Origin of the sequence: Bombella sp. ESL0380 (assembly GCF_009725805.1) — a bacterium.
Classification (GTDB): Bacteria; Pseudomonadota; Alphaproteobacteria; order Acetobacterales; family Acetobacteraceae; genus Bombella; species Bombella apis.
On record NZ_WNIH01000005.1, the window covers coordinates 343,710 to 388,933 of the forward strand.

Consider the following 45,224-nt stretch of genomic DNA (forward strand, 5'->3'; position numbering starts at 1 on the left):
ACAGCTCCATCCCCATTTGCTCATGCCTCTGCCAAAGGGTATTGTGCCGGTTCGCATATCAAGAGTGCCCAAGTGAGGTAAGTGCAGCATGCAACGGTTACGGCTTCCCCTCTGTCTGGCCCTCCTCATCCTGATTCTGGGGGGACTGGGCATCTACCGCGAGGCCGGAATCCGTCTTTCCCACGCACTGGACCGGTTCCGGGCTGCCCTGCCTGCCGGGGCGGACTTTCATTACAGCGAGGTCCGGCCCGCATTCCTGCTTGGCGGGGTGACCCTGTATGATGTGTCGTTCCATTATCAGGCGACAGATTTCCACGCCCGGCGTGTCCGTTTCGGCTACCCCAAGCTGCTTTCCAGCGGAACCCTGAGACTGGCCAGCCTCCTGCTGGATTCACCCAGCTATACCGACCAGACACACCACATCACGGCAGACGAAGCGTCGTTCCATCACCTCCATATCCCCTCCTCGGCAGAAACGCTGCACGAAGGTCATGGCGAAGCGGACAGCATGCGCTCCCTGGCAGCCATCATGTCGTTTGAACCGGAAGACGTGACAGCCCTGCGCTTTGAACAGATGCAGCTGACAAAACTGCGTGTCTCACCATCAGAAAACGCCCCGCCCATTGCGGCTGGCTCCGCAGTTGCACGCCCGTTCACCATAAAAACACTGTCGGCTGACAACCTGATCGTTGAAGGCTACGGGCAGGGACTCCGTGTCCATACACTCATGAACGGCCTGTCCCTCTCCGTTTCCCTCCCCGGCGGCAAAAACAGCCTCTTCCCGCCAGTATTGCAGCAGATCCTCCTGCCCGGGAACACGGACACCACGCCCGGGGCCAAATCTCCCATGGAACTGAATCTGGCCCTCCAGCATCTGGAAGCCAGAGAAGGTTACATCCAGTGGCTGAAGCGCCCCTTCCAGCATGCAGGCAACCCGGCAGAAACATTCTGGCAGGACCCGGCAGCAACCCTGTGGGAAAAGCCTGGCAAACTGGAAATCAACGGCCTGTCCCTTCTCTTCAGCCGGACAGACCTGCGACGGACCCTCATCCTCACCCATCTGGCAGGTGAGCGGCGGGCCGGAGAGAATGATGATCTCCGCACGGAGGGAGACCTGTCCGGCCTGACGACCCGGCTCTCGCCACCCCCCTCACTGCTGGCCTCTCCCGTGGCTCTGCCGACGGATTACCACATCATTGCCACCTCCCGGAAAAGGATGGGGGAATGGGACGAGACCCTCCAGCTCCGTACCCTTTTTGGCAAGGACAGCCCCGCCCTGATGTCCGTGGTCTTCAGTCTGCCTGACGTCAATCCGTTCCATCTGGGCGATGACAGCGTGTCACGCTTCCTCCAGGCTGGGCAATGCCTGGGGACAGAGCTGACCGTGCAGGGGCTGGACATCTTCTCCTATTACGGCATCCTGACCCACCAGGCTGAAGCCTCCTCCGAAACGGACAAACCAGCCGATGGAACGGGCGCCGCCAAACCCACACTGGAGTCTCCAAAAGGCTCCATGATGGCCGAACAGGGGTATGTCGTTACACCCCGCTTCAATGTTCTGGCCCTCCAGAAACCCATTCTGGCCCCTGTACTGGATTTCCTGCTGGCACCCGAACGGCGGACCCTCACCTTCAAGACCGGGCCGCTCTCTCTGGAGGAACTGGCCCATATCCCGAGCGACAGCAGCGACACGGCCAAATTCGACCGGCTGCATGTACTGAGTGTCACAACGCAGGACCAGTAAAGGCTCAGGAGAGCCTGCCTGCGTCACTCAACATCACGTTTCAGGGGAAATGCTGGGGCGAATGACGGGATTCGAACCCGCGACCACCGGTACCACAAACCGGCGCTCTACCAACTGAGCTACATCCGCCACACAGCGACCTGACATTTATTAAATCCTGCTTCTGCCGTCCAGCCCTCAAAAGCATTTTTGTCATATTTTTTTAGGACGTACCCCCTCCGGGCCGAAAAACCCGCCATCATGGGCCGATATCCGGTACGACATGGCCACAATGCTTCACAGCCTCCCGGCAGCCGCCTATAGTTGCCGCACAATTGGCCGCACCGGGCCGCCAGTACGGTGACCATGGCAGAACCTTGTATCTGCCCCACAGCCTCAACAGAGAGAAGGACCAGCCGCATTCATGGCCAGTGATTCCTACATCCAGCAATGGACCCAAAGACCCGTCAGGGAAATATTGGCAGGCATGGTGGGCACGTTCGCCCTCATTCCTGAAGTCATCGCCTTTTCCTACATTGCTGGCGTGTCACCGGCCGTCTCGCTGTTCGCTTCCTTCGTCATCTCCGTTTCCATCGCCATCTTCGGAGGCAGGCCGGGCATGATCTCCGGGGCCGCCGGGTCTGTTGCCCTGGTGCTGGCACCGCTCGTCCATGCCCATGGCCTCCAGTACATGCTGCTGGCCACCCTGATGGCCGGGGGCCTGCAGGTCATCTTCGGGCTGCTGCGCCTCCACTCCCTGATGCGCTTCGTCTCCAGCGAGGTCCGTACCGGCTTCGTCAACGCCCTGGCCATTCTCATCTTTTCCGCACAGGTCCCACAGATGCTGGGAGTGAGCTGGCAGACCCATCTGCTCATCATCATCGGGCTGGTCATCATCTATCTTCTGCCCCGGCTCTCCAAGGCCATTCCCTCACCGCTCATCTGCATCATCGTACTGACGGCCATCACCATCATCCATCCGATGCCGGTCCGTACCATTGCGGACCTCGGGGCCCTGCCGACAGGCCTGCCGCAGTTCACCCTGCCACAGCTTCCCCTGAATGCTGAAACGCTCACCATCACCTTTCCGTATGCCTTGGCCGTGGCGGCTGTCGGACTGCTGGAATCCCTGATGACTGCCAGTGTGGTGGATGACCTGACGGACACGCATGGCACACCACAGAGAGAATGTACCGGGCTGGGAATCTCCAACATTTTCGTCGGCCTGTTCGGCGGGATTGCCGGATGCGGCATGATCGGCCAGACCGTCGGCAACCTGCGCTATGGCGGGCGTGGGCGGCTCTCCACCTTCACGGCAGGGGCCTTCCTCCTGCTGCTGATGGTCGTGCTGCACCCGTGGGTGGCCCGGGTGCCGGTCGCCGCCCTCGTGGCCATCATGATCATGGTGTCCGTCAGCACCTTCGCCTGGGGCAGCCTGAAAGACCTCTTCCACCACCCCAAGCTGACCAGCCTCGTGATGCTCGTCACCGTCGGCGTGGTCGTGCTGACCCACAATCTGGCGGCTGGCGTGCTCGTGGGCGTCCTGCTCTCCGGCCTGTTCTTTGCATGGCATACGGCCCGGCTGGTGCAGGTCCGCTCCACGGAAGAACATGACATACTGACCTACCACATACAGGGTCAGATCTTCTTTGCTTCAGCAGACCTGATGGCCGAGGCCATGACCTACACCACCCATGCCCACCGGGTGACGCTGGACCTTTCCCACGCGCGCTTCTGGGACATCACGGCCGTGCAGGCCCTTGAGAAGATTGTCGAGAAATTCCGCAAGCACGGCAAGGAGGTGACCGTCTGCGGGCTGGATCATGCCCAGCATGGCATCCTCACCGAGCAGTCCGACGAAAAGGCTTTCACCATCTGAAGGAGGCCCGACCTCGGCCTCCGGATACGGAAAACCCCGGCAGGATGACCTCGCCGGGGTTTTTCATGATCAGCCCTCCTGTTCCGGCATGAGGGGCAAGGCTGGAAACTGCCGGACAAAACGCTGCTGATCCGCCGGGAACAGGCGGACCCGGAGATGCAGTCTCTCCTCATCATCCAGCCGTTCCATCACCTCCCCATGCTCATGAAGCCATGCCAGTGCGGCACCATCCGTGACAGGAACCTGCACCGAAAACTGCTTCATGGACCGTGTCATGAAGGCATCCAGAGCCTCCATGAGGTCCGGCAGCCCTTCCCCCGTCAGGGCGGACACGGCCACGCTGCCCTCACGGCGGGGCACGGCTTCCGTACCGCCCAGAAGATCAGCCTTGTTCAGCACCTCGATCGTCCGTTCCGGCCACGCCTCATCCAGCATCCCGTCGGCTGTCATGTCACCCAGAACGGACAGCACGTCCTCCCGCTGGGAGGCACTGTCCGGATGGGCGACATCACGCACATGCAGGATGATGTCTGCCTCCGCCACCTCTTCCAGCGTCGCCCGGAAGGCGGCGATCAGCTCGGTCGGCAGGTCGCTGATGAATCCCACCGTGTCGGACAGGATGACCCGACGGCCTGAAGGCAGGGTCAGGTTCCGCATGGTCGGGTCCAACGTGGCGAAGAGCTGGTCCTGCGCATGGACACCCGCCCCGGTGATCCGGTTGAACAGGGTGGACTTTCCCGCATTGGTATACCCCACCAGAGCCACGACCGGGAACGGAACCTTGCGACGGGCATGGCGGTGCAGGCCACGGGTCCGACGGACCTGCTCCAGCTCCTTCCGCAGCTTGACCAGACGTTCATCCAGCATCCGCCTGTCCGCCTCGATCTGCGTTTCACCCGGGCCACCAAGGAAGCCGAACCCACCACGCTGCCGCTCAAGATGCGTCCAGAGCCGGACAAGGCGGGACCGCTGATATTCCAGATGCGCCAGCTCCACCTGCAACACACCCTCCCGTGTCGCAGCTCTGGCTCCGAAAATATCCAGAATCAGGCCGGTCCGGTCCACCACCTTGCAGCCCATCTCTTTTTCCAGGTTGCGCTGCTGGGCGGGCGAAAGACGGGCATCGACCACCACCACGCCCACGGACTCCGCCTTGACGATCTCTGTCAGCTCCTCCAGCTGCCCCGCACCGAGGAGGGTCGCCGGGCGCTTCGTCCGCAGCGGATAAATGGCCGTATGGACGATCTCCAACCCAATGGAGGCCGCGAGCCCCACCGCCTCCTCCAGCCGGGCTTCTGCGGCTCGGCCTTCAGCGAAGGCCTGCTTCTCCGCAGGGAGAATGACGGCGGCGAGGGTGGGCTTGCGGGCGGTTTCCTTGGGCTGACGTCTCAAATCCGGAACATCCTGTCTTCAAAATCCTGTATCGGCCTTCTTCAGGCCCGCCTCATATGGGAGGGAGCCCTGCCAGACACAAGCACCCCCCGGAAGAGAGGCACCAGTCAGGGCAGGTCCGAAAGAGCCGCCACGGGCATGATGGTGCTGATCGCATGTTTGTAGACGAGCTGCACATGCCCGTCCCGGCGGAGCAGCACACTGCGACCATCAAACCGTGTGATGACCCCCTGGAGCTTGACACCATTGACCAGAAAAACCGTCACCGGTTCTTCCCGCTGCTGCACATGGGCCAGAAACTGCTCCTGCACGTCGCCTGTTCTCTGTTCTGACATGGATTCCTTCATCATTTCCCACCCTGCCCGTCACGTTCGGACGGGGCAGCAGACCGATCTTCCTGTGTTACACCAAGCTGCTTGAGTTTGCGGTGCAGTGCGCTCCGCTCCATGCAGACAAAATTGGCCGTCCGGCTGATATTGCCACCAAAACGCATCAGCTGGACCTGCAGATACTGTGTCTCGAACTGGTCCCGAGCCTCCCGCAAAGGCAGGCTCATCACATCAGCACCAGCTGTCAGGCAGGTCATGGAAGGAGCCCCCTCCCGGACTGCCTCTGGCAGCATGTCTGCCCGTATGACGTGCGGGGTGTCACCATCCCCACCGGGGGCCAGAATGAGCATCCGTTCCATCAGGTTCCGCAGCTCACGCACATTCCCCGGCCATTCGTAAGTCTGGAGACAGGCCAGAGCATCCACGGCAAGTGTCCGGACCGGCAGGCCGGAAGACCGGGCACAACGTTCCAGAAAATGCTGCGCCATGACCGGAATATCTTCTGGTCGCTCCGAAAGAGCCGGAACCTGAAGGGGCACGACGGCCAGCCGATAATACAGGTCCTCCCGGAAACGGCGCCGGACAATTTCAGCCTGAAGGTCCCGGCTGGTGGTCGCCAGCACCCGGACATCCACCTTCACGCTGTGATTGCCACCCAGACGCTCGAACGTATTGACCTGAAGCGCCCGCACGATCTTGCCCTGTGTCTCCAGCGGCATGTCGGCCACTTCATCCAACAGCAGGGTGCCCCGATGGGCACGCTCCAGCAGGCCCGGACGGCCCGGCCTGTCACCGGCTCCCTCAACCCCGAAAAGTTCTTCCTCCAGATGCTCCGGGGCCAAAGCAGCACAGTTCAGCACCACGAAAGGGCCCTCCGCCCTTTTGGATTCAGCGTGGATGAGCCGGGCCACCACCTCCTTGCCCGCACCGGCAGGGCCGGTGATAAGAACACGGGAGTTGGTAGGGGCCACACGGCTGATCTGCCCCCGCAGCGCATTGACGAGCGCACTGTTGCCCATGAGCGTGCTCTGCTCTCCGGCTCTCAGGCGCAGCTCGGCATTTTCCTTGCGCAGCCGGGCTGCCTCCAGCGCCCGACGGACAATGACCAGAAGACGGTCCGACTGGAAGGGCTTCTCCAGAAAATCATAAGCCCCCTGATGCAGGCTGGAGACGGCCGTCTCGATCGTTCCGTGCCCGGAAATCATGATGACAGGCACATCCGGCTGCTCCTCCCGGAACAGACGCAGCAGGGCCATGCCGTCCAGACGGGAGTTCTGGAGCCAGATGTCCAGTATCACCAGCGAGGGCCGATTCTCCCGGAAAACCCGGATGGCCTCATCAGCCTCCGCAGCTCCACAGGTCACGTAGCCATCATCCTCCAGAATCCCGGCAAGCAGGAGGCGGATATCCGGCTCGTCATCAACGATCAGAATTTCATGCTCCATGGGATACCTTCATGCTTTGCTCACGCCCTCTGCTGCAAGCCCCCTGCCCACCAGCGGGAGGATGAGTGCCACCAGGGTGCCAGCCGTTCCCACATCTCCGGTACCGGCAAGCACCCGGCGCTCTTCCTCTGTCAGGGACCGCAGGTGCAGCCGCCCCTTATGGGCCTCCATCGCCCGGTGAACAATGGCCAGCCCCAGCCCGGTCCCCTTCTCCTTGTGGGTCACGTAAGGCTCTGTCAGACGCTGATGCTCCCCAGCGGGCAGCCCCACGCCGTTATCAGCCACACCAATGATTGCCGCTTCATCCTCAAGCGTCAAGCGGAGGACAATCCAGCCCAGCACGGGCTGGTCCACCCCCAGGCGCCGCCCTGTCATCAGGATGGCATCTGCTGCATTCTGTAGCAGGTTGATAAGAGATTGACCAATCAGGCGATGGTCACACCGCACCATGACCGGCCCACCAGCCGGGACATCCAGCCGATACGCTATCTCCGGATGGGCATTCTGCTGGAGGAACAGCGCCTCACGACACAGGCGGACAAGGTCATGCTCGGCCATCTCTGGCTGGGGCATACGGGCAAAGGATGAGAACTCATCTACCATGCGCCCGATATCCCCTACCTGCCGCACGATCGTGCTGATGAGCTGATCGTAGATTTCCGGATCGCTGGTAATCTCCCTGTAAAAACGCCGTCTCAGCCTCTCAGCCGCCAGCTGGATGGGGGTCAGTGGATTCTTGATTTCATGGGCGATGCGACGGGCCACATCGGCCCAGGCGGCCTTGCGCTGGGCTACCTGAAGGAGGGTGATGTCATCAAAGGTGACAACATATCCCCCCCGGCCTTCATGCCCGTTCTGCTCCGCCACGGCAGAGACGAGCAGGGTTCGTCCGGCTCCGGCACCACCCCCGCCTCCCGGCCCACCCGGCGCCCGGGCACTTTCAGTATCGATCTGGATTTCAGCCCCATGCTCCTTCTCGGGATGCTCTTTCACAGCCTGAAGCAGAGTGGCGAATTCGGGCACATGATCGACCAGAGGGCACCCCTTGGCCTGTTCCAGGTCCCGCTGAAGAATGGAGGAGGCAGCCCGATTGGGAAGTTCGACAGTCTGGTCATGGTCCAGCCCGATCACACCGGCAGACACACCAGCAAGAACGGTCTCCGTGAAACGCCGCCGTTCGTCAATCTGGTCATAAGCCTGCATCAGCTCAGAACGCTGGCTGGCCAACTGGCTGGCCATCAGGTTGAAGGCACGGGAGAGGGCCACCAGCTCATCCTCACGAAGGCCACGGCTTTCCACAGGGACCCGTGCCGTCAGATCCCCCCGGGAAATGCGACGGGCTGCCCGGATCAGAAGGCTGAGGGGCCGAGTGATCCTGTTGGCCTGGGACAGGCCGCTGAGCATTCCCACCGCCAGCACCAGCAGACCCATCAGCGCCAGAATCACGATGAGTGTCAGCTGGGTCTTGCCACGGTTGTTGAGCATCCGCTGATAATCCTGCACCAGCGTGTCTGTCCGTGTCATATGGTGGAGGATGTCCGGGTCCACTGGCCGGGTAATGACCAGCATGAGACCAGAATTGCCCCCCAGCGAGACAACCCCCCGCACCAGCTGCGCCTCTGGCTGGTCCAGAAGCACGACTTCTCCTGTTCTGGCCATGGCCGCCACAGACCGGGGCGGCAGCTCCTTTTCCGGGTCCCCTGCCCGGATGGCCATGAGCCCCCCCGTAGCGATGATCCTGTAGGTGATCGGATTGAAAATGATCGCATCATTCAGTCCCCGTTCCGTCACCTCATCTTCCAGCAGGGCCTGAAGGCGTGGCTGGTCGTGGAACAGGTCCGTCCCGTGGGCGAACATCTCGTCGTTCTGGACTGTCAGAAGCGTGTTGGCCAGGGCAAAGGCCTCTGTCCTCGTATTCTCATTATGCTCCCGCAGATATCCTGCCGCTACGGAACGGGCCTCGCTCAGGGCCGTGTTGACCCGGTTTGAAAACCAGATCTCCACACCATAATGGAAGAACAGGGCCGAAAGGGCACCGACCATCAGTGTAGGCGCCACGGCCACCACGCCAAACAGCATGACAAGCTGGCTGTGCAGCCGGGCCCCGGCCTGCCCCATGCGCCGTGCGGCCAGCATCCGGCCAATCTGCCGTACCCCGGCAGCACCGATGAGCATGAGCGTGATGAAATCCAGCAGGAAAAGCAGGGCCTGCGCCCGTGGTACCCGGGCCAGTGAAACACCACCCGCAAGGACGATGAATGTCACGAACGTGAGGACCAGCGCCACGACCGTCAGCACCACCACGCCATCAGGGCTGGTCAGACGCCCGAGAGAGGCCCGCATCCTGCTGGCAAGACGTCTGATCATCACGGTATCTTTCCTGCTCAACGGTCCCCCGGCTTCGCTCCGGGCCGGGGGACAACGATATGAAGTTCCCTGATGCGCTTGCGCAGGGTGTTGCGGTTCAACCCCAGCAGAGCAGCGGCACGGAGCTGATTCCCACCCGTATGCTGGAGGGCCATGGTGATGAGGGGACGCTCCACTGCTCCCACCACGCTGCCATGCAGGTTGCAGCTGCCCGCCTCCAGCCCTGCCCGTACATAACTGCGCATGACCGGCTCGAACATCGCTGCCAGCCCCCCGCTCCGGTCACCGGAAAGAGCCCGCACGGCCCGCAGACGTTCCGGCCCGAGGCACTGCTCCATCGGCAGGGAAGCCAGCCAATGCCGCAGGCCATCCTCCAGCCCTCCGTGACGCAACAGGGTCGCCTGGTCATGCCGGCTGGCCACCACGATACGCACGGCCTCCTCCCGCCGTGCCGGCGGCCTGTGGGCCAGAACAGCCGCAAAACGCTTCTGGAGTGTCGGGCACAGGCAATCCAGCTCATCCAGAAGAAGCGTGCCGCCACGGGCCTGCTCCAACCAGCCATTGCCTGCCGTACCAAACAGCCGCTCCTCCCGCAGGGCACGGGGAACAGCCGTCAGCCCCGCAACGACAAAAGCTCCGCCTGCACAGGAACTGTGGGCGTGAATCCTCTGGGCCACGTCGAGACGCTCCTGCGAGCTGGCACCATGCAGGAACAACGGGCGCAGCGCACGGACTGCCCGGGCCGTCGGCTCACCCATCACGCCACATGCCGGGCAAGAGCCCCTTCCCGATCACGCACGATGCCAGCCGCGATGGCGTCATCATAGAACCGCTCCAGCAGAGCAATGACAGCAGGAGCGGAATCCAGCCGGTTCACCTCCGCCCGGAATGCCGCCGACCCCGGAAGACCGGCGGAATACCAGGAGACATGCTTGCGGGCGAGGCGCAGGCCCGGTCGCTCCCCAAAATGGTCCATCATCATGTGATAATGTTTCAGGACAATCTCTTTCTCCGTTGCGAGATCGGGGTCTGGCACGTCCACGCCGCTCCGCAGGGACTGGGTCAGCTGGGCGAGGAACCAGGGCCGCCCATAGCAGCCCCGCCCCACCATGATGCCGTCCGCCCCCGAATCCGCCAGGGCCTGACGGGCCGAGGCCATGCTCACGATGTCACCATTGACGATCACCGGAAGCCTCACCGCCTCCTTGACCCTGCGGACAAACTTCCAGTCCGCCCGGCCATTGTAGAACATCTGGCGGGTCCGACCGTGCACCGTGATCATGCGGATGCCGACATCCTCGGCAATACGGGCCAGGGCAGGAGCATTGAGATGCTCATGGTCCCACCCCATCCGCATCTTCAGCGTCACGGGGACATCCACCGCCTTCACCGTCGCTTCCAGCAGGCGGGCGGCGAGAACTTCATCCCGCATGAGGGAAGACCCGGCCATCTGGCCGATGGCCACCTTCTTGACCGGACAGCCGAAATTGATGTCCACGACATCCGCACCACCCGCCACGGCGATCTTTGCTGCCTCTCCCATGGCCTGCGGGTCACACCCCGCCAGCTGTACGGCATTGACACCACCAGCCCCGGCGCTGCGGGCCATGCTCAGGGTCCGCTCATTCTCCCGTACCATCGCCCATGAAGCGATCATCTCCGAAATGACAAGCCCCGCTCCCAGCTCTCTGGTCAGCCTGCGAAACGGCAGGTCCGTGACGCCGGACATGGGAGCGAGGATGACAGGGTCATCAATCACGCAGCCCGTCCCCAGAGTGATGGGCGGCAGAGGAATCGGCATTGGCATGGATACGGGATACCTGTCAGGTTTTCGTGGAGCAGACCGGGGCGGGATTTTACAGTTACGGCCTTCAAAGCGCAAATGGCGGCTGCCTCACCCCTGCCTGCGCCGCCGGGCCCGCCTCATGGAAAGAATCTCCCGGTCATGACGCTGTTCCCCAGCCGGTGTGACCTCAAAACGTCCGTCATCCCTCTGCCGGGCCAGCCCCATGCCAGCCAGCCGCAGCAGGCAGGACCGGTCCTTGAGAGGGGCCCGGAAATCGGGCATCCGCCCTTCCGGCGGGGGGCCGACCGGGCGGCCCGTTTCACCACTCAGCACAAGCCGGTGCAGGGCCGAACGGCAGCAGGTTTCCAGGTACAGGTCATCCCAGCTCATGGCTCCGGCTCCCGTTTCATCGACATGGCGCAACTCCCTCTCTGCAAAGCCACACAACAGTCATCAATACCGCAAATTGTCTTGACAAGAACGACCATGCGTTCTGAAAGGTTCTTAACTGTCAGTAAGGGAAGAGTGAATGCTCGATATCGGAAAAACAGCCACGTGGCTTCTGCGCCGTCTCAACCCTGAAACTGCACATGAGCTTGCCATCCACAGCATTGCCCACGGCCTCGCCGGTCGCGGCAAACCCGATCATTCGGCCCTCCGGACGGAAGCTCTGGGGCTTTCCTTCCCCAACCCGATCGGCCTTGCAGCAGGGTTCGACAAGAATGCCCGGGCCGTGCGGGGGCTGGCCAGACTCGGCTTCGGCTTTGTGGAGACCGGCACGGTCACACCCCGGCCCCAGCCGGGCAATCCCCGGCCCCGCCTGTTCCGTCTGGTCGATGACCACGCCATCATCAACCGCATGGGCTTCAACAGCTGTGGGATTGACCGGTTCTGCCAGAACCTGACACCCCTTTTCCGCCCGGACGGGAATGGCACCGTAAAAGCCGCCGGTGTTCCGCTGGGAATCAATCTGGGCATCAACAAGACAGGGGCAGATCCGCTTGTGGACTACCCCGCCCTGGTAGGCCGGACGAAATCCTACGCCGATTATATCACCATCAACCTCTCCTCCCCCAACACCCCCGGCCTGCGGGACCTTCAGGCTACCGACATGCTGGCCCGCCTGCTGGATGCCATACAGACCGCCCATCCCGACCGCCCCCCTTTGCTGGTGAAGCTTGCCCCTGATCTTGAAGATGACGCCTATGGCCCCATCCTCCAGACGGCACTGGACGGTGGCGCTGATGGTCTCATTCTCACCAACACCACGCTGGCCCGTCCCGCCAGCCTGACGGACCCTCACCGTGAGGAGGCCGGAGGCCTCTCCGGTGCGCCACTGGCCGAACGGGCCCGCCATGTGCTCCAGCTCGTGAGCGACCTGAACAATGGCCGCCTCTGCCTCGTTTCTTCCGGCGGCATCGAAACCGGAAAAGACATTCTCGAACGTCTGAAAATGGGGGCGGACCTCGTACAGGTCTACACGGCCTTCATCTACGAAGGGCCCGCCGTCCTCACCCGGCTGAAGCAGGAGCTGCTGCACGAGATGAGCCGCTCCGGCATCCGCACCCTCGCCTCTCTCCGGCGCTGAATCACCGTAACGCAGGGGCCACGTAGCACCATGAAGACTGCTCTGGTCGGCATCGTCAAAAACGAAGCACACGACATACTGTACTGGCTGGCCTGGCATGCCCTCCTCGGTGTGGACAGTTTCATCCTGTTTGATGATGATTCAGATGATGACACGAGGGATCTCATCACGGCCGCCAGCCTGCACTGGGATGTGCGCCTTTTCCATATCCGTGAGCACAGCCTTGACCTGTCCAGCCAGGACCATGCAGAGCGCCAGAGACAGGTCTATCTTGATGCCCTGTCGGCCATTGCCATGGATGAACAGTCTTACGACTGGGTGGGTTTTCTGGATACGGACGAATATGTCAGGCTGTACGCCCACGAAACCCTGCCGGAATTTCTGGAATCATTGCCTGCCGATGCCGGTGCAGTAGCCCTGCACTGGCAGGTTTATGGCCATGACAACCACATCACGACACCCAGCCTGCCGCCTTTCCACAGTTTCAGCCGCCACAGCACGGCGGGAGAGGCCATCAACCGGCATGTAAAGAGCTTCATCCGCCCTCATTGCTGGAAGAAAGGCAAATGGGTCAATGTCCATTATTTTGCGCTGGCCGAAGGGCGTTATGTCACCTCATCCGGTGCGCCTGTTGCCTGGTCTGCCGTACCCGGCATTACGGTGGGGTATCCTGACTGGGCTGTCGCCAGCCTGATGCATTTCCAACGGCGCAGTCTGGAACAGTTCGTCAAACGGGTCCTCAACCGCAAAGACCTCCAGCTCACCCTTTCAGACCACCAGCTGGCCCAATGGAACGACATTGAAGACACGGTCCCCCGTGAAAAGACGTCGGACGTTCTGCGCTGGGTCAGGCCGGTCATCACGGCAGGGGCCATGACCGTGCTGGAAGAGATGCGGCGTCAGCACCCTCCCATCCCCGGCCTGACTCCCCCCTCAACCCGGCAGAATCCGGCTGGCTTCCGGGTCTTTTCCCTGCATCCGAAGGATGCCCGCCATCCCGGTCTCGTCAATGATCTGCTCCAGGACCTTGGCAGTGCCGAACAGCAGGGGGGTGAGTTCCAGCTTTTCCTGATCCAGAGCCTGATCCATCCCGAAGCCGCCTTTCTGTTCGGCCTGGATGAAAAGGACAGGATACGGGACTTCTTCATCCTGCATGATGGCCGCCTCACCGGCCTGCCCCGCTACGACATCCTGCCTGTCATCGAACAGACAGCCATTGCCCTGAGGCAGCATGGGGGCCAGAAACGTTTTCTCTGCTCTCCTCCCACGGAACCAATGGCGCCTGACAGGCAGGCCGTCAGCCTTTGGGAATGTTTCATCACCATTCCTCAGGAGACCACACCCTCAGGGGCCTCCTGGTTGAGCCTGTCGCCCTTCAACCTGCTGGAGATGGCTCTGGGCGCTCCAACCTTCACGCTGGACACCATTTCCACCCTGACAGCCATCGACCGGGAAACCACCGTATGGCTTCTCCCTCTTCTGGCCCTCCATTTACAGGCGCCACAATACAGGGAACTGCACAGCCATCTGGGCGCCCTGGCCCCCTTCATCCTGTAAGAACAGGGGAGCAGGCCCATTCCCTTCATTGAAAAAGGCTCACCAGAGGACTGGTGAGCCTTTTTTCTCTTCGTGCCAGACAGGCTGACCGCCATGGCTCAGCGCCCAAGTTTGCGCAGCTTCACACCACTCATCAGCCGTTCTTCAATCTTGGCCAGAGACATGCCTTTGGTCTCCGGCACGTACAGATATGTCAGACCAATGAAAATGAAGTTCAGAACGGCCAGAAGCCAGAACGTGCCAGAGGCCCCAAAGGCCTCCATCAGCGGCAGAAAGCTGACACTCACGCCCATATTGGCCAGCCAGTTCATCAGGGTAGAAGCGGACATGCCGAAATTGCGCCCCTGAATGGGCTGGATCTCTGCACACAGCACCCACATGAGCGGCCCCGCCGACATGGCATGACCAGCGCAGAAAACCATCAGCACGAACACGGCGATCATCTGGGAAGCCTGCTCCGCCATACCCTCATGCAACAGGGCTGCAAGAGCCCCCATTGTCAGCGCCATGACGGCAAAACCGACATAAAGAATGGGCTTGCGGCCCCAGCGGTCCACCAGACCAACCGCCACGAACGTGGCCAGCATGTTCACCAGCCCGATGATGGCCGTACACCAGACCTGCGCATGTGTATCAAAATGGGCAGCCTGAAGAATCTTCGGAGCATAGAACATGACGATGTTGATGCCCGCCAGCTGCTGCATGGCCTGAAGGCCAATACCCAGCAGCACGGAACGACGGAAATTGCTGTTGCGCTTCAGCAGTGCCCACCCTTCCTGCTTCGTTTCCAGCTGCTGGCGGATGGCCTGAATCTCCTTGGCGGCCTCCAGCGGGTCATCCCGCAGGTCCAGCAGGATTCTCCGCGCCTCCTTGTGGCGGCCTTTCATCACCAGCCAGTGCGGACTGTAAGGCAGGAACAGAACCCCGATAAGAAACAGCGTTGCCGGGAAGGCTGCAAAAGCAAACATGCTCCGCCAGCTGCCACGATAGGAAAAATAGGCATCGGCCAGAAAAGCCACGAATATGCCGATCGTCAGCATAAGCTGGTAGGTGGAGATCATCGCACCACGGGTATCTTCACTGGCAATTTCAGAAAGATAGAGCGGCGCCGTAAAGGCGGACAGCCCGATGGCATAGCCCATCACCACCCGGAAGGAGATCATGGAGGCGACAGACCAGCTCAGGAAGCAGCCCAGTGCCCCAATCACGAACACTGCGGCCCCGCAGATCAACGCCCGCTTGCGCCCGACCTTCTGGGCCAGCTTGCTGGCACTCACCGAGCCAAGGGCCGCACCGGCCATCATGGCACTGACAACCCATGAGAGCGCCAGTGTGGAAGGATGAAACTCCCGGGAAAACAGATCCAGCGCACCGGAAACCACGCCGATATCAATACCAGACATCAGCCCCGCAAGGGCCGCAACACCACCAATGACAAGAATCTTGAATTTCGTGGGATCGAAAAATGACGCATCGTCATCATCGCCTGTCCCTGGGGATACAGAACGGGGATCAACTTCATCTACCATGTAAAGGGCGCAACCTCCCTGATGCAGACCAGCCCCACCAGCCAGACACGAAACCGGGCAGAAGAGACGGACTGTCCCTCCTGCCCGGCAGTGCATGAACAGGGCTGATCTTCAATCAACTACCAAGATCACGCAGTTTTACACCACTCATGAGGCGCTTCTCAATAGTTTCCAGCGAAACATCCTTTGTTTCTGGAACGAAGAGATAAAGTAACACGACACAGATGGCGTTGAATCCGGCAAACAGCCAGAAAGTATTGGGGCCGCCAATCAGCTCCAGCACACTGAGGAATGTCGTGCCGATAAGAAGGTTGCTCAGCATGTTTGTCCCGGTAGAGATGGAGATGCCAAGGCTGCGCCCTGCGGCAGGCTGGATCTCCGAGCAGATGACCCACATGAGCGGCCCGGCGGACATGGCGAACCCACCCACGAAGATGATGATCATGCCAAGAGCCAGAAGCTGAAGAGCAAGGGTCGTCGTCCCGTACCACAGCAGGAAGGCAAGAACGGCCATGCTGGCTGCCATGCTGGCATACCCGGCATAGAGGATCGGCTTGCGGCCCCAGCGGTCGGAATAACCAACGGCCACAAATGTCATCAGCACGTTCACAAGGCCGATCAGCGCCGTACACCACATTTGGGCCTCAAGGCTGAAATGGGCTGTCTCCAGAATACGCGGGGCGTAGTACATGATGATGTTGATGCCAGCGAACTGCTGCATGACCATCAGCAACATGCCCAGTCCGAGGGAACGGCGGTAGTTGCTGTTGGTCCGCAGCAGCTTCCAGCCCTCTTCCTTGGTCTGCAACTGCTCGCCAATGGCCTTCAGCTCCTGCCGGGCCTGGGACGGCGCATCACGCAGCTTTGTCATCGTCTCCAGAGCCTCTTCCTCACGGCCCTTGAGCATCAGCCAGCGTGGGCTCTGCGGCAGGCAGAGGAAAATCACCAGAAACACGACAGCCGGCACGGCCTCTACCACCATCATGGAGCGCCATGCACCGGAGGGGGCGAACCAGCTGTTGGAGAAGAAGGCCAGGAAAATACCGATCGTCTTGAGCAGCTGGTACAGCGAGACCATGGCACCACGCTGTTCCGTCCGGGCTACCTCGGAAAGATAAAGTGGCGTGCAGAAGTCGGAAAGGCCCATGCCCATGCCCACCAGCACACGGCAGATGATCATCATGGTGATGGACTGGGAAGCCGCACAGCCAGCCGCCCCTATGGAGAAGAAAGCCGCAGCGGTCGTCAGCGTGTATTTGCGGCCCAGACGCTGGGTCAGCTGTCCCCCTGTCAGGGCGCCAATCGTGGCGCCGACAAGCATACCCCCAACAATCCACTCCAGCGCCACGGTGGAGGCATGGAACTCGATACCAAACGGCCTCAGCACACCGGAAATTACCCCGATGTCCATACCGCACATCAGCCCCGCCAAAGAGGCAAGAATGCAGATGAAGAGCACTCTCCGCCTGGCAGCGGGATCCACAGCAGACCGTGGAGACTCAGCTGTCCCGTTCATAACAATCGGACCTTTATTACTGGAGGGAAAACTCCCTGAAGAGAATCTTCCATATCATAAAAAACAATTTAACCTACGCACCATGACTGACCACAGGATCACAGTTCTGAGAGGTCGCATAACTCCCTGATCTACCTGATCTTTCAGAAAGACAAACCATATGTCTGCATGGCAGGAAAACAGGGCAGGCCTTAATTTTCCCTTACCTTCCTTTCTCCGGCGCAACGGGCACAGACTCCCTCAATCTCCACCGTGGCAGCCTCAGCCCGAAACCCCTGCCCCCGGGCAGACTGCAACAGCACCGCCGCCACAACATCCTGCTCCAGCTCCTGCACCTGACCACAGCTCCGACAGATCAGGAACTGGGCCCTATGGGCACCCCACGCACCATGGGACGTGCAATGCTCTTCACAGTCCAGCCGGTGATGACAGCCCACAAAGGCGCTCAGGCGCTCTATCCGGTGGATCAGCCCCTGCTCCAGCAGAAAATCCAGAGCCCGATAGACGGTCGGCGGCACGGCCCTCGGCTGATAGGCCCGCAAAAGGGAAAGAATATCGTAAGCGCCCAGCGGTCTGGTTTCCGAAAGAACAAGTCCCAGAACCAGGCGGCGGACCGGGGTCAGTTTCTGCCCGTGATGTCGGCACCAGCAAGTGGCCTCTTCCAGCCGGGCCATGACATCCCGGCTGAACGCCGGCCCGCCCGGTTCCTCCATCCTGTCCGGCTTCCCATGCGCCGCCTTCATGCCGTACCATCCAATGGTGGCACGGCCCAGCGGCATGAGGCCAGTCCGTTGCGGGCCAGCTCCCGATGCAGCACCATCACCGGGGCCCGAAGCTCCCCGATCATCGGGTCGGCTGCCAGGTCCTGTGCCAACGCCTCCACGACCGTGACGGAACGATGCCGCCCCCCGCTACAGCCAACAGCAATGGTGACGTATTTTTTCCCTTCCTGCGCAAAACGGGGCAACACGGTCTGCACCAGCCCCAATACATGGCTGTAAAAAGGCTGGTAGAACGGATCCGCCTTCACATACTCCGCCACGCTGGCCTCCAGCCCCGTATGGGGCCGCAGCTCCTCATCATAATGCGGATTTCTCAGGAAACGGGCATCCAGCACGATATCTGCCTCCCGCGGCAGACCTGCCGGATAGGCAAAAGACATGAGTGCCACGGACAGCATGGTCCCAACCCCGGCACTGAAACGGGCCTCGATCATCTGGCGCAGGTCCGGCAGGGGCAGGTCACTGGTATCTATCACGAAATCAGCCACGGCCCGCAGCGGTTCCAGCAGTCCGGCCTCCTGCTCCAGCGCAGGGCGCAGGCCACCTTCCCCGGCGAGAGGATGGCGCCGCCTTGTGGCGGTGAACCGGCGCAGCAGGACATCATAATCCGCCGTGGCAAAAACCAGCTGAGCCGAGCAGTCTGGTTCACGACGGGCCAGTGTCAGAAAATCCACGATCCGATGGGCATCAAACCCCCGGCTGCGCACGTCCACCCCGATGGCCAGACGGGACCCTGTCCGGGTAATCAGCGCCTCAAACAGGTCCAGCGGCGGATTGTCCACCACCTCGTAATCAAGGTCTTCCAGCATATGAAGGATGGAGGCCTTCCCGGCGCCGGAAAGACCCGTCACCAGAACAATACCCCGTGAAGACCGGCCCTGCATCCTCATACCCATGACCTGTTTCCCTGCATCACGCTGGCGGAACTGCCAGCGCAGTGGAGCATATCACAGTCTCCAACCCACAAGAAACAGACCCCCGCCTGCCTACTCCGGAACAGGCGGAAGTGCCGCAGCCGTAAAGCGGGGCAGACGGATGACAAAGCGGGCCCCACAGATGCGGCTCTGCTGGGTTTCCGGATCCAGCTCTTCCCGGTTCTCTGCGTGCAGGGTTCCCTCGAAGGCCAGAATGATCTGCCGGCTGATGGCCAGCCCCAGGCCGGAATGCTTCCCGAAATTCTCCCCGGGGGGACGTTCCGAGTAAAAGCGCTCAAATATGCTGTCCAGCTTTGCAGGCGGTATGCCAGGCCCGTCATCCTCCACGGCAATCTCTATGGTCGGGCCACCGGGGTAGATGGTGCCATCTTCGGCCAGCTTCGGCAGCCCCTTCATGACACGGACAGCAAGCCGGATGATACCATCCGGCGGGGAAAAGGACTTCGCATTGCCGATCAGATTATGCAGGACCTGGACAAGCCCATCCCGCCCGACCATCACATTGAGGGGTTCTTCCCCTTCCGGAATGGACAGCACCAGCCTGGCAGCATGCTCCTTGCGGGTGGCCTGGTTCACCTCGACAAACAGCTCCAGCAGCGCCACGACATCAACCACCACACGCCCGCCCCGCTTGAGCTCTCCCTCAACCCGGCTGGCAAAGGAAATGTCCGCTATCAGCCGTTCCAGCCGCTGGACATCCCGCCCAAGGATACCAAGCAGCCGGTCCCGGGCCTGAACATCCGCAATGCGGGGCAGGGTATCCAGAGCCGAGCGGATGGAAGACAGAGGATTCTTCAGCTCATGGCTGACTTCCGATGCAAAACGTTCCACATCATCCATTCTGGCCCACAGGGCCAGTGCACTCTCACGCAGGGTCCGGGCGAGTTCACCAATCTCATCCCGGCGGCTGAGCAGAGCATAGGGCAGACCATCCACCCGGCCCTGCCCGGGCTCACGCATCTCCCGCGACCGCACGACAAGGCGACGCAAAGGCCGGGACAGTGTCATCGCAAAATACCACGACAGCAGGACGGCAGCTCCCATGCTCATCAGCATCATGATGACGATGACCCATCGCACCTTGATGATGGCCCGATCGATATCCGCATTGTGACGGGTCAGCTGAAGGACGCCGACCGTCTCCCCATTCACCACGACAGGCGCCACAACGGTCATGACCAGCTCATGCTGGGCAGTCTGCCGAATATAGGGTGGCAGGTCCTCCCGGGCACTGAGATGGACATCCTCACCCGTATCCTGCCCGAAATTCTGTGATGTCGTCGAATTGTCCAGAGGGACATCCCCCTCTCTGGTCCTGAGAGGAATCAGGGACAGGACCCAGCCATAAATACGGTCAACCACATTGACATTCGGCTGCCAGCGGGTGCCGGATGCCGTCAGGACGCCGCCCCTGGCGCTTTCTGTCAGCAAGGACCCGTTGGGCGCATAAAGCCGGACCTGCGCATTGCGGCTGAAACGGATCATGTCATCCAGAAAAAGGTGGGCCACCTTCGTATCCAGCTCGACCTCCCCGCTTTCAGGATCGACCTTCTGCGCCTGCTGGAGAACAGAGGCATAAATGCGGGCCTGCTCCCGCAGGCTATCCACACTGTCATTCAGCAGCGTGTTGCGTACCTCATTGATGGAAAGAAGCAGCCCCCCCATGAACAGCAGCGGCAGAAAATTGACCAGCAGAAGCCGGCTCGTCAGCGGCGAAACCCAGCGCCGCAGCCGCACGGCACGCAGATACTCCCAGGTGCTCCGCAGGGGGCTTATCAGCTCGTCATGCCCGGTAATCATGACGGAACCCTGCCAGTGCCGACAGACATGATCTCTCCAGGGCAGGCCATAGGATCACCTCACTCCCGATAGCGGTACCCGACACCGTAAAGGGTCTCGATATGATTGAAACATTCATCCACCCGACGGAACTTCTTGCGGACCCGTTTGATGTGACTGTCGATCGTACGGTCATCAACATAAATGCTGTCCCCATAAGCCGCATCAATCAGCTGGTCGCGGGATTTCACCAGCCCCGGACGCACGACAAGTGCCTTGACGAGCAGAAACTCGGTAACTGTCAGCGCCACCTCCTGACCATTCCAGAGGCACTGGTGCCGGGCTTCATCCAGCGCCAGCGCACCGCGGACCAAGATGCTGCTGCTTGCCCCAGCCTCCCCCGTGATTTCCGCCTGACTGACCTCATGCCGGCGCAGCAGGGCACGGATCCGCTCCACCAGCAGGCGAACAGAAAAAGGCTTGGTAATATAATCATCCGCCCCCAGGCGCAGCCCCATGAGCTGGTCCATCTCTTCATCCTTGGAGGTCAGGAAAATGACAGGCAGGCTGCTCGAACGCATGCGCAGCCGACGCAGAAGCTCCATCCCGTCCATGCGGGGCATCTTGACATCCAGCACCGCCAGGGATGTCGAGCGGGACAGGATACCCTGCAGGGCACTTTCCCCATCCGTATAGACATGAACCGTGAAACCCTCGGCCTCCAGCGTCATCTGAACAGATGTCAGAATGTTCCGGTCATCATCCACCAGGGCAATGACCGGAACCTGCTGGGCCTTGGAACCATGTTTCTCTTCCGTGTGAGACGGAACCACGGGAGGGAAAGTGGTCTTCTTCATGCAAACTCCTGTGCCTTGCAACATAACAAGCAACAAAAAAATCTCAACACAAAGTTAAGACTGTTTACAGCAAATATTAACAGGAAGACGACTGCCAACACATGCCACTATTCTGACAACATTATACATTGAATCCCGGTAATTCCGCTAGCCCATTATGTAAATTGTGTTTTTTTACGCTGCCATCCAAAATTCAGCGCCACCCTTCCCCAGCACTACCTCCCCCCTTGCTTTTGCCGCATGGGACACTATCTCCTAGAGGCACGAAAGGAGCGCATCCTGCCACTGCAATCACGAAAACCCGAAAGGGCATAGTGAGTCGAGTCCGCAGGAAATGTGCTCACGAAGACGGAAACAGGGTCACGATATGACAGAACAGACTTCTCATACCGACATGCCACAGACCGATACCACACAGCACGAAGCCCAGCCGCACAACACGGCATCCCAGGCCGAGGCGCATGAGGCTCACGCTACGGAAGAACAGGCCGGGACCGGCACTGCCGAGGAGCGCATTGCCGCCCTTGAAGAGAAACTGGCTGAGATGGAAGACCGCTGGAAGCGCTCCGAAGCGGACAACCAGAATCTCCGTGCCCGCCACAAGCGCGAGATTGAAGACACCCGCCATTACGCCGTTCAGAAATTCGCCCGTGATGTCGTCGAAGCCGCCGAGAACCTGCACCGTGGCCTGTCCGCCCTGCCCCCGCATGAAGAGGGCGAGGATGCCCTGATCACCCGCCTGCGGGAAGGATTCGAAGGGACAGAGCGCTCCTTCCTCTCCATTCTGGAACGGAATGGCATCACCAGACTGGACCCGACACACGGACCGTTTGATGCCAACCTGCATCAGGCCATGCAGGAGCAGGAAGTCGACCACCTTCCGCCCAACCATGTCGTGCAGGCATGGACGCCAACATGGATGCTGAAAGACCGCCTGCTGAAGCCAGCCATGGTCATCGTCTCCAACGCTTCCTCAACGGGTCAGCCTCCCGAAAAGAAGGACTGATTTCCCGGAACGATCACCCGGAGCCTCATGCCGCAGAAGATACTGATCATCCGTCATGGTGCTCTGGGAGATCTCTTTCAGGCGTTTGGAGCCTTTGCCTCCATCCGTCATGCTTTCCCCCACGACCATGTCACTCTCCTGACAGCCAGTCCCTATCATGATCTGGCCTCGTGCTGCCCGTGGTTCGATGCCATCGCCACGGATGACCGGCCTCCCTTCACCAATCTGCGCCACTGGCTGAAAATCCGCCACATCCTGCGACAGATGGACATGGTGTTTGACCTCCAGAATTCCGGCCGGACAGCCCGCTATTTCCATCTTGTCCGCCCCGGCACTGTTTGGTCCGGCCAGAACAGGCGGGCCAGCCTGCCCCATCTCAATCCACAAGCCCGCCAGATGCACACGCTCGTGCGGCAGGCCGATCAGCTCCGGGCGGCTGGACTCCCTTCCCTGCCCCGTACCGTCCCGGAATTTCTCAAGAACCGAGGCCCATACCTGCCCGCCCCCTATGCCGTGCTCGTGCCCGGGGCCGCACCACACCGCCCGGCGAAACGCTGGCCTGCCCTCCATTTTGCCACGCTGGCACAGGCTCTCGACACGTGGGGCTGCCAGCCCGTCATCATCGGCAGTACGGCGGACCGCCCACTGGCAGACATCATCCGCTCCCGGGTTCCGCAGGCACTGGACCTGACAGGCCGGACGGACCTTCCCGCTCTGGCCGGGCTGCTCCACCGTGCCCTGCTCTGCATAGGCAATGACACCGGCCCGCTGCACATGGCCGCCACGATGGACTGCCCAACCCTGACCCTCTTTTCCGCCGACAGTGACCCGAGACGCTGTGCCCCCCTCAGCATCACGCCCGGGCAGAGCCGGGTACTGGACTGCCCCGACCTCTCCACCCTGCACCCTGAACGGGTTCTCAGACTGCTGGAAGACTGGGGCCGACCCCTCATGCAGGCCCGCCTGACGCTTCAGAGGCATGGTTGATCGACAAAACGTGACCAGCCGACCCTGCCCCGAAAACTGGCAGGAACCGGCAAAAAACCGCCCTTCCTCCATCTGGCTGCATATTAGGGCTTGCAGGACAGCGCCATAAAAGGCCATTTTCGCCCCCATCTCTGTCTGCTGCGCCTTTCCTTTCATACAAGGGCAGCATCCTCTTCTGACCAACAACCAAGGAGTTCCTCCATGCCCGCCATTACCCTGCCCGATGGAAGCATTCGCACCTTCGATGGGGCAGTGACCGGGACAACCATCGCCGAAGCCATCGGGCCGGGTCTCGCCCGTGCCGCCATGGCCATGGAAGTTGATGGCAAAGCCGTGGACCTTGGTTTCACGATCAGCAAAGACAGCACCGTCCGCTTCATCACCCGCAAGGATGATGACGTGCTGGAGATGATCCGCCACGATGCCGCCCATGTCATGGCCGAGGCCGTGCAGGAGCTCTGGCCGGGAACGCAGGTCACCATCGGCCCGAGCATCAAGGATGGTTTCTATTACGACTTCTTCCGGGACAAACCCTTCACACCAGCCGACTTTGAAGCCATCGAAGCCAAGATGGCCGAGATCATCACACGGGGCGATGCCTTCACCCGTGAGGTGTGGGACCGGGACGAGGCCATTGCCTTCTTCGAGAAACGTGGTGAAAAGTTCAAGGCCGAGCTGATCCGGGACCTGCCGGAAAGTGAGGAAATCTCCATCTACCGTCAGGGCGAATGGCTGGACCTCTGCCGTGGGCCACACCTCCGCAGCACGGCGGATGTCGGCAACGCCTTCAAGCTGATGCGGGTGGCCGGGGCCTACTGGCGTGGTGACCACCGCAACCCCATGCTGACCCGCATCTACGGCACGGCATGGCGGGACAAGAAGGAACTGAAGGCCTATCTCCTACGGCTTGAGGAAGCCGAAAAGCGGGACCATCGCCGCATCGGCCGGGACATGGACCTCTTCCACATTCAGGAAGAGGCGGTCGGCCAGATTTTCTGGCACCAGAAGGGCTGGCGCCTCTACACGGCGGTGCAGGATTACATGCGCCGTGCCCAGAACCGGAATGACTATCAGGAAGTCCGCACCCCGCAGCTGGTGGACCGGACCCTCTGGGAAGCCTCCGGCCACTGGGACAAGTACCGTGAGCACATGTTCATCGCCACGGTGGAGGATGAGGACAAGACCCTCGCCCTCAAGCCGATGAACTGCCCCTGCCATGTGCAGATTTTCCGTCACGGCCTGCGCTCCTACCGTGAACTGCCACTGCGCATGGCGGAATTCGGCGCCTGCCACCGGTACGAACCGTCCGGCTCCCTGCATGGCATCATGCGGGTGCGGGGCTTCACGCAGGATGACGCCCACATTTTCTGCACGGATGACCAGATCGCCGAAGAAACGGCCCGTTTCGTCACCATGCTGGGCGAGGTCTACAGGGATTTCGGCTTCGAGAGTTTCCGTGTGAAATTCTCCGACCGTCCCGAAACCCGTGCCGGGTCTGACGAGGTGTGGAACCGGGCCGAGGGGGCCCTCAAGCGGGCCTGCGAAATGGTCGGCGTGGAGTATGAGCTGAATCCCGGTGAAGGGGCCTTCTATGGTCCGAAACTGGAATTTGTCCTGACCGATGCCATCGGGCGTGACTGGCAGTGTGGCACGCTCCAGGTGGACTACGTCCTGCCGGAACGGCTGGATGCCTCCTACATCGGCGAGGACAGTGCACGCCACCGCCCTGTCATGCTGCACCGTGCCATCCTTGGCAGCTTCGAACGCTTCCTGGGTATCCTGATCGAACAGTATGCAGGCAAGTTCCCGCTCTGGCTGGCCCCGACGCAGGTTGTGGTAGCCAGCATCGTCACCGATGCCGCCGATTATGCGCTGGAAGTCACCGAACGTCTGCGCAAGGCCGGTCTTCATGCCGAGGCGGATGTCCGCAATGAGAAGATCAACGCCAAGGTGCGTGAGCACAGTCTGGCCCGGGTGCCGGTCATGCTCGTGGTCGGCCGCCGGGAAGCGGAAGAAGGCACTGTCAGCGTCCGCCGTCTTGGTGAACAGGCACAGAATGTGATGGCTGCCGATGAGATCATCGCCGCACTGGTGGAGGAAGCCACTCCGCCGGATATCCTGCGGGCTGCCTCCCGGAAAACGGCCTGATCTCTCCTGCGTCTGCCCCCTTGCACCATACCGGTGCGGGGGGTATGAATCTGAACAGGTAGTTTGAGTCCCGTTGCTCTTTCATCAGTGATGGGGCCGCAGCATCAACAGGAGATGACCATAGCTAGACCGCCGTTTCACGCCGCCCCGAACCGCGATGGGCCACGTGTCAATGAAGAGATCCGGGTGCCGCAGGTACGTGTTATCGACGCCGAAGGCGAAATGATCGGCATCATGCCGACGCGTGAGGCTCTTTCCCGTGCTTTTTCTGAAGGACTGGACCTGCTGGAAATCAGCCCGACGGCGGAGCCCCCGGTTGCGAAGATCCTCGATTACGGCAAGTTCAAGTACGAACAGCAGAAGAAACGTAACGAAGCCCGCAAGAAGCAGAAGGTCATCGAGATCAAGGAAGTGAAGGTCCGCCCGGGTACGGGTGAGCACGACTTCCAGACCAAGGCCAAGGCCGTCCGCTCCTTCCTGGAGGAGGGTGACAAGGTCAAGGTTTCCCTGCGCTTCAAAGGGCGTGAAGTGGCCCATCAGGACCTCGGTGCCAAGATGATGCATCGCATCCGTGAGTCCGTGGAAGATATTGCCAAGGCCGAACAGATGCCTCGCCTTGAGAATCGCCAGATGATCATGATTCTGGCCCCGAGCAAGCAGCGGGACACCAAATGATGTTTCCGGCCACCCTGTCCTGAAGGTGGCTTGAGACATGCTCCATGAAAACCCCCGGTCCTGCATGGCAGAGCCGGGGGTTTTTACCTTCATGACCCCACGTTGCAGCGCCCCTCCAGTGAAGAAGGAGCGCATGAGTACGGGAACACCCTCAGGCCACGTTCTCCACCAGAGCATGGCAGCGCTGGCGGCCCAGCAACGTGCAGAGAGTTGACGTGGGTGCGCTCTGATTGAGCGTGTAGAAATGGAAATGCTCCACCCCTTCATCTCTCAGACGCTGGCAGATGCGGTCTGTCACCACGGCACTCAGGCGAGAGCGGATCGGAGCCAGATCATCCACCCCCTCAAACAGGGCTTTGAGTTCCTCCGGCACGGAGGCACCGCACATCCGGGCAAAGCGCCATGCCTGCGACGCCCGACCTATGGGCAGGATGCCCGGCACGATGGGCCTGGTGATTCCTGCCTTCACGGCACGATCCCGAAAACGCAGAAAACTCTCGGGGTTGAAAAAAAACTGCGTGATGGCCCTGTCTGCCCCGGCATCAAACTTCTCCTTGAGATGATCGATGTCTGACTGGGACGACTCCGCTTCCGGATGAGTCTCCGGATAAGCTGCGACAGAAATCTCGAAAGGAGCAACCTTCTTCAACCCCGCCACGAGGTCTGCTGCATAGCGGTAGCCCTGCGGGTGTGGCACGTAGGGCGTTGCCGCCGCCCCTTTTGCCACCGGCGGATCCCCCCGCAAAGCTACGATATGCTTCACTCCATTGTCCCAATAGGCTCTGGCCACATCATCCACCTCTCCCCGGGACGCATTGACGCAGGTCAGATGCCCCGCAAGAGGAGTCGATACCCTGGCCGACATCTGCCGCAAGGTCTCCAGAGTCCGTTCCCGTGAGGAACCGCCTGCCCCATAGGTGACAGACATGAAGCGGGGCTCATAAGCCGTGAGCCGCTGGGCGACACGCAGCAGAGCTGCGGATTTTTCATCCGTTTTCGCCGGGAAGAATTCAAATGAGACCTCAGGCATGATGCCAGTTCCTTTTACATACGGTTCTACGTAACCCTTGATTGCTGATCCAACGGCAAGCGGCCCATCCAGAGCTTCACCGTCAATTCTCCATCGAGAGAGACAGGGGGGTCTGCTTCCAGCCCTGCCGCCTCGAACCATTGTTTCATGCGGTCATCACTGAAGCCGAGATACATGTGGGCATCCCGTGTGCGGAGTTCCTCACGGTCATGCAGGGCAAAATCCACCACCAGAAGACGCCCGCCGGGGCTGAGAATCCGGGCCGACTCGGCAATGACGGCGGCCGGGTGCTGCGCATAACGCAGCGCCTGATGCAGAATGGTCAGATCAGCCGAGCCTGCAGCCAGTGGCAGGGCATAGAAATTGCCCTGCCGCAGCTTGATCTCTTCTCCATCCGCCGTCCGGTTCTCTTCCAGCTTGACCCGGGCCAACCTCAACATGGAGGGACTGCGGTCAAACCCGATGGCGCTTTCACACTGCGGGGCCAGAAGCTCGAGCATGCGCCCTGTCCCCGTCCCGATATCCACAACACGCCCGAGCGGTCCATCACCCACCAGTTTCACGATGGCCGACTCGACCGATTCTTCCGAAACATGCAGGGAGCGAATCGCATCCCACTCCGCTGCATGAACCTCAAACCAGTCCTCGGCCTCACCCATGCGGACATTCCGCACGGCCTGGAGGCGTTGCCGGTCCGCCCGGCCCATCTCGTCATCATCCTCCTCGTGATAACGCCGCCAATGGTCCAACGCTGCAAAAATGGGCTCCAGGTCATTCTCGTCCCCGAGGGCAAGAAAAACCCAGCTTCCTTCTTTGCGGCGCTCCACCAGTTCGGCCTCCGCCAGCACCTTTACATGCCGGGAAACCCGCGGCTGGCTCTGGCCCAGAACCTGGGCCAGTTCGCCAACTGACAACTCCATTTCGCGCAGCAGGCGCAAAATTCTCAGACGCGTCGGCTCTGCAAGAGCCTGAAAGATTATAAGAGCACGATCCATGCAGACTATATATAATGACTTCATTATATATGCAATATCTGTTGACACATTTAAAAAGCCCTGTCACTTCTGGTTCCCGAAGCACAGCCCGGCCTGTCTCCCCACCCCGTGCAGGGGATGGACCGGACGCTTTTCCCGGCTGCCTCCCGGAGGCAGTCCCGATCTCATCGGTGGGGCAGATACCGCCCGCCCGTTTGCCTTTCTCCCCCCGGCGGCACATCCCGCAGGGTGGTGGAAGGCAAATGGAACGGTGCCCACCCAACGCCAGGAGGCATGTCATGACCGTACGCGTCGCAACACTGGGCTTTCCCCGTATCGGTGGTCGCCGTGAACTGAAAAAGGCTCTGGAAAGTTTCTGGGCCGGCAACAGCAGCGAGGCCGAGCTGCTCCAGACCGCCGCCAGCCTCCGCAAGGAGAACTGGACCCGCCAGAAGGAGCAGGGAGCGGACATCATCCCCTCCAACGATTTCTCCCTCTATGACCATGTGCTGGATACCAGCGCCCTGGTCGGGGCCGTGCCGGATATCTATGGCCACAAGGGTGGCAAGGTGGACCTCACCACCTATTTTGCCATCGCCCGTGGCCGTCAGGTCGCCGGTGGGGAAGAGGCCGGGGACCATGCCCACGACTGTTCCTGTCATCACCATGCCGCCACCGATGTTCCCGCTGCGGAAATGACGAAGTGGTTCGACACGAACTATCACTACCTCGTGCCGGAATTCAAAGAAGGGCAGAGCTTCAGCCTCTCCTCCACCAAGATCATTGACGAATACAGGGAAGCCAAGGCCCAGGGCATCGAGACACGCCCTGTCCTGCTGGGGCCGGTAAGCTTCCTGCTGCTGGGCAAGGCCCACGGTGCAGCCTTCAACAAGCTGGACCTGCTGCCGGGGCTGCTCTCCGTCTATACCGAGGTGCTGCGTGAGCTGCGTCAGGCTGGGGCCGAATGGGTCCAGATTGATGAGCCGACCCTGGTGCTGGACCTTGATGATGCCACCTGCAAGGCTTTTGCCCTGGCCTATCAGAGCCTCACCAGTGCCGTTCCTGACATCAGGCTGCTGCTGACGACCTATTTCGGCGGGCTCGGTGACAATCTGGAGACAGCCCTGTCCCTGCCGGTTCATGGCCTGCATGTCGATCTGGTCCGTGCCCCACACCAGCTGGAGGACGTCGTTGCCAAGGCACGCCCGGACCTGCTGCTCTCCCTCGGCGTGATTGATGGCCGGAACATCTGGAAGGCCGACCTTTCCAGAATTCTGAAGCACATCGCTCCGGTTGCCGCCAAGCGTGACATCATCGTGGCCCCGTCCTGCTCCCTGCTGCACACGCCGATTGATCTGGAGCGTGAAACGCAGCTGGATGCCGAGGTGAAGAACTGGCTGGCCTTCGCCGTGCAGAAGATTGCCGAACTCGCCACCATCGCCAAGGCCCTCAACGAAGGCCATGAGAGCGTGAAGGCCGTTCTGGACGCCTCCGATGCCGCTGCCGAGAGCCGCCGCACCTCCACACGCATCCATAATCAGGATGTAAAGAAGCGTGCCGCCCAGAAGGATGCCAAGCTGACACAGCGTCAGTCCGCCTTCCCTGTCCGCCAGAAGGCGCAGGAAGAGGCCCTGAAGCTGCCGCTCTTCCCCACCACCACCATCGGCTCCTTCCCGCAGACGAAGGAAGTGCGTCAGGCCCGTGCCCGCCACGCCAAGAAGGAACTCTCCACGCAGGATTACGTGGCCTTCCTCCAGAAGGAGACGGCATCCGCCATCAAGTGGCAGGAAGAAGTCGGGCTGGACGTCCTCGTGCATGGCGAGTTCGAGCGCAACGACATGGTGCAGTATTTTGGTGAGAAGCTTTCAGGCTTCGTCTTCACCAAACATGCCTGGGTGCAGTCCTACGGTTCCCGCTATGTCCGCCCGCCCATCATCTTTGGTGATGTCTCCCGCCCGGCAGCCATGACGCTCGACTGGTGGCAGTATGCACAGTCCTGCTCCAGGAAGCCGGTCAAGGGAATGCTGACAGGCCCGGTCACGATCCTGAACTGGTCCTTCGTCCGTGACGATCAGCCACGCTCGGAGACATGCCGCCAGATCGCCTTCGCCATCCGTGACGAAGTGCAGGACCTGGAGAAGGCTGGCTGCCCCGTCATCCAGATTGACGAAGCCGCCCTGCGTGAGGGTCTCCCCCTGCGCCGCAAGGACTGGCAGCATTATCTGGACTGGGCCGTGGAAAGCTTCCGTGTCACGGCCAGCGGCGTGCAGGACAGGACGCAGATCCACACCCACATGTGCTACTCCGAGTTCAACGACATCATCCAGGCCATCGCCGACATGGATGCTGACGTGATCTCCATCGAGACGGCACGCTCCAAGATGGAACTGCTGGAAGCCTTCACCGACCACAAATACCCTGCCGAGATCGGCCCGGGCGTGTATGACATCCACTCCCCCCGTGTTCCGTCCGTCGAGGAAATGGTCGAGCTGCTGCGTGCGGCAGAGAAGAAGGTTGCCCGCCGCCAGCTCTGGGTGAACCCGGATTGCGGCCTGAAGACCCGCAACTGGAAGGAAGTCCGCCCGGCCATCACCAACATGGTCAAGGCTGCCGAGATCCTGCGTGGCTGAAGGCTGAAAGAGATGGAATCCGGCTTCGTTACCTAGCACGATCCATCCAATGAAGCCGGGTTCCGGGGGGCGATTTAAAACAGTCTCCCCCACATGGAAAGGGCTCCCTCTCTGGGGAGCCCTTTTCTGTATTTCCGCTTCCATTGTTGCAGGGCATCTGCCCCATGCTCAATGATCAGCCGTTTTCCCACCGGAAGGGACGACATGGCAGGAAAAGAACACATCATCCTTCCCCTCACGGGCAAACGTGACCTCATCACCCTTCGACCACCAGCTATAGCTGCCTGCCACATATTTGGCACCATCAGCCGCCACGACATTGGAAAACACCAGCACACGACCATCCACGGGCAGAATGGCCAATGCCATGATATCTGCTGTCAGATAGGTCACCGTGAAACGGCCAGCAGGCAGGGAAGTCCGCAGGGACCGGACATCATCACCCGCCTTCTTCTCATCCAGGCTGCATGTATAATCGACATCCTGCCGCCCCACGACCTCATCGGCCGGCAGGGGAATCAGGAGATGATTCTCGGCCTTCCGGGCTGGGACGGCCTTTTTGCGGGGTGATGGACTAGGCTTTCTGTCCTGTACCGGTGCGACAGACTGAGCCTGGAGAGACGCAGCCGTTTCATCACCTGCCACGGCCTCATGCCCCCCAGTCCAGACCACGCCCAGCAGCAGCCCACACAGGGAGGCTACCTTCATCCGGTCATATGCCATCAGTCACGACTCCTCTCAGTTCGACACGACGTCTTGCGGCCCTGCGTTCTTCCTCCGGCGGACGGGGCTGGCAGGCCATGAAATACAGACCCGTCACAAACGCCAGCTGCGACAGCAGGCCCAGACGGTTCCACAACCATGTGGCCGGAGAAGACGGAGCCATGAAAACGGATATGGTCTCATAAACCAGAAAGGCCAGACAGATCAGCCGCAGGCTGCGCATCAGCGGGCGCAGGGGATTGAGCGTGTTCGGCCTCACCAATGGGCGGAACCGCTGGAAGCCGACAAACAGCACGATACTGCACAGAAGTACCAGAACGGACTGGACACTCTCGCTGATGGAGGCCCCGTACATCAGCAACGGTGCCAGAAGGCAGGCAAACTGGAGAACGACGGACCCAAGCTCAAAATTGATGCCGATGCTCCAGGCAGACATGGCACCCGGCAGACGGTCCGCAACGGGCTGGAACAGCCTGTCCAGAATGAAATCATCCAGTGCCTGAAGAACCCCCTCCTTCATCCTGTCTCCTTTTCTCTGATACCATGCCATCTCGGCGTGCCCTGACTCCTGGCCGGGAGTATAACAGAACACACCCCTTGACGATATGTAACCAACACACCGAAAACAGACACAGACCCTTCCCCTGCTGAAAGGATGCGCAGCCCTCATGGCTCTACCCGCTTCACTGTTCCGTCCGGCCCTGCTTGCGGTCACACTGCTGACCACCAGCCTCACGGCCCTGCCCGCCCTGGCCGAAACGGCCCCCCAGCCGACCCGGACCCCAGCGGCACCAGCTGCCCTGACCACAACCGATGAGGAAGGCGTTACCCGGGCGACCCTGAAGAACGGCCTGCGTGTCATCATCGTCCAGAACCATCTGGCCCCGGTCGTGCAGACAATGATGAATTACGAAGTCGGGTCCGTGGATACCCCCAAAGGGTTCCCCGGTACGGCCCATGCGCTTGAACACATGATGTTCAATGGCTCGAAGTCCCTCAGCCGGGACCAGCTGGCCACACTCAGCGCACGGCTCGGCAACAACGACAATGCCGATACGACAGCAGACGTCACCCAGTATTACTTCACCGCCCCTGCCAGTGATCTGGACATTCTCCTGCGTATCGAAGCAGGCAGGATGGAGGGCCTGACTCTGAGCGGAGATGAATGGGCACATGAGCGCGGTGCTATCGAGCAGGAAGTCTCCCGTGATCTCTCCAGCCCGATCTATCGTTACCTCTCACAGGTACGAGGCCTGCTCTACAAGGGGACACCATACGAAGCCGATGCTCTGGGCAGCCGCCCGTCCTTCGATGCCACGACGGTCGATCAGCTGCGGCAGTTCTATGAAAGCTGGTACGCCCCCAACAATGCCGTGCTGGTCATCACCGGTGATGTGGACCCGACCGAAACGCTGAAGAAGGTTGACGCCGCTTTTGGTTCCCTGCCAGCCCGCACCCTGCCAGAACACCCACGGGTTGTGCCGAAACCTGTCGCCAGCCAGACCCTGTCCCTGCCAACGGACCTGCCAGCTGGACTGGTCACGCTGGCATGGCAGATGCCCGGGCAGCGTGACCCCCGCTTTGCCGCCGCCACGCTTCTGGCCGACGTGCTGGCCAGCCAGCGGGCTGATCTCTTTGCCCTCGTCCCGCAGGGAACAGCACTTGAGACCGGCTTCATGTATGCACCAGAAGCCCAGGGCGGCATTGCCACGGCCTATGCGGTCTTCCCGCAGGGTGGCAATCCAGACCCGGTCCGGGTGAAGATGGCCTCCATTCTGGAGCATTACCGCTCCTCAGGCCTGCCGGCAGACCTCATCGAAGCGGCACGGCGGCGGGAAATCGCTGCGCTGGAATTCAACGCCAACAGCATCAGCGGACAGGCGGAAAGCTGGTCCCAGGCTGTGGCCATCCAGCACCTGCACAATCCCCGTGACATGATCCGGGCCTTCCAGACCGTCACCAAAGCCGATATTGATGCCCTGGCACAGGAATGGCTGGACCCCAACCACGCCATCAGTGCGACACTGACACCCAGCAACTCTGGCAAGCCGCTGGCAGATAAAGGCTTTGGTGGTGCCGAATCCTTCACCAATCCGCCCAAGGAGCATGTCACCCTGCCGGACTGGGCAGAGCAGGCTCTTGCCCGGCTGACCCTGCCCCCAGCCTCCCCCCAGCCTTATGCCACCACACTGCCCAACGGCCTGCGGCTGATTGTCCAGCCCGAGCATGTAAGCCATACAATCGAGCTGTATGGCAGCATCCGCCAGAACCCCGCCCTGGAGCAGCCACAGGGCAAGGAGGGTATAGCCTCCCTGACGGACCGGCTTTTCCTCTATGGCAGCACGCAGCATGACCGGCTCTCGCTGGCCCGTGCCCTTGATGACATCTCTGCCGAAGAAGAAGCCGGAAGCAGCTTCAGCCTCAGCACCCTGACAGATTCCTTCACCACGGGCCTGTCCCTTCTGGCAGAGCACGAGCTGCACCCAGCCTTCCCGGCCCAGGCCTTCGTCATCACACGGGAGCAGGAAGCCCGCAGCCAGCAGGGCACGTTGCAATCCCCCGCCTATCGCTTCGGCCGGGCTGTCAAGAAAGCACTGGTCCCGGCAAAGGACCCGACCCTGCGTGAAGCCACGCCAGAGAGTATCCGGGCCCTCAGCCTCAATGATGTGAACACCTATTACCGGCTGGCCTACCGGCCAGACCTGACAACCATCGTCATCATCGGGGACATTACGCCAGAGGATGCCGTACAGAAAATCACGGCTGCCTTTGGCAGCTGGCAGGCCAGGGGACCGGCTCCGCAGATTGACCTGCCGCCAATTCCCCCCAGCCGTGCCAGCAGAACGGTGGTTGCCGACCCCGGACGCTCCCAGGACAAGGTGACACTGACAGAAACACTGGGCCTGACCGTCACCAACCCGGACCGTCATGCTCTGGCCGTCGGCAACACCATTCTGGGTGATGGCTTCTCATCCCTCCTGATGCAGGACCTCCGTGTCCGTACAGGGTATGTCTATGGTGTTGGCAGTGCACTGAATTACAGCCGCACACGCAGCAGTTTCTCCATCACCTTCGGAGCGGACCCGGCCAAAGTACCCGCCGCACAGGCCCTGGCCATCAAGGACCTGAACCGGCTGAGGACAAAACCTGTCTCTGACGAGACGCTGGACCTCGCCAAGGCCAGCCTTCTGCGCAGTTTCCCGATGAGCCGGGCCAGCTTCGATTCCCTTGCCGGTCTCTGGCTCTCTCTGATTGATCTCGACCTGCCGCTGGACAACCCGGACAAGGCCGCCAAAGCCGTTTATGAAATGACAGCAACGGATGTGCAGAAAGCCTTCGCCCGGTGGATCCGCCCGACAGACCTGGCCCGCATCATCATGGGGCCCGCACCGGCACGATGAAGGGCAGTCATTCAGCCCCCTGAACGAAAAAAGGGCACCCCCACGGGTGCCCTTTTCCATACCTGCCACACGTCAGCGTGACCCATGGCGCACTGAAGGTCAGAGCAGGCCTTCATCCATCAGATAATTCACGGCCTGGAGGATGCGGTTGCCATACAGATGCTCCTTCATGGTCCGCTCCTGCGCCTTCCTGGCCATCTCGAACCGCAGGTCATCATCCCGCAGATACCGGTTCACGATCTGCTCGAAATCATCACGGTTCGAGAAAACCGGAATCTCGTCTGCTTCATAATACCGGCGCAGCTCATAGGTTTCCTCATGAAAAACCTGGAAAGCCCCGGCCGCCGCAGCCTCGAACGTGCGTGGGCCCGGCGTGGACGGGGAAATCATGAAGCGCTTGTTCTCAAAATGCAGGGAGCGGCCCAGATTCAGCACCAGACGTGAGCGGCTATACAACTCGATGAGCTGCTGTTTCTCAATCCGGGCATCTGAGAAGCCCACACCCATCTCACCCCAGCCCGGCCCGATGATACGGATATTGAGCTGCTGGAGCACCGGCATGAGGTTGCGCACGACCTCCTTGCGGGAACTGAAAGCCACACCGCAGAAGAGAACATCAATGGTCTTGTCCGCCTGCCTGTCGAGCGGCACATAGTGCTGTTTGGGGCAGGCCCCCAGCGGCAGATGGAACACCCGGTCACGCTGGTAGAAATTGTGCCCCCAGCGGTCGCAGGAAAAGATCACATCAAAATCATTGGCGATCTGGTAATGGGCATCCTGCTCATAGGGGTCTTCCGTGGCCCAGAAGGTCGTCACGGCACCAACCTTTTTCGCAGCCCGTGAGACCTCCCCGAAATAGGTGCTCTCCGGCAGGTAAGACCCCATGGCAAACACCAGGGCTGGCTGAAGGGTATGGATGGCCGAGGCAGCGGCCGTCACATGCACGGACACCACGTTCCCTTTGCCAAAGCAGTCTTCCAGTCCCTCCATGATGGTGGCACGCACCTGGGCATTGGCGTGGCTCTCATAACGGCCACCGCTGCAGAGCAGCACTTTGTGCTCTTTTCTTTTGGGCCTGTTCTTCTTCCGGCTGTCCTTGTCCTTCACGGCGGTCTGCCCTTCACCTGCGCTCATCTGTCACTCCCCCACAACGCCTTGCCCCATGTCAGTTCAGGGAGGCATCCACAATCTGTTTCAATCTATGTCTGAACTGCCCCAGATCGGTATCCCGTTTCACAGCCTCCAGGGCAGACTGGCGGATACGCTGCCAGAGTGTTTCATCATCATACAGCTGCTCCACCGCTGCGGCAAAACCTGCCGGGTCCGTTCCCGGTGCGCTCAGCAGGCTCTCCCCAGCCTGCCAGCCCACCTCCTCCCGAAGCAGATCCGTCACGACCATGGGCAGACCCCGGGCAGCAGCTTCATGCACCTTGAAGGGCAGACCACCGGCAAAGCGTGTCGGCGCCACAAACACCCGGTACCTGTCAAACAGTGCACCAAGATCATCCACCGCTCCCAGAATCTCGACGCGGTCATGCTGTCCCAGCGGGGTCATGTCCACGGCAGGATGAACATACCCGGCAATGTGCAGGCATACATCTTCCGGCAGCGCCTTCAGCAAAGGCAGGACCTCTTCGACAAACCACGTCATGCTGTCGTAATTGGGCGAGGCCTCGCTATGGAAGGCCCCAAGGAAGAGGATGTCCCGCCGCTCCCCATAAGGCCGGGATGTCGGCTCGACTGCCATGCCATGCCCCAGAACCATCACATTGGGATAGCCCGCCCGGCGGATCAGCCCGGCATCATGCTCTGTCACAGCCACGATCTGCTGGCAGTAATGGGCACAGCGCAGCTCCTCCGCCAGCAGCCGGTCCTGCTCTTCCTCCCAGGCCTCCGGCGCAAGCTCCGGAGCCGGGCTGCCATCAGCCATCAGGCCCGTCACCTTCTGCTGAAGGAGAGTTCTCGGGGCCGCCACCACTTCCGTATCCAGGACGGAGCCACAATGCGGCAGGAAGCGGCTTGCCTCATTCAGCAGAGGCAGAAGGCGGGCCATGTTGTGGGTCCGCCCGACCCAGAGCAGGTCATAATACCCGGCCCGTTCCTCCAGAAACTCCAGCAGAGTGGACATGTCCTGATTGAAGACCAGCTCCACCTCTTCCGGGAAGTCCCGGTAAAGCAGGAAGGGCGGTATCTGCTCCCGCATGACGGGAAAGACCGTCACATGATAATCCAGCGCCACAAGCGCACGGACAATATCATTGGAACGCACATAGCCTGAACCCAGACCCCGCAAGGGGATCCGATCCTCGATCAGCAGGACACGCTGCCGCTCCGGCCTGCGCCGCTCGCGCCCCAGCAAGGCATTGCGGATATGCTGGGGCTGCTGCTGACGCAGGAACTCCTGATGCTGCTGGGCAAAGACCTTCCAGTGCCGCTGGATGAGCTGATGAGAGCCACTCTGCCCGGAACTGCCGAACTCCAGATGCTCGACCATCGCCAGCGGTTCATAGACAATCCGGGCCCCGATCTTCTGGAGCCGGACACACAGATCCGTATCCTCGAAATAGGCAGGCCAGTACCGGGTATCGTACCCACCAAGACGCCGGAGCAGCCCTGTCCTGACCAGCAGAAAAGCTGCCGAGCCATAATCGACCTCCCGGCTGAAGCTGGCCTCGGGAATGTTGGGGTCATCCTGCCGCCGGTATCCATAAGTCGCTCCGTCCCTCCAGATGATGGACCCGGCTTCCTGAAGGAAGAGATTGGTCCGCACCAGACGGGCTGCCACGGCCCCGGTTGTTTCCTGACGATACAGGCGCTTCAGCGCATGGTGCAGCGCATCGGGATAAAGCCGTATGTCATTGTTGAGATACAGCACAGCCGGTGCCGTGACATGCTCCAGCGCCTCATTGCAGCCCAGCAGATAGCCGATATTGGTCCTGTGCCGAAGGATGATCGCCCCCTCGACAAGCTGTTCCAGACCGGATGTCTCATCACAGGAGCCGGAATCCACGATGATGAGCTCGATGGCTCCATCATATCCAGCCCGCAGGGACGCCAGAGCCTGAAGGGTGAGGTCGATCTGGTCATGCACGACCATGATGACACTGACTTCCGCCATGCCCCGCACCCGGAAATCCAGCTTCTGACGGGCGAGGGCAGGCAGATGCAGGGCCGCATCATCCCGGAACAGCTGGCGGGTCTGGTCCTCATCAGGAAGAGGGTCCTCACATCCCACTGGTACGGCATGGCCAGCCTTTTCCGCTACCAGACGGGCGAAGGGACTGTCATGGACACCGCCCTCACAATCCGACCAGACGAGAGGATGGCGTTTATAAAGCGCCAGATCAATTCCCTCTGCTGGTGAACGTCCCTCATGCGCCCCGAACAGAACGAAATGTTCATACCCATTCCGCAATCCCCCGGCACCAACGGAAGGAAGAATATCCGGGGATGTCCTGCGGTAATAGGCCTCATCGAACCAGGGCGACGGATTGAAGGCCTCCGGCGTTGGATTTGTCAGATAATGATGCAGCGCATTACCATAATCCCCGGCCTCGATGGCTTCACGCACCTGCGGGTAGGTTTCCAGATACCAGGGGGCATCAAAATACCAGGAAAGTGGCGCAGCATCTGCGATATAGGCCGGCAGAACCAGCCATGAGGCCAGCAGCCCCTCCGGGCCGAACCACTCCTCATGACGGCCTGCCATTTCCTGAAGCAGCGTCACATCCACAAAGGGCCCCGCCCTGAACCCATGCGCCTCACCATGGGAGAGGTAATGATCATACCCGTTGCAGAAACCACGCTCCGCCAGATGACGGTCTGTCAGCTCCAGATATCGACGGCGATAGGCCACCTCATCAAACAGCCAGTGTGGCGAGAAGCGATGATACCCCTCTGACCGGTAATGCTCGAAGCCGGACTTCCAGCGTTTTTCCAACAGGCCACGTCGCACTTCAGGATAGGCCTGCCGATACCATATCTCATCAAAATACCGGTTGGGCGAATGCCCCCTGTGGCAGCCAATCTCCTCGTAGAAACGCTGCGCATCTTCATAGCCATGCTGGAGCATCAGCTCCTGCGCATCAGGGTACCGCAGCAGATACCACTGCGGCTGGAACTCAAGCCACTGGGGTGACAGTCCCCCCAATGGCCCACCGGCCCTGTCCGCCACGCCAGAACTCATTGCCGGGACTGTCGGTCAGAAAGGTCCAGCACCAGCTGCCGGATACGCTCCTGCTGCTCGTCGGTCGGCATTTCACGGTAAAGCGCCTGGCAACGGCCCCCTTCCATCTGCATGCAGATATCCGTCACGACCGTCCCGAAAATCTCTCCGATGATATTCACCAGAGCCAGATGCCAGACGCCGCCCATTGGGCTGACACGTCCCTTCCATGGTCTCAGGAGCCCTTCAAAGCCAGAGCAGAGTGGCGCATCGTGATGGGCTGTCCGGACATCATCCCGGGCAAAACGGGACATGGCGAAAAGGACGATCTCATCCGTCTCCTCACTGACCATGGCAGCGTACACCGTACCAGACCGGCCCTGCCCCGCCATGAAGCTCCAGCCCCGCAGAACGACCCCCCCCCACTCCTCAGGCGGCACGACCAGCGTCGTATCCTCATTGGCTGCCAGAAGCTCCAGACGGTCCATGAAATAGAACTGCGTCCCCTGCTCCTGCGCAAAGAGGCGCCCTCGCGGGAAACGGGTCAGCGGAACACCCCGCAGGACATTGTCATCATTCACGACCCTGTAAAAATCGTTCAGGATCACATCATTGTCCGGACGGAAGGCCCTGATGCTCTTGACCTTGCTGCCCTCGACCTCCAGGCCATAGGCCAGCAGCTGGAACGCCCCACGGCCATTGATGGAGTTGACAAGGCCGATCCTGTACCAGCCCTCGCACCATTTGCCCCGGAGCGCCGCCTTGACGGAAAAACCGGACCGGCGCGGCACATCGGCACCGAACAGTTCCGAAATGTCCCCCCGGCTTTCCCGCTCGCTCTTCAGGAAGATCAGCGGGCTCCGCTCATCTTCACTGATCAGCACGACATGCAGCTGTCCCGCCGTCGTGACACCAGGAATGAACAGCCAGCCACGGAGATGGAATTCATCAGCCGATTTGAAGGTCTTCTCTGCCCCTTCAACAAGCACATGGTGGCAGATGTCATCCAGATAACAGTTGGCCCCCTGGATGGCGAACCAGTCATTGATGTGCGATGGCAGATTGATGGCCAGATCCCGCACCAGCGGGGGATCAAAAATATGACGGGGCGGCGCCTGGTTCTTCCAAGAAGAGATGGGCAGAAGGCCAAGCTGCCCGGCATCCAGCATCAGGTCTGACACACCGAGAAGACGCTTTGGTGCGAGCTCCCTGTAAAGGCTGAGCAACCCGGCCGTATAATCTCCTTCATGCGTCCAGAGATCAGGCGTGATGGCCTCCATCATCTTCCGGCGGATATCCTCCGAAGACCGCAGAAGCTCCAGACGTTCCAGCACAACGTCTGCCCGGCTGACCGGTACCTTGAAGCCATTGACACCATCCGTCACACGGTCATCCAGCGCCCCGATTTCCGTCACGATGGGCACCAGCCCGTACTGCCATGCCTCGGAGAGGGAGATGCAGTAGGTCTCGGGCCATATGGAGAGAAACAGCGCCACATCGGCCTGTTTCATGACATCCGTATTGCCGACCTCGTACCGCCCATGCACCGTTACGTTCGGGCGTTTCATCCCCTCCAGCACCGGCTGATAATCCGGATGGACATAGCCCAGAATGTGGAAATGGAAATGATCAGGATGGGCCGCCTCTATCAGGGAAAGGATGGTATCCGCTCCCTTGGTCCGGGCGAAATTGCCAACAACAGCCACGCCCAGCGGGCGTTCTTCCAGCGGCCTGTAAGCGTTGGGCACAACCGGCACCGTCACGTCGGGGCTCGGGATCCCGTTGACCAGACTGATCTTCCTGTCCAGCACAGGGTAGATCCTGTGCATGAAGTCCCGAGAATGGGCCGTACCGAACATGATGGCATCAACGTGGTGCAGCATCCGGTCGATGAAGGCACGGCGGGGCTGTTCCCCGCCATACTCGATCCCTTCCGCCTGCTTCAGCATGATATCCATGGCCAGAACGGAACCAAACTGGTCCTCCACATGCCGCATCTCCTGATTCAGCAGGTTGTAGCGGGATGACACCAGCCAGAAATCATGCGCCGAGAACAGGACGCCTGCCCCGCTTGCCTTGGCAATGAGCGGCAGGGAAAGAGCGTGATGCCCCAGATGCTGGAAATGAACCACATCGATATTGTACTGGCCCAGCACACTGGAGAAGAGCATCTCTTCCTGCGCATCGCAGACGACATCATCCCAGCTGCATTCCGCAATATCGAAACGCTCCAGCTCATGCCCGTTGGCAGACAGGAGGCGGCAGTTCGTCCCCCGCCGCAGCCAGAAGAAAAACTCCACCTCCCGGCCCAGAAAGGAGCAAAGCTCCCGCTGGTAAACCTCAACCCCACCCCAGACCTGCTCATGAATGGTGGAGTGGGTGCACATCAGCACCCGCAGGCGGTTGCGGCGTGGTGTCGGCACCACATTGGCCGGAGCATGGCATGTGAACTCCGCCTGCGTGACTTCACGGATGAACTGGAGACGATGCGCATAGAGATGCTGCCCGATGACCGACTTCTGCGCCGCCAGGGCGGAGTCCTGCCGCAGCTCATGATCCCGCAGCAGTCGGGCGATGCTCTCCACCACCTCATCATCATCATGGGCCAGATGAACGCCATCCACACTCCTGAAGTGCTCGACATCCATGCCACGGGCCACTTCAACCACCTGCGCTGTCCCTGCGAGGCCAAGCTCAAAATAGCGTGGACCAGGCGCCGTCGCCTGGCTGACATCACCATGGCTGGCATAGTCCCGGAACATGGTCAGCGTCACAGCACTGGCATTGGCGAAATCAATAAAGGCCTCATGGCTGACAGGCCGCTGGAGGGCCAGTGCAGCAATATCGTCCGGCAGCGGGGGAAGATATTCATTGCCCGGGCAGACAAGCTTCAGCCTTACATCAGGAAAGCTGGCCAGAACACGCCGGAGAGTCCGCACCCGGTTGGGCCACATCGTCCCGGCAAAAAACAGATCATACTCACAATCAGCCGCAGCCCGCACGGGCCGCTCATGCAGGCTGGGACTCGCAGCCAGCGGCAGATAATGCCCCTTGCCCTGATAGACTGACACGGAGGCCGGATCATTGGTGAAAACATGGTCAAACAGCGGAGCCAGCTGACCGTTTATCTCCTGCATGAAGGGGTCTTCAAATGTCCAGAGAATCACGGTCTTGAAGGCGGGGCGCACACGGCGGATCAGGGCCTGATTGATGCGCTGGCCATCAATACAGAGCAGGGTGTCATGCTGGCCGGAGGCCGCCGCACTGGCCAGACTCATATTGTCGGCAACGACAATGTTTTCTTTCCCGAACAGCTCTTCTGCCGCACGCTGTATTGCCAGTGTCAGATAGGCATTCGGGTTATGGGTATGATTCGTGTTGTAGATAATCGCCATTGCCAACCCTGAGTTCCAAGAAAAACCTATCTTCAAGTCTGGCCGCACCAGACAGACCGTAAGAACGGCTTAATTACAGAGGACGAGCCAGTCTGAAAGCGCAGCTCCAGTAAAGATTTACCACCAACATAATTACAAAACAATAAAAGGGCGGCCAAATGGCCGCCCTTTTACCGCTTTGAATCCATGAAGAAATGTTACCATTCCGCCATGGTCCGAAAATGAGCTTCTCAGTCCTCGGAGCTACGACGACGGATGGCCGCACCAAGGATATCACCGAGAGATGCACCGGAGTCAGAAGAGCCATACTCACTGATGGCCTGCTTGTCTTCCTCAACCTCACGACCACGGATGGTCAGAGACAGCTTGCGGGAAGAACGGTCCAGACCGACCACCTTGGCATCGACCTTCTCGCCAACAGCGAAGCGTTCCGGACGCTGCTCGCTCTTGTCACGGGCCAGCTCGCCACGACGGATGAAGCCTGTCAGGACATCATCAACCTTGACCTCGATCCCGTTGCTCTGAACAGCCGTCACAACGCAGGTGACAACATCACCCTTGTTGATGCGGTCCAGCACATCGGCAGCCGGGTCTTCCTGAAGCTGCTTGATACCCAGGGAGATACGCTCCTTCTCGGCATCCACATCGAGAACCTTGGCCTGAACGACCTGGCCCTTCTCGTAGCGCTTCATGACCTCTTCGCCGGACTCGTCCCAGGACAGGTCGGACATGTGGACCATGCCGTCGATGTCGGCGGACAGGCCGATGAACAGACCGAACTCGGTGATGTTGCGGATCTCGCCTTCGATGACAGAGCCAACCTTGTGCTCTTCAGCGAACTGCTCCCACGGATTCCGCTGAACCTGCTTCAGGCCCAGGGAGATGCGGCGCTTGGCGCTGTCCACATCCAGAACCATGACCTCGACCTCCTGGGAGGTGGCCACGATCTTGCCCGGATGGACGTTCTTCTTCGTCCAGGACATTTCGGAGACGTGCACCAGACCTTCAACACCCGGCTCCAGCTCAACGAAGGCACCGTAGTCCGTGATGTTGGTCACGCGGCCCGTGAAGCGGGCATTGACCGGATACTTGACGGCCACGTTCTCCCACGGATCAGCCTCAAGCTGCTTCATGCCCAGGGAGATGCGCTGCGTGTCGGAGTTGAAGCGGATCACCTGCACGCGGACAGGCTGGCCGATCTGCAGAGCTTCAGACGGATGGTTGATGCGCTTCCAGGCGATGTCGGTAACATGCAGCAGGCCATCAACGCCGCCGAGGTCAACGAACGCACCGTAATCGGTGATGTTCTTGACGACGCCATCGAGAATCATGCCTTCCTTCAGGCCCTGGATCAGCTCGGAACGCTGCTCGGCACGGGTCTCTTCCAGAACGGCACGACGTGACACGACGATGTTGCCACGGGCACGGTCCATCTTGAGGATCTGGAACGGCTGCGGCTGGCCCATCAGCGGCCCGACGTCACGCACGGGGCGGATGTCCACCTGGCTGCCCGGCAGGAAGGCCATGGCGCCGCCCAGATCAACCGTGAAACCACCCTTCACGCGACCATAGATCGTGCCGTTGACACGCTGGTTGTGGGCAAAAGCGCTCTCCAGAGCGGTCCATGCCTCTTCGCGGCGGGCTTTCTCACGGGACAGAACGATGGAACCGTCACGGTCCTCGTAGCGCTCGATGAACAGCTCGAACACATCACCCGGCTTCACATCCGGGGTTGTGCCAACAGGGCCGAACTCGCGCAGGGCAACACGCCCCTCGCTCTTCAGGCCGACATCGACGATGGCGTGATCGTCTGTCAGACGGATGACACGGCCGCGGACAACGGTCCCGTCAAACGCACTGTCACTGCCCAGTGTTTCATCCAGCAGGGCAGCAAAATCTTCTTTACCGTGTTCCGGTGTATTCTGAGTGGCAGAAGCCATGTATTTCCAGCATTCCAGAGTGCCGCAGCCAGTGCCCGGCACCCAGCCATGCGCCGTCTCCCTCTGCCCAAAAACACAGTGATGGGCTCCAAAAAACGACGTCTCCCCCCGACCCCACAGCCCGGAGCGGAAGTCATCACAAATCGCAGATCCCCCACCCCGCGGCAGGGGATTCATGACACCACGGGCTGTGCGGCGTCATACCCCCTCACCAACACGCATAAGGGGGGGACTGTCAACAGCGAAGATATGAATCAGCGCCGGATGATGCCCTTTTCCTGCAGAATCTGGCAGACACGGTCCAGCACGTCGGCTGCATCCAGATCATCCGTTACAATCTGCACGGCATCCTCGGCCGGGCGCAACGGTGCCGTCTCGCGGGAGGCGTCCTGCTGATCCCGTGCATTGATGGCCGCCACTTCCTCAGCCAGCTGGGCCGGAGACGTGCATGGCTGACCATGCCGCTGCACATAACGCCGCTGGGCCCGGACCTCTGCCGAGGCCGTAATGAAGAATTTGGCGGTGGCATCAGGAAACACGACCGTCCCGATATCACGACCATCCACCACGGCACCCCGGGCCCGCCCGAAATGACGCTGCCGCTCCAGCAGAGCTTCCCGGACCTCCGGGTGCCGGGCCACGGCGGAGGCCGCCCGGTCCACCTCCGGCTCCCGCAGGTCGGTCCG

The 45,224-nt window shown here is 60.7% G+C and carries 32 protein-coding genes and 1 tRNA gene; 10 read left to right on the plus strand and 23 right to left on the minus strand.

The features are described 5' to 3' along the window. Positions 1 to 88: 88 nt before the first annotated feature. On the plus strand, positions 89 to 1,744 hold the full coding sequence (locus GM608_RS07295; protein WP_333645314.1) for a hypothetical protein: 1,656 nt from the start codon (positions 89 to 91) through the stop codon (positions 1,742 to 1,744). Between the two features lie 53 nt (positions 1,745 to 1,797). Here the strand turns inward: GM608_RS07295 and GM608_RS07300 are convergent. After that, a tRNA-His gene (locus tag GM608_RS07300) sits at positions 1,798 to 1,873 on the minus strand. Between the two features lie 274 nt (positions 1,874 to 2,147). Between GM608_RS07300 and GM608_RS07305 the strand changes: the two genes are divergently transcribed. Beyond that, the gene (locus tag GM608_RS07305) at positions 2,148 to 3,602 is read left to right on the plus strand and encodes a SulP family inorganic anion transporter (protein ID WP_043558022.1); all 1,455 of its coding nucleotides are present in this window, start codon (positions 2,148 to 2,150) and stop codon (positions 3,600 to 3,602) included. 69 nt (positions 3,603 to 3,671) lie between these two features. Here the strand turns inward: GM608_RS07305 and hflX are convergent, their stop codons facing one another. The 7 genes from hflX to GM608_RS07340 form a co-directional block, all read right to left on the minus strand. Further along, entirely contained in the window at positions 3,672 to 4,994 is a 1,323-nt protein-coding gene (gene hflX / locus GM608_RS07310; RefSeq protein WP_333645315.1) for a GTPase HflX, read from the minus strand. A 107-nt stretch (positions 4,995 to 5,101) separates the two neighbouring features. Then, positions 5,102 to 5,329: an RNA chaperone Hfq gene (gene hfq / locus GM608_RS07315; RefSeq protein WP_081563414.1), complete on the minus strand. Its 228-nt coding sequence runs from the start codon at positions 5,327 to 5,329 to the stop codon at positions 5,102 to 5,104. A gap of 11 nt (positions 5,330 to 5,340) precedes the next feature. Next, on the minus strand, positions 5,341 to 6,768 hold the full coding sequence (locus tag GM608_RS07320) for a sigma-54 dependent transcriptional regulator (protein ID WP_043558015.1): 1,428 nt from the start codon (positions 6,766 to 6,768) through the stop codon (positions 5,341 to 5,343). Between the two features lie 9 nt (positions 6,769 to 6,777). Continuing rightward, positions 6,778 to 9,135, minus strand: coding sequence for an ATP-binding protein (locus tag GM608_RS07325; RefSeq protein WP_081562827.1), 2,358 nt, complete (start codon positions 9,133 to 9,135; stop codon positions 6,778 to 6,780). Between the two features lie 17 nt (positions 9,136 to 9,152). Next, positions 9,153 to 9,893 (minus strand): helix-turn-helix domain-containing protein, encoded by a 741-nt coding sequence (locus GM608_RS07330; protein ID WP_043558012.1) that lies wholly within the window; start codon positions 9,891 to 9,893, stop codon positions 9,153 to 9,155. Beyond that, entirely contained in the window at positions 9,893 to 10,942 is a 1,050-nt protein-coding gene (dusB, locus tag GM608_RS07335) for a tRNA dihydrouridine synthase DusB (RefSeq protein WP_081562828.1), read from the minus strand. Before dusB ends, GM608_RS07330 begins: the two co-directional genes overlap by 1 nt. Positions 10,943 to 11,029: 87 nt before the next feature. Continuing rightward, complete coding sequence (locus GM608_RS07340) at positions 11,030 to 11,311, minus strand: hypothetical protein (RefSeq protein WP_043558447.1); 282 nt, start codon at positions 11,309 to 11,311, stop codon at positions 11,030 to 11,032. Positions 11,312 to 11,450: 139 nt separating this feature from the next. Between GM608_RS07340 and GM608_RS07345 the strand changes: the two genes are divergently transcribed. Together GM608_RS07345 and GM608_RS07350 are read left to right on the plus strand one after the other, a co-directional pair. Continuing rightward, on the plus strand, positions 11,451 to 12,509 hold the full coding sequence (locus GM608_RS07345; protein WP_043558005.1) for a quinone-dependent dihydroorotate dehydrogenase: 1,059 nt from the start codon (positions 11,451 to 11,453) through the stop codon (positions 12,507 to 12,509). 30 nt (positions 12,510 to 12,539) lie between these two features. Beyond that, a complete protein-coding gene (locus tag GM608_RS07350; protein ID WP_333645319.1) occupies positions 12,540 to 14,066 on the plus strand; it encodes a glycosyltransferase family 2 protein in 1,527 nt (508 codons plus the stop codon). 98 nt (positions 14,067 to 14,164) lie between these two features. Here the strand turns inward: GM608_RS07350 and GM608_RS07355 are convergent, their stop codons facing one another. The 6 genes from GM608_RS07355 to GM608_RS07380 all read right to left on the minus strand — a co-directional run bounded on the left by GM608_RS07355 (position 14,165) and on the right by GM608_RS07380 (position 21,464). Beyond that, a complete protein-coding gene (locus GM608_RS07355; RefSeq protein WP_043557999.1) occupies positions 14,165 to 15,595 on the minus strand; it encodes a sugar porter family MFS transporter in 1,431 nt (476 codons plus the stop codon). A 115-nt stretch (positions 15,596 to 15,710) separates the two neighbouring features. Then, complete coding sequence (locus GM608_RS07360) at positions 15,711 to 17,111, minus strand: sugar porter family MFS transporter (protein ID WP_333645320.1); 1,401 nt, start codon at positions 17,109 to 17,111, stop codon at positions 15,711 to 15,713. Positions 17,112 to 17,302: 191 nt separating this feature from the next. Beyond that, positions 17,303 to 17,824, minus strand: a complete 522-nt coding sequence (locus tag GM608_RS07365) for a Fur family transcriptional regulator (RefSeq protein WP_043558441.1) — start codon at positions 17,822 to 17,824, stop codon at positions 17,303 to 17,305. 26 nt (positions 17,825 to 17,850) lie between these two features. After that, positions 17,851 to 18,783: an RNase adapter RapZ gene (gene rapZ / locus GM608_RS07370; protein ID WP_373364573.1), complete on the minus strand. Its 933-nt coding sequence runs from the start codon at positions 18,781 to 18,783 to the stop codon at positions 17,851 to 17,853. A gap of 96 nt (positions 18,784 to 18,879) precedes the next feature. Next, positions 18,880 to 20,628, minus strand: a complete 1,749-nt coding sequence (locus GM608_RS07375; protein WP_081562831.1) for a sensor histidine kinase — start codon at positions 20,626 to 20,628, stop codon at positions 18,880 to 18,882. Between the two features lie 59 nt (positions 20,629 to 20,687). Continuing rightward, entirely contained in the window at positions 20,688 to 21,464 is a 777-nt protein-coding gene (locus GM608_RS07380) for a response regulator transcription factor (protein WP_081562832.1), read from the minus strand. Positions 21,465 to 21,831: 367 nt separating this feature from the next. Between GM608_RS07380 and GM608_RS07385 the strand changes: the two genes are divergently transcribed. The 4 genes from GM608_RS07385 to infC all read left to right on the plus strand — a co-directional run bounded on the left by GM608_RS07385 (position 21,832) and on the right by infC (position 26,280). Next, on the plus strand, positions 21,832 to 22,470 hold the full coding sequence (locus tag GM608_RS07385; protein WP_052348887.1) for a nucleotide exchange factor GrpE: 639 nt from the start codon (positions 21,832 to 21,834) through the stop codon (positions 22,468 to 22,470). Positions 22,471 to 22,497: 27 nt separating this feature from the next. Beyond that, positions 22,498 to 23,457 carry a glycosyltransferase family 9 protein gene (locus GM608_RS07390; RefSeq protein ID WP_081562833.1) on the plus strand — a complete coding sequence of 320 codons (960 nt, stop codon included), beginning with the start codon at positions 22,498 to 22,500 and terminating at the stop codon, positions 23,455 to 23,457. 201 nt (positions 23,458 to 23,658) lie between these two features. After that, positions 23,659 to 25,605: a threonine--tRNA ligase gene (thrS, locus tag GM608_RS07395; RefSeq protein WP_043557991.1), complete on the plus strand. Its 1,947-nt coding sequence runs from the start codon at positions 23,659 to 23,661 to the stop codon at positions 25,603 to 25,605. 114 nt (positions 25,606 to 25,719) lie between these two features. Beyond that, complete coding sequence (gene infC / locus GM608_RS07400) at positions 25,720 to 26,280, plus strand: translation initiation factor IF-3 (RefSeq protein WP_043557988.1); 561 nt, start codon at positions 25,720 to 25,722, stop codon at positions 26,278 to 26,280. Between the two features lie 151 nt (positions 26,281 to 26,431). On the opposite strand, the gene metF is transcribed toward infC, so the two are convergent. Continuing rightward, positions 26,432 to 27,310: a methylenetetrahydrofolate reductase [NAD(P)H] gene (gene metF / locus GM608_RS07405; RefSeq protein WP_086442185.1), complete on the minus strand. Its 879-nt coding sequence runs from the start codon at positions 27,308 to 27,310 to the stop codon at positions 26,432 to 26,434. Positions 27,311 to 27,336: 26 nt separating this feature from the next. After that, positions 27,337 to 28,329, minus strand: coding sequence for a metalloregulator ArsR/SmtB family transcription factor (locus GM608_RS07410; RefSeq protein WP_227449691.1), 993 nt, complete (start codon positions 28,327 to 28,329; stop codon positions 27,337 to 27,339). Positions 28,330 to 28,583: 254 nt separating this feature from the next. Between GM608_RS07410 and metE the strand changes: the two genes are divergently transcribed. After that, positions 28,584 to 30,914 carry a 5-methyltetrahydropteroyltriglutamate--homocysteine S-methyltransferase gene (gene metE, locus GM608_RS07415; protein WP_333645321.1) on the plus strand — a complete coding sequence of 777 codons (2,331 nt, stop codon included), beginning with the start codon at positions 28,584 to 28,586 and terminating at the stop codon, positions 30,912 to 30,914. Between the two features lie 168 nt (positions 30,915 to 31,082). Here metE and GM608_RS07420 read toward each other — a convergent pair whose 3' ends face one another. Next, a complete protein-coding gene (locus GM608_RS07420) occupies positions 31,083 to 31,637 on the minus strand; it encodes an MliC family protein (protein ID WP_081562836.1) in 555 nt (184 codons plus the stop codon). Further along, positions 31,627 to 32,157, minus strand: coding sequence for a hypothetical protein (locus GM608_RS07425; protein ID WP_043558433.1), 531 nt, complete (start codon positions 32,155 to 32,157; stop codon positions 31,627 to 31,629). The genes GM608_RS07420 and GM608_RS07425 overlap by 11 nt, the downstream gene beginning before the upstream one ends. Positions 32,158 to 32,305: 148 nt before the next feature. Between GM608_RS07425 and GM608_RS07430 the strand changes: the two genes are divergently transcribed. After that, positions 32,306 to 35,038, plus strand: coding sequence for a pitrilysin family protein (locus GM608_RS07430; protein WP_333645322.1), 2,733 nt, complete (start codon positions 32,306 to 32,308; stop codon positions 35,036 to 35,038). Between the two features lie 99 nt (positions 35,039 to 35,137). Here the strand turns inward: GM608_RS07430 and GM608_RS07435 are convergent, their stop codons facing one another. The 5 genes from GM608_RS07435 to GM608_RS07455 all read right to left on the minus strand — a co-directional run. Beyond that, a complete protein-coding gene (locus GM608_RS07435) occupies positions 35,138 to 36,172 on the minus strand; it encodes a glycosyltransferase (RefSeq protein ID WP_081562839.1) in 1,035 nt (344 codons plus the stop codon). A 31-nt stretch (positions 36,173 to 36,203) separates the two neighbouring features. Then, on the minus strand, positions 36,204 to 39,212 hold the full coding sequence (locus GM608_RS07440; RefSeq protein ID WP_333645323.1) for a glycosyltransferase: 3,009 nt from the start codon (positions 39,210 to 39,212) through the stop codon (positions 36,204 to 36,206). Between the two features lie 8 nt (positions 39,213 to 39,220). Continuing rightward, positions 39,221 to 42,598 (minus strand): glycosyltransferase, encoded by a 3,378-nt coding sequence (locus GM608_RS07445; RefSeq protein ID WP_333645324.1) that lies wholly within the window; start codon positions 42,596 to 42,598, stop codon positions 39,221 to 39,223. A gap of 230 nt (positions 42,599 to 42,828) precedes the next feature. Beyond that, complete coding sequence (gene rpsA, locus GM608_RS07450) at positions 42,829 to 44,538, minus strand: 30S ribosomal protein S1 (protein WP_043558429.1); 1,710 nt, start codon at positions 44,536 to 44,538, stop codon at positions 42,829 to 42,831. A gap of 254 nt (positions 44,539 to 44,792) precedes the next feature. After that, positions 44,793 to 45,224, minus strand: a 432-nt coding sequence (locus GM608_RS07455; protein ID WP_333645325.1) for a (d)CMP kinase, incomplete at its 5' end; no start/stop codon positions are given.

Excerpts from the sequence above, each read along its gene's own strand:
- GM608_RS07295 (WP_333645314.1), top strand. The coding sequence starts at position 89 with ATGCAACGGTTACGGCTTCCCCTCTGTCTGGCCCTCCTCATCCTGATT.
- GM608_RS07305 (WP_043558022.1), top strand. The coding sequence starts at position 2,148 with ATGGCCAGTGATTCCTACATCCAGCAATGGACCCAAAGACCCGTCAGG.
- hfq (WP_081563414.1), bottom strand. The coding sequence starts at position 5,329 with ATGTCAGAACAGAGAACAGGCGACGTGCAGGAGCAGTTTCTGGCCCAT.
- GM608_RS07320 (WP_043558015.1), bottom strand. The coding sequence starts at position 6,768 with ATGGAGCATGAAATTCTGATCGTTGATGACGAGCCGGATATCCGCCTC.
- GM608_RS07325 (WP_081562827.1), bottom strand. The coding sequence starts at position 9,135 with ATGATCAGACGTCTTGCCAGCAGGATGCGGGCCTCTCTCGGGCGTCTG.
- GM608_RS07330 (WP_043558012.1), bottom strand. The coding sequence starts at position 9,893 with ATGGGTGAGCCGACGGCCCGGGCAGTCCGTGCGCTGCGCCCGTTGTTC.
- dusB (WP_081562828.1), bottom strand. The coding sequence starts at position 10,942 with ATGCCAATGCCGATTCCTCTGCCGCCCATCACTCTGGGGACGGGCTGC.
- GM608_RS07340 (WP_043558447.1), bottom strand. The coding sequence starts at position 11,311 with ATGAGCTGGGATGACCTGTACCTGGAAACCTGCTGCCGTTCGGCCCTG.
- GM608_RS07345 (WP_043558005.1), top strand. The coding sequence starts at position 11,451 with ATGCTCGATATCGGAAAAACAGCCACGTGGCTTCTGCGCCGTCTCAAC.
- GM608_RS07350 (WP_333645319.1), top strand. The coding sequence starts at position 12,540 with ATGAAGACTGCTCTGGTCGGCATCGTCAAAAACGAAGCACACGACATA.
- GM608_RS07355 (WP_043557999.1), bottom strand. The coding sequence starts at position 15,595 with ATGGTAGATGAAGTTGATCCCCGTTCTGTATCCCCAGGGACAGGCGAT.
- GM608_RS07360 (WP_333645320.1), bottom strand. The coding sequence starts at position 17,111 with ATGAACGGGACAGCTGAGTCTCCACGGTCTGCTGTGGATCCCGCTGCC.
- GM608_RS07365 (WP_043558441.1), bottom strand. The coding sequence starts at position 17,824 with ATGGAGGAACCGGGCGGGCCGGCGTTCAGCCGGGATGTCATGGCCCGG.
- rapZ (WP_373364573.1), bottom strand. The coding sequence starts at position 18,783 with ATGAGGATGCAGGGCCGGTCTTCACGGGGTATTGTTCTGGTGACGGGT.
- GM608_RS07375 (WP_081562831.1), bottom strand. The coding sequence starts at position 20,628 with ATGATTACCGGGCATGACGAGCTGATAAGCCCCCTGCGGAGCACCTGG.
- GM608_RS07380 (WP_081562832.1), bottom strand. The coding sequence starts at position 21,464 with ATGAAGAAGACCACTTTCCCTCCCGTGGTTCCGTCTCACACGGAAGAG.
- GM608_RS07385 (WP_052348887.1), top strand. The coding sequence starts at position 21,832 with ATGACAGAACAGACTTCTCATACCGACATGCCACAGACCGATACCACA.
- GM608_RS07390 (WP_081562833.1), top strand. The coding sequence starts at position 22,498 with ATGCCGCAGAAGATACTGATCATCCGTCATGGTGCTCTGGGAGATCTC.
- thrS (WP_043557991.1), top strand. The coding sequence starts at position 23,659 with ATGCCCGCCATTACCCTGCCCGATGGAAGCATTCGCACCTTCGATGGG.
- infC (WP_043557988.1), top strand. The coding sequence starts at position 25,720 with ATGACCATAGCTAGACCGCCGTTTCACGCCGCCCCGAACCGCGATGGG.
- metF (WP_086442185.1), bottom strand. The coding sequence starts at position 27,310 with ATGCCTGAGGTCTCATTTGAATTCTTCCCGGCGAAAACGGATGAAAAA.
- GM608_RS07410 (WP_227449691.1), bottom strand. The coding sequence starts at position 28,329 with ATGAAGTCATTATATATAGTCTGCATGGATCGTGCTCTTATAATCTTT.
- metE (WP_333645321.1), top strand. The coding sequence starts at position 28,584 with ATGACCGTACGCGTCGCAACACTGGGCTTTCCCCGTATCGGTGGTCGC.
- GM608_RS07420 (WP_081562836.1), bottom strand. The coding sequence starts at position 31,637 with ATGGCATATGACCGGATGAAGGTAGCCTCCCTGTGTGGGCTGCTGCTG.
- GM608_RS07425 (WP_043558433.1), bottom strand. The coding sequence starts at position 32,157 with ATGAAGGAGGGGGTTCTTCAGGCACTGGATGATTTCATTCTGGACAGG.
- GM608_RS07430 (WP_333645322.1), top strand. The coding sequence starts at position 32,306 with ATGGCTCTACCCGCTTCACTGTTCCGTCCGGCCCTGCTTGCGGTCACA.
- GM608_RS07435 (WP_081562839.1), bottom strand. The coding sequence starts at position 36,172 with ATGAGCGCAGGTGAAGGGCAGACCGCCGTGAAGGACAAGGACAGCCGG.
- GM608_RS07445 (WP_333645324.1), bottom strand. The coding sequence starts at position 42,598 with ATGGCGATTATCTACAACACGAATCATACCCATAACCCGAATGCCTAT.
- rpsA (WP_043558429.1), bottom strand. The coding sequence starts at position 44,538 with ATGGCTTCTGCCACTCAGAATACACCGGAACACGGTAAAGAAGATTTT.